This window comes from Mucilaginibacter pedocola, assembly GCF_002013915.1.
In the GTDB taxonomy this organism is placed as follows: Bacteria; Bacteroidota; Bacteroidia; order Sphingobacteriales; family Sphingobacteriaceae; genus Mucilaginibacter; species Mucilaginibacter pedocola.
Window position 1 is genome coordinate 1 of sequence record NZ_MBTF01000003.1, and the last position, 57,671, is coordinate 57,671.

Sequence of the window (57,671 nt, forward strand, 5' to 3'; positions counted from 1 at the left end):
AACCGCAAAGATTCTGTGTTGATTACCAAATGATTTTTTACTTTTGTTGTCTAAGGCGGCTTTATGCCAGCCTGTTTAGGGTGGTTGGCTTTAGCTTTAACCACCCTAACTATTTTATGAGGTTGCTTCCTCGCTTTGTACTTGCAGGTAGCGGCTGTCGTACCTCTCGCCTGTTTTCCAAAGGGTGTAAACCAGTTCTAATAACTTCCTCTGCACCGCTACCGCCGCTTTCATTTTAATTCCATGTTTAGATACTAACCTCACAAACACTGCTTTGAAATGCTTGTCGCTACGTATAGCGGCTAATGCAGGCATATACATTGCCTTCCGTAAATAACGGTTCCCTCGTTTGGATATACGAGGCTTACTTTTTACCGAAGTGCCCGAGTCTTTAACTTTTACATCCAACCCGCTATACCCTACCAGTTGCCTTTTATTGCGGATCAGGTTGAAGCCATTCGTTTCTGCAAGGATGGTAACTGCCGTAAGCCACCCTACGCCGGGGATAGATGTAATAGTACGTACTCTTTTAGTCAATTCGGCATCTTGCTTTATCAGGGCATCGATCTCTTCTTTAACTTCTTTTTCCTGGCTGTTGAACAGCCCGATACGATCTTTGAGCCTGGCTACGCTCCTTTCGTTAGGGTATGCTTCTGCCTGCTCGGCGTGCAGCTGGTTCTTAGCCACCGTACGTTCTGCTATCAATTGCCCCCTTTCCCGGGTTAACTGCCTTAATGTTTTGAACCCCTTCTCCGGTTGCTGCCAGTCCTCCAGTTTTGTACCAAGCCCGAAATCGCAAATGCCTCTTGAAGCAGTTTTATCAGTAATGGTTTTGATATCCAGCGACCTTATATGGTTGCTGATCTTATTGGGTAGTACTATGCTAACCTCGTAACCGTTGTCGGACAGGTAGTACGCCAGCTTCTCATGGTAAACGCCGGTGGCTTCCATCACATACCTTACGCTGGTAGTGTTTACGCTATGCTTGCTTACCCAAACCAGCATAGCCTTAAAGCCCGATTCTTTATTGGCGAACGATTTACAAGCGTAAATATCCTTCTCAAGGGAGCTGCCTATCCTGCCTAACGATACTACTAATTCCTTTTGTGCCACATCAATGCCGGCAACTTGCTTTAAAACACTTGTCATCACCTGTTAATATCTATTTTAATAAGTGAATAACCCATCTTCGTTTTGTCTCCTGGTTGGATATCCAAGCTATACCGCTATGCAGTATGCCTTACATTCTGTTCAAACTCCAATGGGCAAAAGAGCATGAGGCCGTATCTTTGCGAGAACATACTTCATGAGTTGTTTGAGCACAAATCGGCTCTCATACTCCTTCACTCAATACAAAATTATTAGCTATATTAATTGGTAACAAACATAGGAGAGCACAAAGCCTTGCAAACTAAATAAGTAAGAAGGGTTAAATTACGGCGCTACTTCAAAATCTTTGCGCCTTAGCGTCTTTGCGTGAAAAAATCTTTGTGTTCTTTGCGCTAATAAAGCTGCAAGTCTCTGCGAACTTTGCGGTAAAAAATATAGAGGTAATAATATATTGCTACATTCGTAAAAACTAAAACACAACTATCATCATGAAACGTACCGCAAATGCACACTGGAACGGTAACCTGCAAGCTGGCGAAGGCACCATTACCACCCAAAGCACTATTCTTAACAAAACACAGTACTCGTTCAAAACCCGTTTTGCCGATGGTATTGGCACCAACCCCGAAGAGCTGATAGCTGCTGCACATGCAGGCTGCTTCACTATGGCGGTTAGCGCGGCTTTGACGCAAGCAGGTATCACCGCAGGCGACCTTACCACCGATGCTATCCTCGACCTGGATATGCAGGCGCTGGAAATTAAAGGCATCCACCTGGAACTGAAAGCATCAGTTATTGATGGTGTAGACGAAGCTAAATTTAAAGAAGTTGCAGAAGGCGCTAAAGCAGGTTGCATTGTATCAAAAGCTTTGAGCGTGCCAATTACTTTGAACGTTACCTACGCGTAAACAAATGCGCATATAACTTACATAAGCAGCGGCGGTGCAAACCATCGCTGCTTTTTTTTGTAGCTTAAATACATCAATTACCCCGTTATGGCTATCCGCTCCCGCTCCGTTATTTCCACCATATTTTTCCTGGTAGTTATTGCTTCTATTGGTTTTATGTTCATGTACCTTAAAAGGCAATTCGCTACCAAAACAGAAGTGAACCAGGATATTATGGTATCTAAAATAACCGCCATGGGTAAGCTGGAACTGGTAAAGTATTCTATGAAAGACGTGGTGGAGAAGAAAGAGGTGCACACCATCCTGCCCGATTCGCGGGTGCTGTTCGTAGCAGTAGGGGAGGTTACCGCCTGTATCGATCTCACTAAAGTGAAGAAAGAAGACATCGTACTCACAAAAGACAGCGTTACCCTCACGCTGCCGCAACCCGAGGTATGTTATGTAAAATTAGATCACCAAAAGTCGCGCGTGTACGATGTATCGGGTGTTTACTTCCCTGATAAGACCAAGGAGATGGTGGAGGACGTTTACAAAATAGCCGAACAGAAGATGCTGACCACCTCCCGCGAGATGAACCTGCTGGGTAAGGCGCGCGAAAATGCTACACTGATATTTATGCCTTTTCTGCAGAACGTAGCGGGCAAAAAAATTGCATTAAAATTTAAATAACTGAGGAAGCGCGCCCTCAAAGTAAATACTCAATAAAGTACCTAAACTGGCTTTGTGTTATTTGCGCTAACAGTCAGGCAAATCTCTGCGCCCTTTGCGGTAAAATTTAACCACAACAAAAAAACATCCCCCCGCAATTTGTTAAATAATAACTAAAAATTCAGTTCGAAAGTTATAAGCGGTATATTTAGGGCAAACAATACTTAAATTACATAGTACTTATGACTCCAAAATTATTTAAACTAATTGCGTTAAGCGCAGTGGGCCTACTATGCTCGGTTTGCGCTATAGCACAGCCTAGGCTGCCGCAAGGCTATTTCTGGAAGAAGCTTCCGAACGGGCTTGAGGTGGTGGTGATAGAGAACGCCAAAGTTCCGCTGGCCACAATCGAAATTGCGGTAAAAAACGGTGCCTACACCGAAGGCCCCGAATATAGCGGACTCTCGCACCTTTTTGAACACATGTTTTTCAAAGCCAATAAAGATTATCCCGATCAGGAGAAATTTTTGAAACGTACGCAGGAACTTGGCGCAATATGGAATGGTACTACCAGCGTAGAACGTGTAAACTACTTCTTTACCTTTGATAAAGACAGCCTGAACGCCGGGCTCAAATTCATGAACGCCGCCATCCGTTTCCCTATTTACCGCACCGAGGATATGGCCAAAGAGCGCCCGGTGGTTGATGGTGAGTTTCAACGTGCCGAAAGCAGCCCTTATTTCCAGCTTTACTATGAAGTAAACAAAGCGCTTTGGGGCGACCTTATCACCCGCAAAATTGCCATTGGCGTGCACGAGATCATCAACACCGCTACGCCTGAGAAAATGATGATCATTAAAGATAAATACTACTTTCCCAACAATAGCTTGCTAACCATTTGCGGCGACGTGAAGCACGAAGACGCATTTAAGAAAGCCGAAGCCATTTTTGGCGATTGGGCAAGCAGTGGCTTCAACCCGCACGAAAAATACCCTATACCGCCCTTTAAACCACTGGAAAAAAGTACTGCCTTCGTAAAAGAAACAACCATTGCCCAAACCCCATACATGGAAATTGCATGGCAGGGGCCGGCGTATTCAACCGATTCAGCAGCTACAGTAGCGGCAGATGTGTTTTCGTACGTTGTGGGCTTAAATTCCAGCAAATTGCAGCAAGCCCTGGTTGATAAAGGCCTGGCATCATCGGCAAGTATCAGCTACACTACTACCCATTACACCGGCGATATAAACTTCTTTATAGTACCCAACCCTAACAAACTGAAAGAATGCTACGCAGAAGCGCTGAACCAGATAAGCCAGTTTGGTAAGCCTGATTACTATACCGACGAGCAACTGGCCGATGCTAAGGGCATTCTGCTGCGCAGCCACGCCCGTAATATGGAAAAACCAAGCAGCCTGCCAAGCCAGCTAAGCTTTTGGTGGTGCAGCACCTCGTTTGATTATGGTACCGATATTACCGATAACTACCAAAAGATAACCCGTGCGGATATTTCTAAATACCTGGATAAATACATCACCGGCAAACCATCGGTAGCGGGTATGGTAATTAACCCCGAAGCTGCTAAAGCAAGCGATGCCAAAACATTTTTTGTTGCCAAATAACCATTAACACAATTAAGATGAAAAAGAGAAACTTATTTGCGCTGCTGGTAATGGCAGCTATATATAACGCAAACCCGGCGAGTGCCCAGGATAAAAAGCCTTACGAAACTACCGTGAGCGGTGTGAAAGTAATTGTACAGCCAAGCGGTAACGATATTGTAGAAATACAAACCGTAATAAAAGGTGGTGTAGAAAATTACCCTGCCGAGAAGGCCGGCATAGAAACTATGGCCATTAGTGCCCTAACGGAATGTGGCACCCTAAAACACAGTAAAAACGATTTCAAGAACGCGCTGGACAAAGTAAGCGCCGAACTTTGGGGCTATGATACCAAGGAATATGCTTTGATACGCATGAACTGCATCAAGAGCGACTTTGAGACCGTATGGCCGCTTTATGCCGAAGCCATTACCCAGCCTGCATTTGATGCCAAAGAGTTTGAGCGTATAAAACAGGACGCGATAAACAACCTAAAATCGAACGATGCACAGCCCGATGCAGCTATTGATAAATATGCCGATAAAATTGCCTTCGCAGGCCGCGATTATGCAAAGGATCCCGATGGTAAAGTTGACATCATTTCTAAACTTACTGCTGCCGAAACAAAAGCTTTCTACAATAAAATATTAACCAAATCGAGATTGGTAATTGTGGTAGTTGCCGATTTGCCTAAAGCCGATATAGAAGCCAAAGTAGCTGCAATGCTTGCCGGTGTTAAAGCAGGCGCACCGTTCGAAGCTAAAAAATCGTTCTTCCGTGTTTATAAAAATACTTTCTCGGCAGAGAAACGCGATTTGGCAACCAACTATGTAGAAGGTATAACCAGTGGCCCGGCTCCCGGTACGCCCGATTATAATGCCTTCAACGTTGCTATGCGCATATTTGCCAACAGGCACTTTTTAGATGTACGCACCAATAACGGTTTGTCGTACGCTCCTCAGGCCTGGTTCAATACCGGTAATACGGCTACAGCAAGGTTCTCGGTATCAACCACGCAACCTGATAAATACATAGCTGTGTTTGATAAACTGGTAGACAAAGTAAAAACCGACGGCTTCACCAAAGAGGAAGTTGCGAACAAGAAAGTGGAATACCTAACCGGCTTCTATTACAAAAACGAAACCAACCAGGCGCAGGCTGCAGCCTTGGTAAGCAACGAGGTATTGCACAACAATTGGATGCGCTCTGTCACCATGGTTGACGATATTAAAAAGCTGACTACCGACGAAGTGAGCAACGCCTTCCGCAAATACATTGGCAACATTGTATGGGTATACCAGGGCGATCCAACCAAAGTGAGCCCGTTGTTGTTCACCAATGGTACGCTAAACAAAGGCGCCGCACCGGTGAGCCATTAAATAGTCGATAGTTCATAGTCCATAGTAAAAGTAAAAGGCTCACAGTTGATATTGTGAGCCTTTTGCTTTTATATACTTCGTAATGTTTTGTCATTCTGAGCGATAGCGAAGAATCTATTAGCCACAAAGCTTTCGTCGCTATGTTTGGTCGCTAATAGATTCTTCGTCCCTCAGCATGACAAAGATTGCCATGATCTATCAATCATCAACTATGAACCAACCCCTACTGCTCCGTACTCGGCAGCACGGCTTTTCGTTTACCCCGGTTGCGCATCATATCGCCCAGGTGGCGGGTGGGGATGTTATCGCCAAGCAGTTTACCCCATGGTTTAAGGTCATCTATACGGTCGAAAACTATTTTTATGACGGCCACAAAAGGTATCGACAAAAACATGCCCGACAGTCCCCATAACTGATTGCCCAGCAGTACTACTACTATCGACATCAGCGCGTTTATCTGCACTTTTGATGATACAATACGTGGTACCAGTATATTGTTATCAATAAACTGGATAACAATGTAGGCTATAATAACGCCCAATTGCGTAGAGTAACCATCTTTAGTAACGGTAGCCATTAGTACCGGCAGGGCAATGGCTATAATACCACCAAGATAGGGGATAAGGTTTAGTATGGCACCTATGCAGCCTATCAGCAGTCCGTATTTTACGCCTAATAACAGCAGGGCGGCTGAGTTCATGGCGGCTACTATTACCATCTCTATCAGCAAACCCACAATATAGCTTTGTATGGCGCCTTTGGTTTCCATCAGCACCTCGCTTACTTTTTTTGAATTTTCTTCGGCAAATACCTCGTACAAAAAGTTAAGGATAAGCGGCTTGTACAACATCATGAAGAAAACATACACCGGCAATAAAAATATGATGCTGAGCGTGCCTAATACGCCCCCCAGCGTTTTACCCACCATGGATTGGCTATTGTGCAAGGCTTCCTGCACCATTTCGTTTTGCCTGGCTACGGTAATGCCGAACGAGGACTGTATCCAGTCTTTCAGGCTGATGGTTATTTCGCCGAATTTCTTTTGCAGCATAGGCAACGAATCGCCGAACTGAATGATCTGGGTAGACAGGAAGTAAAATACGCCTGCAACGGCTAATATGGCTATCAGCATGGCCAGTATGATTGCTACCACCTTCGGTATCTTCAAAAATTGCAGCTTTGTAGCAAGCGGGTTTAGCAATATGGCCAAAAATGCCGCGAAGCCAAGCGGTATTAAAATATCGGCCAATACCGATAAGGCATAAACCAGCAACACTAAACCGAACAATACGGCAGTAGCCTGGATGTAAAAGGGTTGGTCTTTAATTTTTACAGCAGCCATGTAGTTGTGTTTTCATATTAAACAGCAAAGGAGTATTTGGCGCAATTGTTTTAAATTTAAGCAAAACAATTATATGAGAACACCTATCCTTACCGCCTGCTTGTTATCCTTATTGTTCAATACCGTATATGGGCAAAAAAAGAAGAAAATGGAACTGCTTTTTAATGCCCCCGGCGGGCATACCATAAGGTTAGATACCAACCATATTTATTACGACAATAAAATTATTTTCAACCATCAATATCCCGATGAGGTCGCCATGAAGTTTAAAGAACACCGTTTTATTAAAAGCGGCCAGGCAGTGTTTTTATTTATTTGTGACAATGGCGCACCCAACGATGATGAGTTTGAAGTTTACCAGGTATTTCCGGGTAGTGCAAAATTTATAACAAAAAGTATAGCATCGCCTATAAAAGATTATGATAGCGATAGCATGCTCGAATTTGGCGGAAGTAATCTGACTGAAGTTCATCCCTCACGCGATTCTATGTATTACATCCCCTCTAAATACTTTGAGATAAATAATGAGAAAATTTTGTTTGACAAGCGCCTTACCGTACAAACGGATAAGGAAGTAAACGGGATATATCTGGCTCAACCTTTGGATAAAAAGGGGATTTGTTGTAAGGTTATACCTATAACAAAGGCTGAACGTAAAGCCGAACGGAAAAACTAATCTTTTAAAGCTCTTGTGTGATGGCGAAGATGGGTATCAATAAAAACAGCCTGTATCATCTTACAGGCTGTTTTTATTGATGTTAGGGTAACGGTTAATAGTTGTTTAGCTGCAGCGTTACATCCGCCCTATTAGGCGCAAAGGACTTAGTCGATAGGTAGGGCACCATAAAATTGCTGCCAAACCATAGTACCGATCCGCCATCTGCGTAATCACTATTGCCAATGTGTTTTTTAGACAGGTATTCCATTTTATCCCATTGCCCGGTACTGATATCCAATATTGATAAAATGCCACTGATGCTATACATACCGGTTTTGGCATTTGATAATATGTACAGTTTATTATTGTTGAACCGAAAGCTGGTTTTTAAATACCTGGTGGGGTAAATATAGTCCGAAGGGAGTACGTTCTGAAACTTCAGCACCAGGTTTTGATCGTAAGCATTTATCAGCATCGAGTTCTGTATCATATAAACGCCGTAGTTGTTTATGGAACTTGCACGTTTACTACGCGATGCTATAGCTGCCACAACCTTACCATCCAGCTCATCGAGGTATAAAAGCGTCATACCTTTTCCGTAGCCCATATCTACATCGTCTATCTTTTTATTTACGGGGGTAAAGTTTTTCTTGATGGCTTTCAGGCTTGCTTTATCAAGCGCTTGTGTGGCATACAATTTTTTATTGGTACTGAAATCGAACTTGCCTATACCCAGTTCGCCGTCGTTATCCTGGTTAACATACATCATGCCGTAGTATAGTACGTTGCTGTTTTCCGACGGTTTCAGCATAAAATGCTCGCTTGGTACAACGCTTTTATCCTCTTTAAAAACAACATCGGCAGATAACATGTTAGATGGCTTGGTTTTGCCGGCATCGTACTTGTAAACTTCAATAGTAGGGCCGTTTAGCCAGCCAATAAACATATCAGCGTGTTTGTTCCAACCTAACGAAATAAATGTACCGTTAGAAATTACCGGTTTAAAGGCACTTACCGAATCCAGTTTATCGTTATATTCTATCACCTGCAAGTTGCGGGTTTCATTATACTCGCGGGCATAGCTATTTGCGGTAAATAAACTGTAAAAAGGTATGCCTACATGTATTTTACGCGCAAAACCGCTTTGGCGTACAGCCAACTTAAAAAAAGCGCCGTCGCCGGTATACATCTGCGGAAATTCAACCAAATCGTTGCTTGATTTGTATACCACTTTTTCGGCCAGTACCTTGCCATTTGCCGGGTCAATTACATAAGCCAGAAAGGTGTTGGTGGTGCCTTTCATGTTGCTATGGTCGTTTGCAGCCAGCGCAATTACTTTATTCTGAAATTTATCGGTTTTTATACCGTAACCAGCCAGTGATGTCTTCCAAACTACCTCAAATTTGTCGTTTACGGCAACCAGGTCAAACTTGTCGTCGTCGGTTGATATTTGCATCACGTTTAAATGATCGTTAAACGCAAAGGAGTTGCTGCCTTTAATACTTTCGGCAAAATCTTCAATCACAGGCGCATCATTCTGGGCCAGTAAGGTAAGGGTGTTAAAAAGGGTAAAAAAACTAAACAGTACAATTTTTTTAATGTGATAAGTCCGGATTTTATTTCCGTATTAAATTACATAAAAAAATATAGGGGGAGCGTTTTTAATGCAAGTTAAAAGCCTTGTGTGCTATGGTTTTACGAGGGGCGGAGCCCAAGTGATAGTAAAATATCGTAATTGCCGATTGAATTTATACTCTTAATAACATCAAAAATGGCAGCGGCTAATTATTGATTTAATAGATAGTACGCCATTTTAGGCGGCACCTATGGAGCCTGCCCTTGTTTTTAATTGTTGCTATAAATACGTTACCCCGCTGGGGGCTATATTTTGATGCTGAAAATCAGCACTCCGATAGGAGTATCGTGTTTGTAGGCTGGCCGGTCATTAGATTGGGCTCCGTAGGTGCCCCGTGTTAATGAATATGTTAAAAGCGACTTCGGTAATGCCGGGCACCATCATTATTACTTATTGAATCGGCTCTTCCTTCTTCGCCATAGCGCCTTTTATCATGGCAAAAATGGGAGGGAGGATGGATATAAGCACTATTCCGATAGCTACAAGCGAGAAATTCTTTTTAAAGAAAGGTACATTGCCGAACAGGTAGCCGCCATAAAGGAATATCACTATCCACGATAGTCCGCCTACAATGTTATACAGGCTGTAACGCGCCATAGGCATACGGCCAACGCCTGCCACAAACGGCGCAATAGTACGTATAATGGGCATAAACCGGCTGAAGATTACTGCCTTGCCGCCATGCTTATCGAAAAAAGCCTGGGTTTTTAGGTAGTAGCTTAGTTTAAGTATCTTATTTTCTTCTTTAAATACTTTGGGGCCGAGGTAGTTGCCCAGCAAATAGTTTACAGTGTTACCGGCAAATGCCGCTACGATAAGGAAAACCGCCAGCAAATGCACATCTAAACCCGAAGCACCGCCTGCAATTAGCGCACCTGCTGCAAACAACAACGAATCGCCGGGTAGGAACGGGGTTACCACAAATCCGGTTTCAGCGAAAATAATGATGAAGAGGATTAGGTAAGTCCAGCTTTGGTATTGGCTGGTAATTTCGGCAAGGTGTTTATCAATATGCAGTATAAAATCTACCAGGCTGTGTATTATTTCCAAAATATTTCAATTTTATCTGCAAAAATAGCAACATAAAGCTAAAAAATGCCTTAATGTTACTTTTTATCGGGTATGGTGTTTAAAATAATACCCGCAGCAAACTTCGCGGTATCTGTGCGGTTGGGTAGCCCGTAAGCATAAATGGTATAAAGTTTACCATCGAGCACGGTAGTGTTTGGTAGGGTGTAGATAGTGGTTGCCGCCGCCCCGCTAACACTGAACCTGAAATTGTAGGTGCCCGACGTAACTTCTTTATAGTCGCTTACGCCCTTGTATGCAACGTTTGAAAACAGCGACGAATCATTAGCGGTGATATTGATGCCTGTGCTGCCCGGCGATGCATTTACCAAACGCACTTTGGCGCGGTTAATACCCGGCGTAGCGCCCGAATCTACCGTGAAAATATAACTGAACGCACTATCTGATTTTAGCCCGGTAAGAAACCACGTATAGCGCACATTTTTTTTGAGCGAACCGGCAAGCGTTACCAGGTTGGTTTGGTTGCTACCACTGGTTATGGCCTGGCGCACCTGCAAAGGCGTATCGTTAATATTCATTAAAAAATAGCCAGATGCGTTAGGGTAACGGTAACTGGTGGTACTTTGCCGTATAAATGATGCGTACAGGTTTACCGGGTTAATGTTGGGGCTTAGGTTTACCAGGTTAAGGTAACCATTGTCAGACCCTATGGAGGTGGTAGCATCTTTACCGCATGAAATTAGTTGCGGTACAATAAGTACCCCTGCAATAAACATGCACAGGTAACGCAATAGTCCGCTTTTATTATTTGCTGTCATTTACTATGTATCAAACTATCTGTTTACTACCAGGCCGGTGCCAAATTTTTGTCCGCCCGTGCCTGTAATGCGTCCCTTTGCAAACAAGGTATATTGCCGCCCGGCTATAAACGTGCGCGAGGTATCAGACAGGGCAACTGTGCTGCCTGTGTTGTATATCTGTACGTGCTTTATGCCCGCGCTTATGGGGATAAACACCGTTGTGGTTTTATATGCCCGTGTACTAAACCTTAAGGTATCGTTTATTACCACATTAAGGTTGCCCGAGCCGGGCGAAGCATTTACAAAACGTATTTTTGGACGGCTGGCGGTATCAGCAATCAGCGTATCGCGGGTGGTAAAAGTATCATCGGCATTTTCGCCGGCTATGTATACTGAATATACTTTGTTAGTATCCAGCGCCAGTTGCAGGTTAAATAATACATCAGACGAACGCGGGCGCTTAAATTGGTAATTTTGGTCTTCAAAAGGTACAGGCAGGTAACCCGTATAACCGAATGGGTATAATGAAGACGTGGTGTTTACCCTGCTGCCGTTGAGGTAAAAATTAAGGGTATCGGTTGTAGTGTTTACTACGTTTAGCGAAGTAGTAAGAGTAGACGAAGTGGGCACACTATCATCGCCTTTTTTGCAGGAGTATATGCCTGCCATAGCCAAACAAACCAATAAAACAAGTACTCTTACATTCATATCAAAAGCAGATGCAATAATAACTGTATAAATGCGGGTTTTGGTATTCTTTACATAAAAAAGTCCCGCCGTTTGGCAGGACTTTTTTATGTAAAGGTGAGTGGTGAATAGTGAGCTGTGAGTGGTTGTGTTGTGTTCTAACTATTCTCCACTCACAATTTACCATTCACCAACTATGCATAACTGTTAAGCATTACCGGCATTACCAGCATCAGTACGTCTTCGTTTTCGTCGCCGCCTTGTGGCAGTAATAAACCGGCACGGTTAGGGGTCGACATTTCGAGCGATACTTCTTCGCAGCTCAGGTTCTTCAGCATCTCTATCAGGAAACGGGCGTTGAAACCAATTTCCAGGTCGGTGCCTTCGTACTGGCAAGTAAGGCGCTCGTGTGCTTCGTTAGCAAAGTCAATATCTTCTGATGATATATTCAGCTCGCTGCCGCTTATTTTAAGCCTTACCTGGTGGGTAGTTTTGTTGGCATAAATGGCTACACGGCTAAGGGTACCCAATAACGAAAGGCGGTCTATAGCCAGTTTGTTAGGGTTCTCTTTTGGTATAACGGCTTCGTAATCAGGGTAACGCTCATCTATCAGGCGGCACACTAAATTAATGTTACCAAATTTAAAGAAGGCGCTGGTGCTGTTGTATTCAACGGATACATTTACATCGCTATCAGGCAGGGCAGATTTTAGTAGCGTTAAAGCTTTTTTAGGCAGAATGAAAGCGGTTGTGCTATCGGCCTTGGCATCTTTGCGGCGGTAGCGTACCAGCTTGTGGGCATCGGTAGCTACAAAGGTAAGGTGCTGGCTGCTAAGCTGGCAGTAAACGCCTGTCATGGCGGGCCTTAACTCGTCGTTACTAACGGCAAATATGGTTTTGTTAATGGCTTCGCCTAATACCGATGCGGGCAGGTTTACCGATGAGGCATTTTCTACCACAGGTATTTTAGGGAAATCTTCGCCGTTCTCGCCGCTCAGTTTGTATTTACCGTCGCCGGCGCTTATTTCAATGGCAAAAGTTTTTTCGTCTACCGAAAAAGAAACCGGCTGCTCAGGCAACGATTTCAGGGTATCTAACAATATCCTTGAGGGTATAGCAATGCGGCCATTCTCTTTTGCCTCAACAGGCAGCGAGGTGGTCATGCTGGTTTGCAGGTCGGTAGCAGAAATGGTTAAGTTCCCGTCTTTTATCTCGAACAAAAAGTTCTCCAGTATAGGTAATACGGTGCTGTTGCTCAGCGCGCCGCTTACACTTTGCAATTGTTTCAGAAGCGTTGTTGTAGAAACGATGAATCTCATAACGGGTTGATCAATTTAGTAACTCAAAAGTATAAAATTTAACGGGCATACTTCCGTTTACGGCTATAATGTTGAAAAATAGCGAATATCAACACTATGCCAATGGGCACAATGTTGTTTATTAACTGCCAGTTCAATTTCTCGCTGCGGATGCGGGCTCTGTCCAGCAGGCGTATTTGTATCTCTTTGTTGCGCAGTGCTATCAGTCCCGAGTCATCCGCCATATAGTCTGCAATGTTCAGCAACAGGCTTAGGTTGCCGTAGGTTTGTTTGCTAAAGCGGTCATACCCCAGCGGGTAGGGCGAGCCATCGGCACCAACCTGGTTGCGCAATATGTCGCCATCGCTTAGTACAACCATCTTAGTAGGTTTGCTTTCGCCTACGACCGGGATGTTTTCGCCAAGGCTATCGGGCACGGGGCGGTTAAGGAAATCGGACTTGAACTTGCCTTCTAACAACACACCGGTAATTTTTTGCGGGCTTTGGAACTCTTTTGGGTTTGGCTCTTCCTGCAAACTCATCAGCGAGATAATGTGCGGCGTTTTTATCTCCTTGTTATAGGGCGATGTGCTCAGCAGCACCGTTTTGTTTACATTCTTGATATCCAATACATCAATAGTACTGGCAAACTGGCTGGTAATGCCATCAAGGTTTTTCACAATAGGGTGCTTAGCCAGTGGGATATACACAGGGTAAAACAACCAGTTCAATAGTTGTATTTGCGGCTGGCCGCCTGCATCTCCCACGGTAACGGGTATTTGCGAGGAATTGATATCGGCTATCAGGTTGTAGTTAATGCGTATACCATAACGGAAAAGCTGGTCGTCAAGATTCAACTCTTTGTTAAAGGCCAGTGCTTGGTTACCCTTGCCGCGCAGGCTATCCAACTCGGCGCTTACCTGGTCAATGGCCCAAAGTATGCGGCCGCCGCGCATCAGGTATTGGTCTATTTTAAATTTTTCTTGCTCGGTAAAGGCCTTGTCGGGTTTAGCTATTACCAACAGGCGTATCTTCATCAAGTTATCAAACGGTATGGTAGCCAAATTAACACGGCCAACCTGGTACCCGTCGGCCAGGTTGCGCATGGCATCGTTCAGTTGCAGGTCGGTAAGTTCGTTATGCCCCTCGGTAAAACCTATGCGCTGTTTGCCGCCGCTGGTTACTTTTTTAATGGCCGATGTAAAGGCGTATTCGAGGTTTTGGATAGAGCTGTTCAGCTTTTCTTCGGGGGAGGTGTTGAGGTTGCTTTGGCTTTCGAGTAATTTTACGGGGATGGCTTTACCATCGTAAATTACCTGCGCAAAGGGTATCATTACCTTTGATTGTACGCCATCGTCGGTTTTTACGCTGAGGGTTTGGGCAAATACGCCCTGCGCCTCCAGGCTATCAACCATTTTCTGTTGCTGATCGGGCGATAGTCCCTTTAGTGCATCAACAAACACAAAACTGAGTTTGCCGTGGCTGTAGGCCTGCAGGTCGGCCAGCATATCTTTAGTAGCAGTTTGCAGGCGCTTCATGCCACCGGGGAAACCATCGCCCTGTAAATAAACGTTAACGTACACGGGTGCCGGCAGGCTATCTAATACATTGCGGCTAACGGCAGATATGGTAAAGCGTTTCTCTTTAGTAAAATCGAACCGGGTGAAAAGCTTTTGGCTGCCCAACGTTAAGGCGACCAGTATGCCAACGGTACTCAGGAATACGGTGTTAATAAACTTTTTTTGCTGCTGGCGGTGCAGTACAAAAAGCGTTATTAACAGAAACAATGCATCTACCAGCACAAAGTACATCAGGTCGCGGGTGTCTAATACGCCGCGGCTAACCGAGTTGTAGTGCTCGGTAATACCCAACGATTGTATACCCAAGCTTTGTAACGAGAGCAATCCGCTCAACGAATCGAACCCGCTGTAGAAAAAGAAGCAAAGGAACACTGCTATTGTAAAGGCGATAACCTGGTTTTTGCTTACCGAAGATGCAAACAAACCAATAGCCGTAAACGCCGAGCCGAGTAGAAACAAACCGATATACGAGCCGATAACCGCACCGGTATCTATATTCCCCTGTGGTGCGCCAAGGTTATAAACACTGTAATAATATACCAGTGTAGGCAACAGCGCGAATAATACGATAAATATGCCGGCAAAATATTTGCCTAATACTATTTGCAGATGTGTAAGGGGGCGGGTGAGCAAAAGCTCAAAGGTGCCTTCGCGGCGTTCTTCGGCCAGCGAACGCATGGTGATGGCCGGCACCAAAAACATAAACAGGTAGGGAGCGGTGCTAAAAAGGCTATCGAGCCCGGCGTAGCCATAAGCCAGTATACTGGTATCCGGAAATACCCATAAAAACAGGCCTAATACCAGTAAAAAAACACCAATGGTGACGTAAGCCACCAATGAACTAAAGTATGTGGTTATTTCTTTTTTAAGGATAGGGAACACTGCGCCGGGTTTAATTATTAAATGGCGAAGTTACGATTTGAAAAAGTTCTTATCGTACAAATATCCGCAGAATAGCTAAAAATGGGACAGATTAAAACCACTCGGCACGGTAGGCCACTTTAAGCACTGTAGCTTTAAGATTTTCGCCGCTGCCCCAGTTGTTGTAACCCACAGAAAAATCAAAGCTGTTGGTTTTATTTAGCCGCATTATATAGCCGGCGCTTGCTTCAATGGATAGAAATGCGCTTTTGTGAAAATCGGCCACGTAGCCGCCACCCACAAGGCCTTCAAAGTAAATCTTATCACCCAAAAAATACCGGGCGCCTGCGGTTAGGGGGATAAACGTAGCAGGTTTAGTAGGCAGCGCTTCACCTTTAAATTCGCTTTTATAATTAAACCTTGCTACTGATAATGTACCTATCAAGCTTAGGTCCTGTGCTATAGGCCATTCGCTTTTTACTGACGCACCATAGCCGTTTTTAAAAAAATTGCCATGAGGCAAATAGCCCGAGATGCCTATTCCGATCGCCCTGTTATTGGAAAATTTTTCAAAAACAGTTTTACGTTCCTGAGCCTTTGCGCAAAAACCTATTAATACCAAAGCGATAGCGAGTAGTTTTTTCATCATTTGTATTATTTCTTAAAAACGTTGGAAATATAGCGCCATTTTGCCAATTTTTCTATTAATTCTTTAAAAAAAAGCGTGATAGGTTTACCATGCGAAACGATAAGCCGCTCTTATACCGGTTTGCCTGATGCGGCCGCTGCCCCAGTTTTCGTACCGAAAGCCGAGGTCAATTGCCGTGTTTTTGCTTATTTCTATCAGAAAGCCCGGGCCAAGCGCAAAGGCAAATAATTTATCTTTTTCGTAGTTTGTAGCTATGGCGGTGCCGGCCTCGCCTTCAATGTAAAAAGCGTCGCCGAGGTAGTACTTTACGCCAGCCTTTAGGGGGATAAAGGTAGCCGCATCTGCCGATTGGGTGTTGCCAAATACCGAACTTTTATAGTAAAGGCTGGTAAAGCCTGCCGTAACCGTAATACTGGCTGCGCCCGCTATTGGTACCTCTGCCTTGCCCGAGCCACCGAAGCCAATGCTGTAAATGCTATTGGTAGGTATGCCTAAATCCAATCCAACACTAAAAGCTTTTTTAGGGGCATTTTGTGCCGATGCAGCGGCGTAGATGAACAGGAAAAATATGGGTAGCAGTTTCTTCATTATCAAAAAGTGGTTTTGGCAAATAACGCCGAAAATACAATTATAATACGCTTAACCGGCTGCAAAAACAATAAATACAAAAAGCCCCGGCGATGGATGATCGCCGGGGCCCTGATATATTTTGGTTTGTTTATTAAAAATTGAAAGCTAAGCGCGTTGCTACCTGGCCAATTGTACCGTTTTTAGACCATCCCTCGTAGCGGAAGCCTACATCGAACCCGCCCGCAAAAGTGTAGCCTACGCCCGGCGAGTAAGCAAAGAAAGTACCGCCGTGATCTTCGGTAGAAAAGGCTGCACCCAATTGCGCTTCGCCATAAAAGCCCTGATCAAAGTAGTGTTTCAAACCTGCTTTCAACGGAACAAAGCCGGCATCGCCTACATAGCGTTTGCCTTGAAAAGACGTATAACCTAACGATACGTTGAAGTTGGTGCCTTTTTCGATCGGTACATCGTATTTTAATGAACCGCCTATGGCCAGCTTATAAAAATCGCCAACGTTGCCGGTTGGTTTACCAAGTTCTAAACCGATGCTGAATTTGCCGTTTTGCGCAAAAGATACTCCTACTGATGCAGTGACGAAAAGGATCGCTAATAAAATTTTTTTCATTATGGTATTTGTTAAATGTAGCATCACAACCACCGATATATGAATATTGTTTTACAGTTAATAAAAACGCAGAACGCCCCGGTATTTGCTGGGCGTTCTGAACAAAAAAGATGTAAGGCCTATTTATAAACTGATCGCTATTCGGGCTGCTATCTGTTTTTGAGTGCCGTTTTTTGACCAGCCTTCGTATCGAACGCCTATATCAAAGCCGCCGCCAAAGGTGCATCCTATGCCGGGTGCATAGGTAAAAGCCGTTCCTGCTTCGCTCTCTGTTGAGAATGCTGCCCCAAGCTGCCCCTCCCCATAGAAAAACTGATCAAAATAGTATTTGATACCTACTTTTAAAGGAATGATACCGGAGCTAGACCTATCGATACCTGCGGTTTTAAGATAATCTTTGTATACATCCTTATAAAAGATTCTACTATAGCCGGCCGAAGCTGTGAAAAACGTGCCCTCTGCCAACGGTACATCGTATTTCAGATCGATGCCGGGAATAAACGATGAATAATCAGATGCAACGCCAACCGGAAGCCCAAGGTTTAAGCCAATGCTGAATTTTGCAGCGTCGCTGTCTTTTTGGGCCAGGCAAATAGCCGCGCTGCACGCCACAAATAGTAGCGAAAAGAGTAGTTTTTTCATTGTGTAATAGGCATTTATGGTTATTAATATTCAAAGCAAAATAATACTACTTATATTTCAAAATATGGCAACTGTAAATAATAAACTTGCGGTGTGCCCAACTAAAACCCGAAGCCAATCCGCAGCCCAATTTGCCCTATTGTGCCGTATACATCCCAGTTTTCGTAGCGCAGGCCAATATCCAGCCCATTATTAAATGCATAGCCTACACCGCCTGAGCCGGCAAAACCTGTACCGACACTTTTTGCAGCACTTATTACTGCCCCCGCCTGGCCCTCTGCATATAGGGCACCAATTAAATTGTATTTAAGCCCGGCCTTTAGCGGAATAAAACCTTTGGGCGACCAACCATCTTTTCCGCGTTGCGAGGTGTAGCCGCCCGAAAAAGTGACTGCCGTATGCTCTCCAATAGGCACATTATATTTTACCGAGCCGCCAATAGCATAATTAATAAACAGGTACCCGTCGGTTGTGGGCCTACCCAATTCGAGCCCTATGCTGAATTTTTTGCCGCTATTGGTGGTTTGGGCCATGCCCGCCATTGTTATGCCGATGGCCAATAGCAGCGTTAAAAGAATTTTTTTCATGATAATGCCTTAAACAAAAATGCCCGTAGTAATAACCCCGGGCATTATGTAAGTATGCTTGCAAATATTTAGAACCTGTAGCCTAAGCGCAGTGCTGCCATACCCGAATTGCTGCCATCTTGCGAAAAGCCTTCGTAGCGCAGGCCCGCTTCAAAGCCGCCGCTAAAGGTATAACCAACGCCCGGCGCGTAAACAAACGAGGTGCTGCCACCGCTTTCGGTAGAAAATGCTGCACCTGCTTGTGCTTCTGCAAAAAAGCCTTCGTTAAAGTAGTGCTTTAAGCCCGCTTTAACCGGGATAAGGCCCACGCCCGATTTATCTACGCCCACTGCTTTTAAGGCATCTTTAACATCGCCTTTAATAAAAAAGCGCTGGTAGCCAGCCGAACCTGTAATGAAGGTTGATGTGGCTACAGGATGTTCGTATTTAATAGAAGCGCCAATTGCTGTTGAATACAGATCGTGTAAGCTGCCTAACGGAAGGCCGGCATCTAAACCGATATTCCATTTGCCGCCTTCTGATGATGATTGTGCGAATGCACCTAATGATAAACCGCAAAGTGCGGTTAACACGAATAGAACTTTTTTCATGATAAAATATAAATTGTAATAAACATAAAAGTGGCATTGCAGGGTACCTGCTGCGTTGCCGGTTATGTTTGGTAGACGCAGAAAAAAAAGCAGTTGTTACGCCGGGAGCATGGAAAGAGTAAAATTTGATGGTTAAGGTGTTGACTTATAGCGCTAATTTTTTTATTTGCGAATGGGCGTTAGCTCCATCAAACGTTCCTATGGAACGTACAAAGGGTAGGGGATATCTGTTTTCTACCAACCAAACATCCCGATGGGATGAAAGAGAAGAGTAGCGTCCGGTACGGACGCCTGGTTGGTAGAAATAATAATAAATGACATTACGTTCCGTAGGAACGTTTGGTGCGAATACGCCTGGTTGGCTTATTTATTAGTTAACCCGATAAAGATATTCTCCAGAGTTTGGTTGTTATTTTTTGCGCGGAGGTTTTGCAGTGTATCGTCAGCCGCTATTTTGCCTTTGTTGATGATGATAACACGGTTGCATACGGCCTCTACCTCCTGCATAATGTGGGTAGACAGCACAATGGTTTTGGTTTTGCCGAGATCGGATATCAACTGGCGGATGCCTATGAGCTGGTTTGGGTCGAGGCCCGAGGTGGGCTCGTCCAGTATAAGCACTTGCGGATCGTGTAGTATGGCTTGTGCTAAACCCACGCGCTGGCGGTAGCCTTTAGATAGCTGATTTATCTTTTTATGCTGTTCGGGGCCAAGTCCGGTTTGCTCTATAACCTCGGCAATGCGCTGCTGCGGGTTGTGCAACCCATGTATGCCCGCCACAAAGGTCAAGCTTTCCTTCACATACATTTCGGTGTAAAGCGGGTTGCTTTCGGGCAGATAGCCTATATTGCGTTTTACCTCCAGCGGATCTTTGCTGATATCGAAACCGCAAACCGTTGCTGTACCGGCAGTTTGGGGTATAAAGCAGGTAAGCATTTTCATGGTGGTTGATTTACCCGCACCATTGGGCCCTAAAAAACCCAATACGCCCGGCTCGGCATTAAAGCTAATACCATCAACCGCTTTTTGCTGCCCGTAAGTTTTTGATAAACCCTGTACCGAAATGCTCATTTGGCAAATTTAGATGTTAGATGTGAGATTTGAGATATGAGAAGGAGGGAAAATATCGAACACCGAATGCCGAATGTAGAATGATGGAGTAAAACAGCCTTCGATATTCATTATTCGAAATTCGGTGTTCGATATTAATAACCTTCCGGACTTTCCGACTTACGGTCTTTCGCACTTTAATACTAAAACATATCTTTGCCTCATTATGAGCAATTCAACCGACGAACTTTTTAAAAATGTTATATCGCATGCCAAGGAGTATGGTTTTGTATTCCAGAGCAGCGAAATATATGATGGGCTTAGCGCTGTTTACGATTACGGCCAAAACGGCGCCGAACTGAAGAACAACATCAAAACCTATTGGTGGAAGGCCATGGTGCAGATGAACGATAACATTGTAGGTATCGATTCGGCCATATTTATGCACCCCACCGTTTGGAAAGCGAGCGGCCACGTAGATGGCTTCAGCGACCCGATGATAGATAATAAGGACAGCAAAAAACGCTATCGCGCCGACCAGTTATTGGAAGACCGTATAGCGACATTGGATAGCGAAGGTAAAACCAGCGAAGCTGAAGAGTTGCAACTGGAGATGGATAACGCCCTTAAAGCAGAGGACCTGCCGCGTTTGAAAGAACTCATCCTGGAGCAAAATATAAAATGCCCTATCAGCAATACTGCTAACTGGACCGATGTTCGCCAGTTCAACCTGATGTTCAGTACACAGGTTGGTGCCGTTGCCGATGAATCGGAAACTATTTACCTGCGCCCCGAAACGGCACAAGGTATATTTGTAAACTACCTGAACGTGCAAAAAACCGGCAGGATGAAAATTCCGTTCGGTATAGCACAAATTGGCAAGGCCTTCCGTAACGAGGTTATTGCCCGCCAGTTTATCATCCGCATGCGCGAATTTGAGCAAATGGAGATGCAATTCTTCGTGCGCCCCGGCACGCAGCGCGAGTGGTTCGACCAGTGGAAAGAGGCCCGCCTGAAATGGCACCTTGCCTTGGGTACCGATGCCGCTAAATACCGCTACCACGAGCATACCAAATTGGCTCACTACGCCGATGCTGCTTACGATATCGAGTTCGATTTTCCGTTCGGCTTTAAAGAGGTAGAAGGTATACACAGCCGCACTAATTTCGACCTGACTCAGCACGAGAAATACTCGCGCAAAAAAATGCAATACTTCGACCCGGAAGTTGACCCTGAGACAGGTAAGCCTTACGGTAACTACGTGCCTTACGTTATAGAAACTTCGATAGGCCTTGACCGTATGTTTTTGCTGACCATGATAAACGCCTACGAGGAAGAAGACCTGAGCACCGAAGAGAAACAGGATAGCCGCACCGTATTGCGCCTGCACCCATGCCTTGCACCGGTTAAGGCCGCTATATTCCCGCTTACCAAAAAAGATGGCTTGCCTGAAAAAGCCCGAGAGATAATGGATACCCTGAAGCTAAACTTTAACCTGCAATACGAGGAGAAGGATGCTATTGGTAAACGCTACCGCCGCCAGGATGCCATTGGTACGCCATTCTGCATCACGGTAGACCACCAGACATTAGAAGATAACACCGTAACCATTCGCCACCGCGACAGCATGGCACAAGAACGCGTAGCTGCCGCCGACCTCGAAAATATCATTGGCGATTTGGTTAGCTGGAAAAACGTGTTAGGGTAGGTTTGGCGTTTAATGCTTGGTGGTTAGCTAACCGCAAAGCACGCAAAGAAAGATCGCAAAGAGCGCAAAGTGGAAAAAAGGTCTGCTTTGCGCTCTTTGCGTTAACGGATATGCAAATTCTTTGCGGCCTTTGCGGTAAAATAGTCAGCAAGGTCGGCTTATTATTCCTCCCATTCTGAAATAAAACCCTTCCAAAATGAAAGCCTTTTATCCTCCTGGTTTTATTTTCTAAAAATTAATTTACTATCAGTTAAGTACTTAATTCGCTAAAAGCGTTGTGGTACCGGTTTTGTAATTGGCTTGCGGCTGGTTACCATGCCGGCCTAAACAATGCTATGAAGAGTTTAGCTGAATTGAATATGTCGCCGGCTGCTATGGCCGACATACTTTACGAGGACGCACTACAGTTGCTGCAAGCCATAGGCAGTAACACAGCGCCGGCAGATGTGATAATGGCCTTTATGAACGACTGTGGCTTAAGCACCCACAGGCAGGGCAATAACATTTGGTGCCTTAACCGCGCTTGCGATACCACCAAACCTACTATTTTACTTTACGCGCATTATAATGCCCTTGCTGCCGAAACAGAAGCATGCCGGTTGATGAACGGTGAGCTTTGGGGCCAGGGGCTTAATTATGGTGGCGGCAGCCTGGTAGCTTTAATGGCTGCCTTTAGGTATTATTACCATAAGAGAGATTTGCCCTATAACCTTTGCTTTTGCGCGGCTGAAGAACGCGAAAGCCATGGGGTGCCACGCTTGCCTGTAATACAAGGCCAAACCCTTAAGCCCGACTTTGCCATTGTTGGTGAACCTACCGATATGCAAATGGCCATTGCCGAAATGGGGCACCTGGTGTTGGATTGTGTGGCAAATGGAAAGGCAGGGCATGCGGGCAGAAGCGAGGGCGACAATGCTATTTACCATGCCCTGCGAGATATCAACTGGTTTGCTACTTATGAGTTTAACAAATGCGCTGCCTTTATGCCGCCCATACGTATGGCGGTATTGCAGGTTAATGCAGGCGGCGCTAATGATACTACACCGGCCGAGTGCAGCTTTACTGTGGACGTTTACTACAATACCTGTTATAGTATAGATGAAATATTGGCCACCATTGTACTGAATACGCGCTGCGGTATATCGCTCCGCGAGGATATCAGCCGCCCTGCCGAATTAAGCCGCGTGCATCCATTTGTGCAGGCGGGGCTTTCTATCGGGCTGGAAACCTGCGTATCGCCAACCAGTTCGGCCTGCGGGTGGCTGCAGGTGCCAGCCCTTAAAATTGGCCCCGGCGACCCGGCTTGTACCCGTTGCGCCGACGAACGCATTGCCGTACTGGAGATCCGCCGGGCAATTAATATCTACATCAAATTATTGGAACGAAGCCTAAGCAACCTCATTAATAAACCGGAAAGAGCGGCGTAGTTTTCTTCAACGATTCATTGACACCGATTTCACCGATTTTTTGCACCGATTTCACCGATTGATTTTGATTCCACTGATTGATTTGATTCCACTGATCTCATTTAACAAATACCATTATGAATAATTCCACATCTGCCGACCCATTACCCGGTGAGCTAACCGTAGAGAAAATAGGCGGCACTTCTATGACGGCGCTTGATGCCGTGCTGCAAAATATAATCTGTTACCCGCAGGGCAAGCCTGTTAGGTATAACCGCGTGTTTGTGGTTTCGGCCTTTTCGGGTGTTACCGATATGCTGCTCGAAAATAAAAAGACCGATGCGCCGGGCGTGTACCACTCCTTTAAGCACTACCGCGATTTTCATCGCCCACTGAAAAAACTGGTGGCTGCGTTGAAGGCTATCAATAAAAAATACCAAGCGCTTGGGCTTAACCTGCCCCTTGCCGATGCCTGGCTGGAAGACCGCATAAGCCGCGCCCGTAGATACCTGGAGAACCTTGCGGGGATACTATCATCCGGCTATGCCAATAAAGAGGGTATACTGCAGGCTGCGCGGGAGATACTGGCGTCTATAGGCGAGGCGCATTCGGCTTACAACCTGACACAGATACTACAAAACCGGGGCATCAATGCGCAACTGGTGGATCTGAGCGGGCTCGATGACCATCAGGAATTAACCATTGACCAACGTATACGCAAAGCCTTTAAAGCCATTGATACCCGTGGCGGCATTTGTGTGGTAACAGGTTATGCCAAGGGCACCGAGGGGATTATGCGCGAGTTCGACCGCGGGTACTCGGAAGTTACCTTCAGTAAAATTGCACAGGTGCTGAAGCCTAAGGAGGCCATCATCCATAAAGAATATCACCTTTCTACCGCCGACCCAATGCTGGTAGGCATGCACAACTGCCGGCCGGTAGGCTTTACCAATTACGATATTGCCGACCAACTGGCCGATGTAGGTATGGAGGCCATACACCCCAAAGCCGCCAAACCTTTAGAGGCTGCGGGTATTGCCCTGCGGATAAAAAATACCTTTGAGCCTGCGCACCCTGGCACATTGATCACCCGCGATCATGTTAGCGAGCATAAGCGGATCGAGATCATAACCGGTACCGATAAATTGCTGGTGATAGATGTTTACGACCCCAAAATGGTGGGCAGCGTAGGTTGCGACCTGCTGATCATGCAGCTTTTCGATAAGCATAACATAAGCTACACTTTTAAAACTACCAGCGCCAATAGCATATCCACCGTTATTTGGGAAAAATGCTATTCGCGCAAGCTGCAGCACGATCTGGAGAGTGCCTTCGAAAAGGTGGCCGTAGAGCCCGTTGCGCTGGTTTGCCTGTTGGGCTCAAATATGGACCGCCCCGGTTTGCTGGCCAAAAGCTCGGCCGCGCTTGCTGCATCGGGCATTAACATTAAAAGCGTAGGGGCGGCCTTCCGTAAGGTAAATGTTCAGTTTTTGGTAGACAGGCACCAGTACAAGCCCGCTATAATTGCGCTTAACCAAGCCATGCACCAGCATAGTTATGCCGATAATACTCTACTTTATGAAGAAGTATAAACGCTTGCCACAACACCCGCCCGAACAATTGAAGCGCTTACAGGAAATTGGCGAGTTGAAAAGTTGCCCGCTGGAAAAGCAGAAACCGAACGGGGAGAGCGAGGGGCAGCTTACCGACTTTGTTATCTGGCTGCGCTTACAGCATTATCGGCTGGAATATAGGTTACTTTACTATGATATGGCGGTTTGTTGTGCCTATATCCTGTTTATGTTCAGTGCGCTTAAACTTACAGCTGTGGTGCCGCAAACATGGTTCGCTGTTATTACGGTATTGGTGCTTTGCCTGTGCTGTGTACTATTTATAGCGGTGCACTTAATGCCAAATACAAGGGCAGATAAAAACCTAAAGCCCGGCGCATGGGGCAACTATTGCAGTACGCTGAAATATGGTACAGGCGCATACCGGGTTTATCTTATCGTGCTGATGCTTACATGCCTTTTATACTGGCATAACGAGCGCAACCTCGACGGGCAGCTTATTGTATGGATAATGCCTTTAGCGGCCATCCATTTTACCGCGGGTTTAAAAATGCTTAAAAGCAACCTGCAAGCTAAATTAACAACAGAGGAATACCTACGGTTGGCGGGGAAAAGTAGAGTTTAACTGCATGGTGAATTAACCGCAAAGTCCGCAAAAAAAAACGCAAAGGAGCGCAAAGTAGAAGGGTGTTTCTGCTTTGCGCTCTTTGCGTTAATAGATGTGCAAATTCTCTGCGGCCTTTGCGGTTAATTCGCAAAATATTAGGTGTTATTCCTTAAACATTATCCTCCCGCCATCGCTATGGGCATTAAACTCGGGGGCGTACATACTTTGCAGGCTGCTTACGCCGGTGGCGTAATTGCCGGGTTGTACCACGCGCAGTTCGTACTCAAAAACGTAGGTGCCTTTGTTCAAGCGGCTGAAGAAGAAATTGGTTGCCACATCTTTTGTTACCTGGTAGTATGATAGCCCGTCCTGGTATTTGTATTCGGATAGTTGGGTAACCGGTTCAGTGCCTGCGGGGCGCATATCTTTCAGGTGGATGTAATCGAAATCGCGATCCGCTTTTAAATTGAGCACTACTTTTAAAATATCGCCAGTTTTTGGCAGATGGCCGGCATCCACCACAACCAGCAGCGGGCCACTATCCGTTTGTTTTTTGATGTAGTATTTGCGCACCATCAGCACATTGGTGTTAGATGGTGTTACTTTATCCATCCGCTCGGTATACTGCCAGTACATAGCGCCCCAGTTGATGGTTTTGCCGGTGTTTGCTATCTCTACTTTTCCCAAAGCTGGTTTTATCTGCTCATCAACCCAGGTGGTTTTCAGGTACCCCGTGCCTGCATCAGCTTTAACTTCGGGTTTTAATTGTTGCAGCGGCTTGCCATCAAGCTTAATGTTTACCCCAGCGGTGTCTGATAATATATCTCCCCCTTTCAGTAGCAGGGCATAGCAGGCGGCCGCCGTAGCTTTGGTGGTTTTCCAGTTTTTGGTTTGCTTGTTACGCAGCAGCCATACCTTCATTTCGTTTACGGCGGCAGGGGTATTGGCGGCCTCGGTAAACAGTTCTATCATCAACGATTGGGTTTCAATAGGGGCTTCATACCAGTGGTAGCCGTATTTATTGGCCGCCCAGTACATCCCCAACTCGTCGGACTGCCGTGCCGTTTCGGTTAACGACTTGATGATGGCTGCCGTCGTTTCCTTATCGCCCGTACGGAACAGCGTTAAAGCCAGCATCCCTTTTTCAAATTCACTTCGGCTGGTCCATTGGGCAGCTGCGCGGGCGAGGTAATTTTTGCGCACTTCTTTTAATTCGCCATCTACTTTTGCATCGTTAAAATAGCTGCGGGCGTACCAGGCGTGTATCTCCAACCCGTGGAGATTGCGGGTTTGGTATTTCTTGTTGATCTTTCGGCTCTCTATTTCATCGTCGATAAGTTGCTTGTCAATGTACTCTATAGCGCGCGAACCTATCTGGCCGAGGGATTTAGCGTTATCCGCAGCAAGCCCCGCTTTGTTCAATTGCCCAATGCCCGCTACTATGTGCTGTGTAATGTACCTGTCGGCATAGTTACCGCCAAACCATGGGAAGGCACCATTTGGTAATTGTTTTTTTTCCAGCTTGCTTAGGTTTTGGCCAAGTTCGTAAGTGGTTTTATTCAGGTCGAACAATTGTGCTATGCGGTTTTTTTGCTCGGTTTCGTTGGTGGCATCCTGCAGCCATGGGGTTTCTTCCAGTAATACCGATTTCAATTCGGGATTCTTTTCGAGGTTGGATAGCAGCGCTTTCGAATCTGCCGTTTTCCATCTGTCGAATAACTGTTTTATTTTAGGGTATTTGTTTACGATGCCTGCCGCAAAGCTATTGGCATAAAAACGGCTGAACACCTGTTCGCTGCATTCGTAGGGGAATTCCATCATGTAGGGGAGGGCCTGCACGGCCAGCCATGCAGGGTGCTGGGTGTATTCCAGCGTAAGCGTCTTGTTTTGCAGGGTATTGCTGCCCGGGTTCAGTAGTTTATCAAAATTGAAGGTTTTGCTTTGCCCTGCACGCACCATCAGGGGCAAGGTTTCGGTAAGCAGCATGCGGTTGCTCAGTACGGGTAGCGTATTTTCTTCTCCATCGGTAAAATTACCTGCCGATGCCGTGATGCGGTAAGTTAATGCCTCTAATCCGGCAGGGATAATAAGCTTGAACGATACACCGGTTGTGGCCGCGCTATCAACCTTGAAGCTTTGTGTGCCATTCTCGCCCTTGGCAAATAGTTTAACCGGCTGCATGGTCAATGCATTAAAAAGTTCCAGTTTGGCTTCGCCCTTCAGTGCCCCGGGCGATAGGTTAGCCACCCTTGCCGAAACCGTCAGGGTATCTTCTTCCCGCAAAAAGCGTGGCATATTGGCGCTTATGCTCAATTGTTTTTGGGTTACAATAGTTTGCTCGGCATAGCCGGTTTGCAATTGTTTGTTAATAGCCAGCCCGCGGAACTTCCATTTGGTAAGCGCCTCGGGCACAGTAAAGCTGATGGTTACCTGTCCTTTATTATCGGTACGTAATTGCGGATAAAAGAAAGCTGTTTCGTTAAAGTTTTTGCGGATGGTGATGGGTTTAGAAGAAATAGCCACCTCTTCTAATTTTTTTAAAGCAGCAACCTTGCTTCTTAGCCTGCCATCGTAAACTTCGTCATACATCATATAGCCCCTTTTAGCTTTATCGGTGGGCGACGAAATAAAATTATTTAATGAGCTGAGTGTCGGTGCTTCTTCCATCGCTTGCACCACGTCCGAATTTCCCACAGGCTCGTCAATGCGTATATCGGCATTAGCGTCACCTGCCTGGCTTTTAACCCCCGGGTCGGCAAGTGATAATTCTTTTACGATTCCCAATGAGCGTCCGGGCAACAACAAAGATCTCATTTGCACAACAAGCTTTAGCCCCGTTGGCGGGCTTACTTTTTTGGTTATCCATCCTTTTGCGCTAAATAGTAACATGGCATTTGCAGGTACTTTTATTTTAAAATACCCCAGCGAATTGGTGGTTGTACTGATGTTTGTGTTGGCAATTCGAACTTTAACATCCACGGGACCGAAATATCCGTCGCCAACTACTCGCCCAACAACATCAAACCCGTTTTTTACAAGCGCTACATTCGCCTTGTATTTTGCTGCAATTTTTTTGTTGCTTAAAACATTAGGCCGTACTTGTTTGGCCGAGGTTTGAAAACTGTAATAATCAACGTTATAACTGCCGTAATAGTTAAAGCCAAGCATGTCTATTTTTTCGTAGTCTGTATTTGCTTGTGTCTCACGGTAGGGGCTATCCTCATCATTGTCATAATCGGTAATTGTATTTATCTCCCTGGAAACAGGGTCATTTCGCCATTCAAAATATCGTGTCACATATGGTATCCCGCCAAAGCTATATTGCCAACTTACCGATGGCGAAACATCATCCAGCGAGGCATCGTACATGCCGGCCAGTAATTCGGCTTCCTGCCTGCCTTCGCTGCCCGTTATTTCCAGTTTCCACTCGTCTTTTTCGCCGGGTTGCAGCTTATTGCGCATACTCAGGAATTTGATGTTTAGCGATTTAATAGTATCTGCCACTAAAATGTCTTGGTAATATTTATAAAGCCGGTTGCCTGCTACCATAGTAAACTGCACCATAAAACTGTTGCGGGTTGTAGCCGGTACCGGTATGCTTATTTTTTGCGGTTGGCCGGTACTTAAGCCTACGCTGCGGGCGCTAAGCATTTTTTCGCCGTCAAAAGTTTCCAGCAGTACTTTACAGGGTTTGTTTATTCCCATAAAAAACTCGGCGGGCTGGCCGGGTTTTACGGTGGTACTTAAAGGCAATACCCAGTGCTCTGTTTTTTGTATAGGCGCTTCGGTTGTTATATTGGTTATGTAGCTTGTTGCCGATACGGTATCTCCGCTTTCGGCACGGGCACTTATCACAAGTGCGTAAACGCCGGCCGGCGAAGCTGATAGTTTAGCCAGGTCGAGTTTTCCGGCGTCGGCTTTATTTAAGTCCAGTTCTATAGCATCTATTTTTTTCAGGCGTTGCCACTTTGCGGGGGCATCCTCGCCATCATAAGCAAAGCCCGGGAAGTTCTTATGGTAGTCGTCGCGGCTCATCAGCCATTTATCGGGTGCATCCCAAAACCGTTCCTTAAAAAACTCGCCGGGCGTTTTCAGTTCATAAATTTCTACCGTTGCTTTTCCGTTTTGGCGCTGATGGGCAGAATTGAATAGCATAGCTGTTGCGTTTGCCACATTTCCGGGCATTAGCATATCGGGTGTATTAACCTCCAGTTGAAGCGCTTTTTTACTTAACGATAATTGCGTAGATGCAGTTTGCGTTTCGCTGTTGGCATCGGTAACATCGGCATTTATAGCAAATACGTAGGTTGCATCCGGGCTGCCATCCCATCCCGGTGCAGCTAAAAACTTAAACTCAAATTTACCTTGTGCATCAGTGTTAATGGTATCGGTAGCAACCTCATCGGGCGTAGATGTGCCGGCATACCTGTTTTTACCAGTCGGGCGGCGTTCGTAGTCGATGCGGATATCTTGAGCCCGTTTCACGGAGTAAGCTACCCGTGCACCCGAAAGCCCGTAGCCCGAAAATGCATCTACACTCCCCTTAACGGTAATGCTATCGCCAAGCTTAATGGTTTTTGTAAAAGGTTCGAACGATACGCTGAAAGTTGGGCGTTTGTATTCTTCGGCCTTTACAATAGTTAAGCCATTTGCTGTAGAAAGCGAAATATTACCTCCTACAATGTTCTGTGGAATTACAAAGGACGATGCCGCAGAGCCAAACTCATTGGTTTTTAATTTCAGGGTGGCAAGCTGCTTGCTGTTTAAATCTTTCAGTTCAACTACAATATCAGCATTGGGCATTATGCTGCTTTTGTTATTTAAGGTTTGTAATTGCAAGGCCTTAAAGTAAATGGTTTGCCCGGGGCGGTAAATCTGCCTGTCGGTAAAAATTAAAGTCCTTAATTGCGGGATGCCAAAATCCATTGTAAGCGGCCGCGAATCGTAAATATATTGCTCGGGATTTGAAATATGGTCGCCTTTGTAGCTTATATCAATATCAAGTTCGGATCCGGGAATATCAAATATGAACGAGCCTGTAGCATTGGTTATTCCTTTTGCTATGACAGGTGTCTCTTTTTTGTTGGTTTTATAATTGTAAGGCCTGTATACCACGGTTATCGCTGCACCATTTATGGGTTCTCCATTTTCTCGGTCCACTACCTTTATCTCGCGCCGGCCATCGGGTAAGGAACGGATGATGTATGCCAGCCCACTAACCCTAAACGTATTAAGCTGCAGCAGGCTATCTTTAGCAATTGCTTGCTGTGCTACCAATACATAAGCGCCCTTGTTCAGGGCATCTATTTTAAATTCGGTGCTGTGTTCTTTATAGTCGTTTTCAAACGGGAGCGTTAGCACTTCATCCCGCAAGGGTTTTAGTTTTTTTAAGTAGGCTTCGGTTTGTTTGCCGGGCAATACTTGTCCATCGTGTTCATCCATTTTTTGCATCAGCTTAAGCTGAGCATCGGTAATGGGGTAAACACGGTAACGTGCTGCCTTAATGTTGCGGTAGGTGATGAGCGAAAGTATGGGCTTATCTAAAGGGTTAATATCTTCGAGCCTTACCAGTAGCCTTTTTTGCCTTACATCCAGCATAAGGTTATAGGCGCGTATCCAGGCGGGGCTTTTTGGGAGTAATTCAAAGGCTTGTTTTAAATAAACCATGGCCAAAGCCGGCTTAGCATTGTCGTTATAATGGTTGCCAATACTGTATAAAGCATCGGTCCTAAAATTACCTGCCGATGTATCGGCCGCAATAGCTTTTAACGCCGTTATATACAGCGTGTCTTTATTGATTAAATTTCCATGATTATAAATAAATTCCAACCTTTTCAGGTCGAGGTCGGCAAGTGCTTCATGGTTGTTTTTACTCAAATGGAAGGCAATGCTTTGTTGCAGGTATTTTACGCCGCGGTATAGTGTAGAGTTGGTATCGGTAGTAGTAATGGCTAACTGTGAAAAGGCTTTGGCATCGCCAAACAGGCGTTCATCGGTTAGCGCAAAGGGCATTTTTGGCCGGGTGATGGCAGGCTCGTCTGCCAGGAAGTATTCAAAGGCGCGATGCAGCAGCAGGTCGTAAAGGGTGGGGCGCAGGTAGCGTGTGTTTTTATCGCCTTCTAAAATACCATCCAATATGCCAATGGGCGTTGCCTGTTCGCGTTCAGCATCCTGCAACGATGCCGCATACAGCCGCGTAGTTTCGTCTATTAGGGTGGGCAGGCTCCAGTTGCGGAAATCGATACCCGGTTTCTCTAAACGACTGCGGTCGGCAAACATATAACGGTTTTGGCTATAAAACTGCCAATACATATCAGCCAAAAACGATTGCAGGATAGGCTTTACAGGAAAATCAGATTTGTCGATATCTGCTTTTAGCGTGGTAATTACATTCTCCAACGCATCATCTTCCAGGTAGGTTTGCAGCTTTAAATGGTAAAGGGTTGCCCGTATTATCTCGGGTGTTTTACCTTCTTGGCGTGCCAGCTCATCTAACTTGTTTACTTCGGCAAGGGCCGATTTGGGCAAGCCAACATTCACCAGCGAATCTATCTTAAATACAAGGTTATGGTAACGGTAATCTTTTTGTGCCGATGCGGTTTGCGCCAGCAGTAAAAAGCAGGCAATAAAAAAGCATCCAGCAATTTTGGGGAATTTATTTAGCATGAGATTTAGGTTTCTTTATACTACGCTAAATATAGCGCATTATTTTACCGTCACGTACATAAATTGCAGTGTTAGAATAATGTTGTTAAGAGAAACCTCTTTCTATTTCTTCAGTATTTGCAAGCGCGCTACTACGCTATCGCCAACGGTTTTTCCGTAGCCGCTTGATACAATGGTAGAGTTGCGGAAATGTATGCCGCCGTAAAACCGCGACCATGAAGTTTCATCGGCCGCCTGCCTGAATGATTTAAACGAGCGGCTGCGGATACCAAACTCCAATTCGGAAGTATCTTTATAAGCAACGTTATCCCCAAAAACACTGGTCAGGGTTTCGGCCGCAGCGGCAGATATAGTGCAATGCCCGCAAGTGTATTCGGGGAAGGGAGGCGTTTGCAGGTGCGGCCGCCACTCTTTATCAATGTATTGGTTAATAACTGTTTCGGGGCGGGCGGTTTCGTATTTATACTTGGCTGCCCAGCATTCAATAAAGGCATCAAACAACGCTATCGAGGTTTCGGCGTAGGCGTATACTGTTGTGGCAAAATCGGCTTTGGCATTGCCTGCTGCTATGCCGGTAATGCTTAACCAATGCCCCGGCGGCGAAAACTTTTTGGTAATGTATTGCGTGTGCCCGGTTACGTTGAGGCGGCCGGGGTTATCGTCCCAAAAATCGGCAATGTGCTCCTGCTCGGCGTTCAGGCTGTCTCCCGCGTTTTTTATATAAATAACCTCTTTGTAATACCGGCTGTTTTTATCAGTGATATTAAATGTCGGCGGCGGCACTACATCATATTTTTTGGCATCGCTCATTACCATCGGGCGTATATCGCGCCAGTTGGGCTCCACAGCATCGCCATACATGGGTGGGGTGGGTACCCAGCGGCCGGGGCTATCGGGTATTACATTGAACTTGCTTAGCGCGCGGGTTTTAAGGTAATTATCCTTTTTGCTCCAGCCAATAATGGCTTTGCTCAGCGTATCGGCATACAGTTCGGTATTTTTCACCATATCCTCGGGCATGCCGTGGTCCATTGCCAAATTGTGCAGGCTATCAGTATAGGCTTTCATACTACCCTTCGGGAAGGTTACTGCTTCGCCAACTTTGCAATAGGCAAGCAGGGCTGCGTATTCAAAATCAACATTGGCGGGCGCTGCAGGCACTGCCTTTAAGCCATTTAACAGCCCTACCAGCGAGCGGTATTTGGTTGGGTTACCCGCCGCAATGGCCTCGTAACCGGCAACCGCCGCATAGGCGTAATTGCGCGATGCTACCACCGGCGTAAAGTTATTCCCCATAACCAAAGCATTAAGCTCGTGCACGGTTTTGCTGTATAGAGTGGGGTTGTGCAGCACTTTTGCATAGTCGGGTGTTTTTTTGCAGGATGTTGCAGCAGTAAGAAAAAGAAAACAGGTCCCAATATAAAAGTACAGTATGGCGCAAGCCCGTGGCTTAGCAAAGCAGGTGTTGGTTGGCATTAAGGTTATAATTAACAGGAATATAATCCGGGTATAAAGCCGGGGTTACACTGCGGATAATACGGCTAACAAGCCACCCGCGGTACCGTAAATTTATAGGATATATTATTAATAACCACATTTTTTTCTGATATTCAACCAACCAATATTTCCTAATTATATTAAAATGCCTACACCCCTTAAGGATGCTTATAAGCTTTTGCTTATCATTTCTTGCTTTTCCATATTTACGGCCTGTAATAAACCCAATACGCTCTTTAATAAAATACCTGCCTCGCAATCGGGGATCGATTTTAATAATACCCTTACCGAGAACGATACCATTAACCCCATAAACATGGAGCACATGTATAACGGGGCGGGTGTTGCCGTTGGCGATTTTAATAACGATGGCCTTGCCGATCTGTATTTTACTGCGGGTATGTCGTCGAACAAGCTATACCTAAACAAAGGCGGACTGGCGTTTAAGGATATTACCACCGAAGCCGGCGTAGGCACGGTTAACAAATGGTCTAACTCGGCTACCGTGGCCGATGTTAACAGCGATGGCAAGCTGGATATTTACGTAAGCTGCACCAATAAAGATACCCCCGAAGGGCGCCGTAACTTGTTATACATAAACCAAGGGAACAATGCCGACGGCATACCGGTGTTTAAAGAAATGGCCAAAGCCTACGGGCTCGATTACTCGGGTTACTCCATCAACGTGGCGTTTTTTGATTACGATAACGATGGCGATTTGGATATGTACCTGGTAAATACCAAGTTGGTTAACCGCCTGGCCACCACGTTTGGTGCTACCGGCATCGGTAAGGATAATAACGATGTTGACCTGCTATACCGTAACGATTGGGATGCCAAGCTAAACCACCCTGTTTTTATCAACGTATCTGCCGAAGCGGGTATCATCAAAAGGGGCTACGGGCTGGGGATTGCCATTGTTGATATTAACCTCGACGGCTGGAAGGATGTGTACGTGAGTAACGATTACTACTCGGGCGACCACCTGTACATCAACAACCAAAACGGCACTTTTACCGATAGGAGCAAGGAGTATTTCAAACATGAATCCATGAACGCCATGGGCAATGAGTTTGTTGATATAAACAACGACGGGCTGGCCGATGAAATGACTTTGGATATGAATGCCGAGGATAATTACCGTAAAAAGAAGAACATGGCGGCTCCCACGTATTTTTCGTACCAGAACATGCAGCGCGAGGAGCTTTCGCTGCAATATGTGCGCAATACCTTGCAACTGAACATGGGCAACGGCTTAAAAGGGAACGATTCGGTTGGCGCGCCAATTTTTGGTGATATAGGCTTTTTTGCCGGCGTTGCACAAACCGACTGGAGCTGGACGCCCTCGATAGCCGACTTTGATAACGACGGGCTGCGTGATATCATTATCACCAACGGCTTTGCCAAAGACATCACCGATTTTGATTTTAAGGCTTACCGGGGTTCGTCAGAAAACCTGATGCAGCGGGCAAAATTAACGGCGCTTATCCCGCAGATTAAAATACCTAACTACGCCTATCGCAATATTACCGGGATAAAGTTTGAAGATGTTAGCAAACAATGGGGTATAGATGAGCCAAGTTTTTCTAACGGGGCGGTATATGTGGATCTGGATAACGACGGCGATTTAGATTATGCCATAAATAACATAAACGGCGATGCCGCGCTTTATGAGAATACGATAAATAAAGACGGCAAAATAGGAGCAAACTACCTTGATATAAAACTTACCGGGACTGATAAAAACCGCTTTGCGCTGGGTGCGGTAGTGAAACTTTATTACCAGGGCAAACAACAGGTTTACGAGAACTCACCATACAGGGGGTACCTGTCCACCATCGATACTAAAATGCATTTCGGGTTGGGGAAGGTTAAGTCGGTAGATTCGGTAGTGATACGTTGGCCGGGCGAAAAAAAGCAGGTGTTGAAAAATGTGGCGGTTAACCAGGTGCTTAAGGCAGATATTAAAGCTGCCAACCTGTCCGATACATGGGCTCCGCAGTTGGTAAACCATACCTCCTTACTTACTGATGTTACGGAGAAATCGGGCTTTAACTATTTTCATCACCAGGTAGATTATATTGATTTTAATAACGAATGGCTGCTGCCGCATAAGTTCTCAGAATCGGGCCCGGGTATAGCTGCCGGCGATGTTGATGGCAACGGGCTCGACGATATTTTTGTAGGTGGCACAACCGAGTACCCCGGCCAGTTTTTAATGCAGCAGGGCAATGGCAAATTCATACAGAAACTACTGCCTGCGGATGTAGCGCATAAACCCGATAATATGGGCGTGCTTTTGTTTGATGCCAATGGCGACAATAAGCCCGACCTGTACTGCGCAAGTGGCGGTAACCGCTATAAAGCCGAAACCGGTAACTATGCCGATAAGCTTTATATTAACAAAGGCAACGGCAATTTTGCGCCTGATACCACCGCACTGCCGCAAAACTTTACCAGTAAAAGCTGCGTGCGCGCTGCCGATTATAATGGCGATGGCAAGCCCGACTTGTTTATTGGCGGCCGCGTATTGCCGGGCAAGTACCCTTCGGCGGTAAGCTCGGCCATATACCGTAACGATAGCCAAAACGGCAAAGCCAAATTTACCGACGTAACGGCACAGGTAGCCCCGGGCCTTAAAGATATAGGCCTGGTAACCGATGCGCTTTGGACAGATTTTGACAATGACGGTCAGCAAGACCTGATACTAACAGGCGAATGGATGCCGGTAACTATTTTTAAGAATGATAAAGGGCACTTTAAAAATGTTACCGCAAGCAGCGGCATAAGCGCCGAAACCGGCTGGTGGAACAGCATAACCGCCGGCGATTTTAATAACGATGGCCTTACCGATTACATAGTGGGCAACCTTGGGCTAAACTCATTCTTCCAGGCCAGTAAGCAATACCCAGTATCTATGTACGTGAAGGATTTCGACAATAATGGCAAGCTCGACCCAATCTTAACCATTTATTTAAAAGACGTTTTGGGTGGGGTAAAAAAAGAGTTTACTGCCGGCAACCGCGACGAAATTATTGGTGAACTACCCGTTCTGCGCAAAAAGTTCTTAACCTATAAAGACTTTGCCAATGCCGATTTTAGCAAAATATTCACTCCCGAAGAATTGAAGGGTTCCATAAAACTAAGCGCTGTAAACTTTAGCAGTTGCTACCTGCAAAATTTGGGTAACGGTAAATTCAAACTGCAACAATTGCCTGCCATGGCCCAACTATCGCAGATAAATGGCATGGTTACCGGCGATTTTAATGCCGATGGCAACCTCGACGTAGCTATAGTGGCAAACGATTATGGTAACGAGGTTACCAACGGCCGCTACGATGCCATGAACGGGCTAATGCTGCTGGGCGATGGTAAGGGCGGTTTTACACCACAAAGCATACAGCAGAGCGGCTTGTTTGTGCCGGGCAATGCCAAAGCGCTGGCGCAAATAAAAGGCCCGGGTAATTCGGTATTGTTAGCTGCAACGCAAAACCGCGGTCCGTTAAAGATATTTAAGATACGTAAAGATGAACGCACCATTGCCCTGAACCCAACAGACGTTAAAGCCGAGTACAAACTAAGCAACGGTAAAACCAGGAAAGAAGAGTTGTATTTTGGTAGTTCGTTCCTATCGCAATCGTCGCGTTTTGTGCGGTTGAATAGTAATGTAGCGAGTGTAACGGTTACCGACAATAAGGGGGTGAAACGGGTATTGAATTAAGTATTAGCGGACTGAAGCGCTGTTTCGATGGAGGCTATCAGTTGGTATCGGTGACCAATTCGCCATTTTTATACTTGTGCATTTTTTGCCATGCCTTGGTGCTACGCCATTTGCGCCATTGCTGTAGCGTAATCAATTTGAAATTCAGCCCGTTGCCATCGTCATACTCGTCGAGGTAATAAACCCGCAACGTTTTTGGGTTTACAAACAAATGGAAATTAGTGCGTAGCATATCTAAGTTGCTTAGGCCTACCTGCACTTCCCAGTAGTTGTGCCAGGAATTATTTGGCCCATTTATGGCAGCAACGGGCTTACTGTTTTTTGCACTCGTTAAAAAATCTTTCACTTCCGGCAGCGCATGCACGGTTTTGTAAACTGCCTTGTAAGTTTTCGGGTATTTTATCTCTAAGCTATCCTGAGCCAGGGCATTTAGCCCAAGTAGTGCAATGAGTAGGGTGAGGCAGGCGGTTTTCAAGGGCAGTAAATTATTTCCCTAAAACTAACACTTTCCCGGCCCTGTAAAAAGCTTCTTCTTTATTTATCTGCTGCCTTTCTTCAATGGTTAAAGGCTTTTCAATCAGTTTATTCAGGTCGGGTTGCCCGGCATCTACCCATGCCGAAAACCAGAAGCTGCCTACGCTTAAAATAGACTGCCGCATTTTGCGCTGCACCATACCCGCCAGCATTTTGTGGTAGGCTTTGCTGTAGGCAACCGAGTATACTTTAACCATGCGTGTGCCGCGTTGTTCCATGGCGTATTTGGTGCTGTCGGTAAAGCGTTTATTCAACATACGTTCAAAACGAAGCACACTATCTACGCTCTTAAAACTGCCACGGCAAATGCTGAAGGCTTCGGCAAGCGGGTTGTTAATGTAACGCGCCTTGCCCACATAGTAGTTGTATTGGTTGCTGAAAAGTTCGGGCAGGCGGCTTTCCCAAAGCGAATGCACGCCGGTTTGGCCGGTAAGCTGCCCGTCGTAGTTTTCGGTAAGATGCAGCGGCGTGTACGCATCAGACACGTAATGGCCCAAGTAGGCAGATAGCGTAAGGATGGCAGTAGTATCGTGCCGTTTAAAGGCTTTTACCAGCCAGTAATAATGGGAGGCGATGGTCCAGGGCAGGGTGCCGTATTTGGTGAGTGTATCCGTGCTGTATTTGGCGGCGGCATCTATCCAGTGCTGCGGGATATTTTTAAATGGCTGTTTGCCGTAATGGTCGGCATCCAAAAAGTGGTGCGGCGCTTCGGTAGAATCTACATAGCGTTTTTTATCGGCACTAATGGCGTGCTCGGTAATGTAGTTGATATTTGCCCGGTAAAAGCCTGCCATGCCCTTGGGTAAAGTAAAAACCGCCAGCCGATGTATACGATGATGCGCAAAGAAGCCCCAGGAAGTGCAGAAGGATAGGATAGTGAACGCAGAAATAAGGAGTATGAGAGGGCGCTTCATAGAAGATGTCTGAACTCGAATTTTTCGTAGGTTAATTGTGTCTCATTAGGTACTCAAGAGGGCTTCGCCGTTTCAAATGTATTTGCCGAATTTACAGAATTAAGAATGCGACTGCGTTAGTTACTAAAGGAAATTCTAAAAATTCCTTGAATTCTCGTAAAATTCGAGTTCGGAAACTTAGCCAATAGGTAAAAAAACTCTGTGAACCTCCGCGAAAAACTCTGTGCACTCTGCGGTTAAATAGCCGCCATGCAATAACCTCACCTGTTAATTAAAAAATAATATCAACACTCTTGCAAATTAAAATATATCAACCTATATTTGCACCTCTAAAAATAAAGAATAACAAGCTGTAAAAGATGGCAAATCATAAATCATCATTAAAAAGGATCAGGTCAAACGCTGCGAAGCGTCTGCGCAATAGGTACCAGGCTAAAACCACCAGGAACGCTATTAAAAAATTAAGGGGTACAACTACTAAAGCTGATGCTACTCCATTATTGTCTAAAGTGATCTCGATGTTAGATCGTTTGGCCAAAAAGAACGTTATTCACAAAAACAAAGCTTCAAACAATAAATCGAAGCTTACCAAATTTGTTAACGGCTTAAGCTAATAGCTTAATTACCATATATTTTTGAAAAAGGGATAGTGCATTGCGCTATCCCTTTTTTGGTTTATACCATAGCGATGGGTTTCAAACCCATCGCTATGGTATAAAACTTCATACTCCATCTTCAAATTCTCAAATCGCGACTTTTTCAAATTGAAAACTTTTTTCCCTACCTTCCCATCACAAAACCTACACCATTGGAAGACTACGCCAATAATTTAAGTATAAAAAGTTGGGCCGAGGGTGATCGCCCTCGCGAAAAACTGAGCGGACAAGGGCGCCGTGCCTTAAGCGATGCCGAACTGATAGCCATACTCATAGGCAGCGGCAGCCGCAACGAAAGTGCCGTTGACCTGAGCAAACGTATCCTTCACCATTACGATAACGACCTGAACAAACTTGGCAAGGCAGGCATTGCCGAACTGTCAAAGTTTCGCGGAATAGGGGAGGCAAAGGCCATCAGTATTATTGCCGCTTTAGAGATAGGCCGGCGCCGCGGCGAAGCCGATTCTAAGGCTCCCGAAATACTTACCTGCGCCCGCGATATTTACGATGTAATGCGCCGCCACCTGGCCGATCTTAACCACGAGGAATTTTGGATAATACTGGTATCGGGCGCGAGCAAGGTAATAGCTAAAGAACTGATCAGTAAAGGCGGCCTTACCGGTACCGTTGCCGACCCGCGAACCATTTATTACGCCGCCATACAGCACCAGGCGACCAGCATTGTGTTGGTGCATAACCACCCTTCGGGAAACTTAAAGCCTAGTCGGCAGGATATTCATCTCACCCGTAAAATGCAGGATGCGGGCAGGTTGCTGGATATAACAGTAATGGACCATGTGATTATGACGGACAACGGATACTTTAGCTTTGGGGATCATGCGATGTTGTAGTCTGAACCATGATTCGTTTGATTCCGGGATGCCCTTGATGCAAAGTGTTGGATAGTATCGATGCGAAAATCTGAGAATCCTAAAATCAAGCGAATCAAGGTTCAGAAAAATAATCAAAACCATCCCTATCATAACCCTGTTCTACTTAAACAAAAAATAAAACCCGAGAACCATGATAGAGCCAGAAGATGATCAATTAGCGCAAGACGACCAATTGGCACAAACCGAGAACGACGACCAAATGAGCCAGCAGGATATACACTCCAACGGTTTCGACGAAACCAACGAACCTATTGGCGAAACCGACGAAACTTCAAAAGCGCAGCAGGCTTACGATGCTGCAGAATCTGCCTACACCCTCAACCTGGAGGATGACGGCGATGACCTGGATGAGGATTAACAAGGCATTGTCAGATTTGACAACTTTTTAAAAGTTGTCAAATCTTTTACGGCGTTTTATATATCCGAAATCTGAAATCCGACCTCCGAAATCCTTTCCCCTTTCCGCCTAAATCGTATCTTTGCCGATTATCATTCTGCTATAATGAAGATATCGTATAATTGGCTTAAAGAATTTGTCGACGTAAATAAAAGCCCCGAAGAGATCTCTGTAATACTTACCGGCACCGGGCTGGAAGTAGAGAGCCTCGAAAAGGTGCAGGCAGTACCCGGCGGGCTGGAAGGCCTTGTAATAGGTTACGTGCTCGAATGTACCGACCACCCCAACAGCGACCACCTGCACCTCACCAAATTGGATGTAGGCGGCACCGAACCCCTTAGCGTAGTTTGCGGAGCGGCCAATGTGGCTGCCGGCCAAAAGGTTGTGGTTGCAACCGTGGGCACCACCGTTTACCCTACTACGGGCGAACCATTTAAAATAAACAAATCGAAAATACGCGGCGAAGTATCCGAAGGGATGATCTGCGCTGAAGACGAGATAGGCTTAGGCAGCAGCCACGCCGGTATTATGATACTGGATGCTGATGCACCTGTAGGTACCCCCGCCAAGGAGTACTTTAAGCTGAACGACGATTACATGTACGAGATAGGCCTAACGCCTAACCGTGCCGATGCCGTATCGCACCTGGGTACCGCGCGCGATATTGCCGCTTTCCTGAAAGTGGGCATCACCAAGCCTGATGTTTCTGCTTTCAAAGTTGATAACACCAACAGCCCGATAGAAGTTGTGGTAGAGAACGAGCAGGCGGCGCCAAGGTATGCGGGCATAACCATATCGGGTGTGGAGGTAAAAGAATCACCTGCTTGGTTGAAAGAGCGTTTGGCAGTTATTGGCGTGCGCAGTATTAATAATGTGGTTGATGTTACCAACTATGTACTGCACGAGTTGGGCCAGCCCCTGCATGCTTTTGATGCTGCTGCTATTACCGGTAACAAGGTAATTGTGAAAAACGTAGCTGAGGGAACTGTTTTCAAAACCCTTGACGATGTTGACCGCAAACTAAGCGCCGACGACCTGATGATATGCAACACCGAAGAGCCAATGTGTATTGCCGGTGTTTTCGGTGGTGCAAAAAGCGGCGTGAGCGAAAGCACTACCAGCATCTTCTTAGAGAGTGCCTATTTTAATTCGGTATCGGTGCGTAAAACGGCAAAAAGGCATGGCTTAAAAACCGATGCTTCGTTCCGTTTCGAACGTGGTACTGATCCTGATATGCCGGTATTCGCCCTCAAACGTGCTGCTTTGCTGATACAGCAGGTAGCAGGCGGCGTGGTATCATCAGATATATTCGATCATTACCCTGCACCTGTAGCGCCTTTCGAAATAGAGGTTACCTACAGCGGCATCAACAGGCTGATAGGTAAAGTTATTGGTAACGATACTATAAAGGCTATTCTTAAAGGTTTGGATATCGAGATCGTTGCCGAAACCGAAGAAGGCTTATCGCTGAAAGTGGCACCTTACCGTGTGGATGTTACCCGCGAGGTAGATGTTGTAGAAGAGATACTGCGTATTTACGGCTACAATAACATCGAGATACCTACACAGATACGTGCGTCGTTGAATAACTCCATCCGCCCGGAAAAAGATACCGTGCAGAACGCCATATCTGATATCTTGAGCGCCAATGGTTTCAACGAGATCATGAACAACTCGCTTACCAAATCGGCCTACTCGGATGACCTGGAGCATGCCGTGAAAATATTGAACCCGTTGAGCAGCGATCTGGATGTAATGCGCCAAAGCATGCTGTACTCGGGCTTAGAGGCTATCAGCTACAACCAAAACCGTAAGGCTGCCGATTTGAAGTTATACGAGTTCGGTAAAATTTACAGCTTTGTTGATGAGAAATATGTAGAGCAGCAGCGCTTCTCTATCTTCCTTACCGGTGCTTTCAAACTGGAGCAATGGAGTGGCAAAGCAGTAGCGGCATCGTTCTATAACCTGAAGGCTGTAGTAGATGGCTTGCTGAAAAAACTGAACATTACCGACTATACCACCGAAGAAACCACCGCTAACGGTTTTGCCTACGGTTTAGAATACCGCCGCGGCAACAAAGTGTTGGTAAGCTTTGGCTCGGTAGCATCAGCATCGTTGAAAAAGGCAGGTGTAGACAAAGAAACATTCTATGCCGATTTCGATTTTGATGCGATATTGAAGCTGGTGCGCAAAAATGTTATCGTTTACCAGGAAGTAAGTAAGTTCCCGGCTGTAAGGCGCGACCTTTCGATGTTGATCGATAGGTCGGTATCGTTCGGCCAGTTGAAGCAGATAGCCCTGAAAACCGATAAAAAGCTGCTGAAGGAAGTAAATGTGTTCGACGTTTATGTTGGCGACAAGCTACCTGCCGGCAAAAAATCATATGCCCTCAGTTTTATTTTGCAGGACACCGAAAAAACTTTAACTGATAAGGCAATTGATGCCACGATGCAGAAATTAATTTATAATTTAGACAAAGAAGCAGGAGCGGAGATAAGGAAGTAATTGGTGAGTAGTGAATGGTTGATTTGGTGAGTAGTTCGCATCTTCAACTAAAAGCTACTTAAACAACTTAATCTAACTTAATCAACCCAATCAACCATTAACCAGAAAAGATGCCTTCAGTAGCAGAACAACTTACAAAGGTCGTATACAGAACCGAGCGGTTGATAGAGCTTTGTGCTGCCCTGCAGGAAGAGAACGACCTGCTGAAACTGGAAAGCGATGCCCTTAACGCCGCGCTGGATGCCAGCAAAAACAAAACAAAAGACCTGGAAGAAAAGCTTCGTGTATTAAAACTTGCTAAGTCATTTTCAGAAACAAATGAAAAAAGTGTTGACATTAAGCAAAAAATTAACGACTTTGTGCAGGAAATAGATAAGTGTATTGTATTGCTTAAAAAGTAGTACAAAAAGTGAAAAGCTCAAATGGGAGAAATCTCAATAAAAATAAACATTGCTGACAGAGTTTACCCCTTAAAGGTAAACATGGAAGAAGAAGAGATAATAAGACGGGCAGCAAAGCTGATCAACGACCGCATAAAAGAGTACCAGGAAAATTATGCAGTGCGCGATAAACAAGACTTGCTATCGATGTGTGTGTTGCACTACGCAACATCGGCATTGAAGGCGGATAAAAAGGTAACCTCGGATGATTCTGAGATAACCGAAAAAGTTTATCATTTAGATCACATCCTGACCGATTTTTTTTCTAAACAATAAACGTTCTTTACATATAAGTCTGAAGTCGATAGTTTATAGTCTTAAGTAATTTACTTTCGACTTAGGACTTTGGACTTTTGACTTAAACAGAGCCATTAAGATTTAACCGCAGTTAAATTTTAAGTTTTCACTATTAAAAACTTAACGCTTCGATATCTAAGGATCAAAGAGGCATGCGTTGATCGTGTATTTTACGGTAACCCGTGATCCCGAACATCCTACCAGAAGTTTTAACAGTACATGAACACTTAGAAGTTTAGTTGCGGTTTTTTTATTTATATAACCTAAGAAATGAACTCATATTTGTACCTGATCATCGGGCTCCTTGTAGGGGTCCCGACGGGCATCGTCATAGGCCGCTTTCTACTACGAAAGCTGTTTAAGGACCAGGAAGTTAGTGCCCAAAATAAAGTAAAGAAGATCCTGAAGGACGCCGAAAATAATGCCGAGATCCTGAAAAAGAACCGCCAGCTGGAAGCCAAAGAGAAATTTTTGCAGCTGAAAGCCGAGCACGAGCAGGAAGTAAATGCCAAAAACAATGTGCTGAACCAGCGCGAGAACGGCATTAAGCAAAAAGAACAATCGCTGAACCAGAAAATTGAGAATACCAACCGTAAAGAAACCGAGCTGGATAACTCGCGCAAAAAACTGGAGGCCCAAACCGAATCGCTTGCCAAAAAGCAGGAAGAAGTGGAGCACCTGAAAGCACAGCACGTTGCCGAATTGGAAACCATTGCCGGCTTAAGCGCCGAAGATGCCAAGAACCAATTGGTAGAGAACCTGCGTGAAGAGGCCCGCAGCAAGGCCATGGCGCAAATAAAAGATATTGTTGACGAGGCCAAGCTTACCGCTACCAAAGAGGCCAAAAAGATCGTTATCCAAACCATTCAGCGTACCGCTACCGAAAGTGCTATCGAAAATACGGTATCTATCTTCAACATCGAGAATGATGAGATAAAAGGCCGCATTATTGGCCGCGAAGGCCGTAACATCCGCGCGCTGGAGGCCGCTACCGGTATCGAGATCATTGTAGATGATACCCCCGAGGCTATCATCCTTTCGGGCTTCGACCCGGTACGCCGCGAGATAGCCCGTTTGGCTATGCACCGTTTAGTTACCGACGGCCGTATTCACCCTGCCCGTATTGAGGAGGTGGTTGCCAAAACCCGCAAGCAGATAGAAGAAGAAATTGTAGAAATAGGCGAGCGTACTGTGATCGACCTTGGTATCAACGGGCTTCACCCCGAGCTGATCCGTATGGTGGGCCGTATGCGTTACCGTTCATCGTACGGGCAAAACCTGCTGCAGCACTCGCGCGAGGTAGCAAACTTCTGCGCTACCATGGCGGCAGAGCTGGGCCTGAACGTAAAGCTGGCAAAACGCGCCGGTTTATTGCACGATATTGGTAAAGTGCCTGATGATAACCCCGAATTGCCGCACGCTATTTTGGGTATGCAACTGGCCGAAAAATATAAAGAACACCCCGAAGTTTGCAACGCCATTGGCGCTCACCACGACGAGATAGAAATGACCTCGATGCTATCGCCTATCATACAGGTTTGCGACGCTATATCGGGCGCAAGGCCGGGCGCACGCCGCGAGGTGGTTGAAAGCTACATCAAACGCTTGAAAGAGCTTGAGGAGCTTGCCCTATCGTACCCTGGTGTTGAGAAAACATTCGCTATACAGGCAGGCCGCGAGCTGCGTGTGGTAGTTGAAAGCGAGAAGATAAGCGATGCCCAGAGCGAAGTGCTGGCGGCAGATATATCTAACCGCATACAAACCGAAATGACCTACCCTGGACAAATTAAAGTTACCGTTATAAGGGAAACCCGTTCGGTAGCTTATGCAAAATAAATAAAGCTTAAATTTGAGCCCTCTCCTGCAACGGGGAGGGCTTTTTTATTTTATGGCAAAACCAAAACCCAACACCATTAAACCCGTACTCCCCAAAAAGGATGTGCGCCCTATTGATGTTTACTTCAACAGGCTCGATGTAAGCCACCAAAACCCAAGCAACCGCCTGCTGCATTTTATTTGTGTGCCCTTAATGCTGTTCGGCGCACTGAGCATAGCCTGGGCAATACCCTTTCCGCATCTGGCGTTTTTAAAAAGCTACGAAAGCATGTTCAACTGGGCATCGTTTCTCATCGCTTTTTGCGTTTACTATACATTAAAACTATCGCCCATACTATCATACACCATGCTGCTGGTGCTGTTCATCCTCAGCTATGGCGTATCGCAACTGGCACTTTGGGAACAGGCAGGCGGTATCCCACTTATTTGGACGGGTACTATATTCCTTGCCCTTGCCTGGCTTGGCCAATACATAGGCGGCAAAAAAGAAGGGAACGAAGCTTCTTTTAATGAGGATAAGCAATTGGTATTGTACACGCCTGTTTGGGTGCTGTATAGCTTGTTTAAGAGGTTGGGGTGGAAGTATTGACCCGTTAAGTAATATCTTCTTACCAACACGTCATTGCGAGGAACGAAGCAATCTACGCGCTTAGTATGAACGCTTAGCATTACCGCAACAACATAACCGCTTGGTTCATCGCATTAATACGTGAAATTAAAACGGCGGTGGTTATACGTTATTGCGTCAGCAAACCTTCATATAGATCTTTCCATTCAGGATTTATGGAGTTGACCAGTTGCTTTTTATAGTCCCGGCTACTGCCCTTAATGGCTTTCTCCGCCGCAATAGCTTCTTCTATACGCGAGTAGAAACAATAATAAACAAGCTTATTGCAGTTGTATTTTGCAGTGAAACTTTCGGGGTGAGTTTTGTTTTTATGGTCCCACACACGACTGATGAGTTCTGACGATACGCCGGTATACAATACTGAATTGTATTTATTCGTCATGATGTAAACACATCCGCCCCCGTTGAAAAACCATGCTGTAAATTAGCGATTCAACACCAACAACGCAACTTAAATTACCACGTCATTACTGAGGTACGAAGCGATCTCCAGATATGCAAACTCACCATGCAAGGCGGTAATACTAAACTCGGAGATTGCTTCGTGCCTCGCAATGACGCGTGGGAATAAGCGTGCTTTGTCCGCTTATAAACTTGATGCCGTTGTTGGTGTTTTCACCAACAAACCCGCACAGTCTTTAGGTATGATATAAACGGGAGGGCCATGCAGAATGTAAGGGTGCTTAAAAGCACCCGTGTTGTTGGTGACAACATCAACAACGGCAAGAAAACGAAAAAGCGCTCGCTGTCAAAACGGATTATATCCGCTTAAAAAAACTCCTAAAGAGTCGTCTATGAATGTGGATAAGGTATATTCTAAGGAATGAAGCCCCGGCCTGTCTTCAAAAGGGTTGGGGTCCAAAATTATTTCGTAAACTATTGGGTCGGTTTGGCTTTCATCTAAATACACAAAAAGGAACTGGTTGCCGGCATTGTAAACATCGATGACGAAAAAGGGGCGGGGAATACTAAGATTACGTCTTCCCCTAACAAGCCACCCCCTTGCCTTTTCTTGCATTGCTGCTTGTGACCCATAAATTCCATAGTCTAACACATGGCAATGTTCTCCTGCAATATATAATAACTCCCGCAGAACAGTGGGGAATGGTTTTCCGCCGTTGTAAATTGCCTCCAATTCAATTATCTCCTCCATGGAGATGGGACTAATGCTAAATTTACCACCCGTGGTTGGCCAGGTTACAACAGCGTTTTCTTTTAATCTGGTCAGATATTTTATCTCCATGATCTATTAAATGGTCTTGTTCCGAGATATTTAGACACGCAACCACCGTGATTACAGGTGCTCAATTGCAGCTTTATCCATTTACAATCATCCGTGTCGTTGGTGATAACACCAACGAAGGCAGAAATCGGTCTAAGGCGAAATGTGTAGTCGGTAGACCCGCTTACGATAGCGTTTTCTTTTAGTCTATTCAGATATTTTATCTCCATAATTTATCAGCCGTCTTGTCTTACGCCTTTGTTGGTGTTTTCACCAACAAACTCGCGCAGTTCTTGGGTACGATATAAGCGGGATGGCCATGCGGAATTTAAGGGTTCTTACAAGCATCCGTGTTGTTGGTGATAACACCAACAACGGCACGAAATTACCACGTCATTGCTGAGGTACGAAGCAATCTCCAGATATGCAAACTCACCATGCAAGGCGGTAATACTAAACTCGGAGATTGCTTCGTGCCTCGCAATGACGCGTGGGAATAAGCGTGCTTTGTCCGGTTATAAATTCTTCCCCAATTTCTCCAGAATATCCTGTGGTACTTTTTCCAGGTCAAGCACCAGGAAACCGTCTAAACAATCAGAGAATTTCGGGTCGATGTTGAAGCTGATGATCTTGGCGTTGAGCTGAATGTATTGGCGTAGCAGTACCGGCACCTTCATGTTATGCGTTTCAACCTCGCTTATCAGGTTATCTAAGCCTTTAAAACTGTCGCTGTTGGCCAATAGCAGGTCGGTATCGATGTTCTCAAAATCAACCTTGAACTTTTTGCGGGGTTTTACATACTGCGCCATTTCGTGGTCGAAATGGTTGCGGTTAATGTAATCAACAATAAGCGATTTAGAGAATTGCGAGAACGAGTTGCTGATGCTCACCGGGCCAATAAGGTAGCGGTAGCGCGGGTTATCCAGCAAATACTTCAGAATACCTTTCCACAGCAGGAAGAGGGGCAGGGGTTTTTGCTGGTACTCCTTACGTATCCACGAGCGGCCCAACTCCAGGCTTTTCTTCAATACCGGGGTGAATTGCTCTTTAAGCTTAAACAGCTCGTTAATGTAGAAGCCCTTTTTGCCAACGCTGTAGAATATCTCGTCGCCAAGGCCTATGCGGTAGGCACCAACGATCATTTTTGCCTCCACATCCCAAATAAACAGGTGGTGATAGTAAATATCGTATTCGTCCAGGTCAGTAGCCTTGTTGGTGCCTTCACCAATTTCGCGGAAGGTAACTTCGCGCAGGCGGCCTATCTCGCGGATAATGCAGGGGATCTCGGACGTTGGGGCGATGAATACTTCGTAATTCTTCTCCGTCCACACTTTATAATGTTCGCGCAGGGGGGCAACTTCCTGCTCCAATTTATCGGCGGCGGTTTCGGGCACTATGGCCTCGGGCAGTTTCTTTATTTTGAACAGGTTACGCGGGCTGAAGAGCTTTTTCTCTTCTTCTAACCCGGCACCCAACGCATAAGTTTTGGCGCGCAGGTAGTTGAGCACTTTGGCGCTGTTGTTATTATCGGGTATATCGGTAACCTTAATGGGTTTGCCAATGCGCAGTTTAATGGTATGCCCCTGCTTGTTGAACAACTCCGACGGCAGCTTGGCCGTACGCAAAGCGGGGTGTATCATGCTCAGCAGGTTGAACAATATACCGTTGTTGCCGTGGAAGTAAATTGGTACAACCGGAACCTTAGATTTGGTAATGATCTTGCCCACTACCGGGTGCCAAAGGCGGTCGGTAACCTCTTTTTTCTCTATCTTGAAGGTAGATACCTCGCCCGCAGGGAAAATGCCTATAGGGGTACCGTTATTCAATAATTCGAGGGTGTTCTTCAACCCGCTGATGCTTGATGAATGCTCCACGTTCTCGAACGGGTTCACGCCGATGAAGTAGTCAGCAAGATTTGGTATTTTCTTCAGCAGGAAGTTGGCCATCAGTTTGGCATCGGGCCGGGCCATGCAAAGTATTTTAAGCAGCACCATGCCTTCTATACCGCCATAGGGGTGGTTGGCAATGGCTATAAAGGCGCCATCTTTAGGGATATTTTTTAACTCGCGCTCATCAAAATCTATCTCGATACCGCAGCCTTTTAAAATGGCGTCGACAAATTCGGGGCCTTGTTTGGGCTGGGCCTGGGCAAACAGTTCGTTCACCTGGTTTATTTTCATCAGTTCCATCAGCAGGCTGGCCAAGCCGGGCATTTTTAGTTTGTCCAGTTTTGTTGCTTTGGCAAATTCCTCGGTGGTTATAACTTTCATCCTTTTTATGGGGATATAGTGTTTATAAAATTACTACTTTAACGCTGCAAAGCATCGATATGAAAGCGCAGTTAAAACAACACCTCTCCCTCACCAAAAAAGAATGGAACGGGATGCTTGTGCTGGTTCTGCTGATAGCGGCAGTTTTAGCTGCGCCCTATGTTTATCAATGGCAACACAAAGATAGTATAATAAATGCTAAAGATGTTGATGCCGCGCTGGCTCAGCTTAACAAAGCCAACCCGGGTATGGCTAAAGCATCGGCCGGAAGTAATGTTTCGGCAAAACACCGCAGCCTCTTCAAATTCAACCCCAACAACTTGCCAGCTGCCGACTGGGCCAAGCTGGGGCTGAGCGATAAGCAAATTGCCATCATCAAAAATTACGAAGCAAAAGGCGGTAAATTCTACAAACCCGCGGATGTGAAGAAGATATACGGTATAACCGAAGCCGACTACAAAGCACTCGCGCCCTATATCGATATCCCGAAGGAAAGCATTAATAACATTATTGTAGAACTCAATACCGCCGATTCTGCCAAACTCACCCAACTAAGCGGCATTGGCCCTACCTTTGCCAAACGCATTATTTATTACCGCGAACGGCTGGGAGGCTTTGTAAATAAGGAGCAGTTGAAAGAGGTATTCGGGATCGATGATCTGAAGTACGATGAACTGAAAACGCAGATAAAGGTGGATGCTTCGCACATCAGGAAGATCGAAATCAACGCTATCACTTTTGATAAACTGCGGCTGATGCCATATTTGAATTATAAGCAGGTGAGTGCCATCATAGAGTACCGAAACCAGCACGGTAATTACGCTTCGATAGCCGATCTGAGCAACATTGCCATTATAGATGAAGGAATTTTGCGTAAAATTGAACCATATTTAAGCTATAAATGATAGAGCAGGCAATAAAGGGCGCTATTCGCGATATACCCGATTTCCCGAAACCGGGCATTATTTTTAAAGACATTACACCGATACTGAAAGATCCCGAACTGTGCGAGGGTATTGTTGATGCCTTTGTGGAAGGCTTAAAGGATACCAGGATAGATGCCATTGCAGGTGTAGAAAGCCGCGGCTTTTTATTCGGGCTTACGCTGGCCACCAAACTGGGCGTACCTTTTGTACCTGTACGTAAAGCCGGTAAACTGCCGCATACCGTAAAGCAAAAGGTATATGAATTGGAGTACGGTACGGCTACTATTGAACTGCATACCGATGCATTTAAACCCGGCGACCATATCCTGATCCATGATGACCTGCTGGCAACCGGTGGCACCGTTTCTGCCGCCAGCGAACTGATACAAGAGATGGGCGGCAAGGTGGCAGGCTTTACCTTTGTGGTGGGACTGGGCTTCCTGAATGGGTTAGAAAAAATAGAGCCTATAAGCGATAAGGTGATCGTACTGGCTAATTATTGATGAAAAAGGGCTAAAAACCGTCTATATAATGCCTTATATTTTTGAGGCTATTTTGAGTGCAAAAACCCGCTAATTTCTAAAATTAGCGGGTTTTTGCATTATAAAAATTTCATCACCGTCTATATCGGTTCGGCATGCAGCAAATTGGTTTTAATTTCATCCTTCGAAACCGGGCGTAAACCTGTCCGTCACCAATTATATAAAAACTATTTTCCCGAAAAGAAGAATGAAGATCGTAAACCGTTGTGTTGCCCTTGCCGTTTTATTGGCGGCCTGCACCCAAATGGCATATGCCCAAACCTTGCTGAAAAGGGTAGGGAAGGTTACCGGGGTAACCGTGAACAACCAGGAAGTTGATATAAAAACAGAAAATGCTTTTATAAAGCTGGCCGTATACAGCCCCAATGTAATAAGGGTGCGTATGGATAAAAAGCAGCTGGCGGATGATTTTTCGTACGCCGTTATTGCCAAACCGCAAACTACCAAAGTAACCGTTACCCAAAACGATAACGAGATAAACCTAACAACCGATTCGCTAAAGGTTAATATCAAAAAGAATCCTTATGCCATAACCTTTACTACGCTAAGTGGCGAAGTAATAAACCAGGACGAGCCGGGCTTAACAACCTCGTGGGTAAGCGAAAACGTAACCACCTACAAACACATGCAGGATGGCGAGCACTTCATTGGCCTGGGCGAGAAAACCGGCGGGCTTGACCGCCGCGGCAATGCCTATACTAACTGGAACAGCGATGTGTTCGGCTATTCGGCAGGGCAAGATCCCTTGTACTCTACTATTCCATTCTACATAGGGGTGCACCACAATGTGCAGTACGGTATTTTTATGGATAACACCTGGCAGTCTGATTTTAACTTTGGCGCCAGCAATAACCGTTTCTCATCATTCGCGGCGAAGGGTGGCGAAATGAATTACTACTTTATCTACAATAGCAAGCTGGCGGATATCATCACCTCGTACACCTGGCTTACTGGCCGTATAAAAATGCCGCCGCTGTGGAGCCTGGGTTATCAGCAAAACCGCTACAGCTATTACCCCGATACCGAAGTTTACCGCGTGGCCAACACCCTTCGCGAAAAAAAGATACCTGCCGATGGTATTACTTTAGATATCCATTATATGGATAAGTACAAAGTATTCACCTGGGATAAAAACCGTTTCCCTGATCCACCGGCGCTTACCAAAAAGCTAAAAGATATGGGCTTTAAAGTAACGCTGATCGTTGACCCGGGCGTAAAAGAAGAAAAAGGCTACGGCGTTTACGATCGCGGTATAGCTGCCGATATATTCGCCAAATACCCCGATAGCACCAACTACACCGGGCAGGTATGGCCGGGCTGGTGCAATTTTCCCGATTTTACTAACCCTAAAGGCCGCGAGTATTGGGCCAAAGAGATAAAAACCTACGCGGCCGATGGCGTAGCCGGTATTTGGAACGATATGAACGAATTTAGCACCTGGGGCCAAAAAGCACCGGATAATATCTTCTTCAACTTTGATGGCCGTGGAGCATCGCACCTGGAGGTACACAACGTTTACGGGTTGGAGATGATACGCAGCAGCTACGAAGGTTACCGCGCAGCCTTGGGTGGCAACAAACGCCCATTTGTACTTACCCGTTCGGGCTATGCGGGTTTACAGCGTTTTGCTGCTATGTGGACGGGCGATAACCGCGCAGAGGACAGCCACATGATGGCCGGCATACGCCTGATGAACAGCCTTGGCCTTAGTGGTGTGCCTTATACCGGTATGGATGTTGGTGGTTTCACCGGTGGCGCTTCGCCTGCGCTGTATGCCCGCTGGATGCAGATAGGTGCCTTTAACCCATACATGCGCAACCACACGCAGATCAACACCAAATCATCTGAGCCATGGGCCTACGGCGAAGAGGTGCTGGAGATAACCCGCAACTATATCAACCTGCGCTATAAATTATTGCCTTATATCTATTCATCGTTCTATGAAGCTAAAGAGAGCGGCAAGCCACTGATGCGCTCGCTGGCCATTGATTATACGCACGACGAGAATGTATACAACGGCACTTACGAGAACCAATATTTGTTTGGCCAGGCATTTTTAGTATTGCCTTTTGATAGCCAAACGCAAATTGGCCGTGTGTACTTCCCGCAAGGCAAATGGTACGATCTGTATAACGGTGCCGTGCAACAAGGAAATACCAAACTGAATATAGACCTGGGCATGAGCAAACTACCGGTGTTCGTAAAAGAAAGCAGTATCATCCCTATGCAATCGTTGGTGCAAACCACTGCCGAGAAACCTACTGATACCCTGGCAGTACACATTTACAAAGGCGACGTGAATAACAAATTTGTTTATTACGAAGATGACGGCGAAAGCTATGATTACGAAAAAGGCGAGTTCTACAAACGTACTATCAGCTACGATGCCGCCAAAAAGGCTATCACCTTTGCTAAACCCGAAGGCTCCGGCAAATCTAAATTCAACAATATCAAAGTGATATTGCACGGGTTTAACAGCACACCTGTTAAGTTGAATGGCAAAAGCTACAAAGCCGAAGACGACTTCAGCGCACTGATGGTGCCTATCTCCCGCTTCGACCCAACGGGCTTATCAAACCCGGTAGAAGGCGAGAAGGTGAAAAGCTTTGTGCTGAAGAATGCCGACAGCACTATTACCATAGGTTACTAAAAAGAATAATACTGATCTTACAGCAAGGGCTTGCGTATTTAAAACCGCAGGCCCTTTTTATTTGTGTTGGTTAAACAATTAATCTGAATTGTAATATTCTTAAGATGGGGCAATATACTGTTGAGTGTTCGATAAAAAATAATGGAGAATGCCACCATTATGGTAAAAACGCGGCAAGAATGTCGTAGATGTGTAGGGTTTAATTTTTAGTTATTAACTTTAATTCCCCTACAACACCAATTTATGAGGCCATTTTTACTGTTTTTATTTGTGCTATTTTGCTGTACGCCTGCGTTTTCGCAAAATAACGAAAGCTTGCTTGCCGAATTAAAAACAGAGATAGCCAAAAAGGAATCGTACGATAATGCCAAAGAGGCGCGCATTAAAAACCTGCGCGAGCAACAGCTTGCGGCTTCACCATCCGATTACGGGAAACAGTATGCCCTTAGCCTCAAACTCTACGAAGAATACAAATCTTACCAGTACGATTCGGCTTACGTTTATGTAAACAAGCTTAAAAATTTAAGCATGAGCATGAACGATATGGCCCGTGGCTACTACAGCCAAATAAAGCTGGGCTTCATACTACTATCGTCGGGCATGTTTAAAGAAACCTTCGATTGCATGAACCGCGTAAACCCCAAATTGCTGAACGATAGCATGAAGGCAGAGTACTACTTTATTATGTACCGCTGCAACAGTGACCTCTCCAAATACAACAACGATAAATACTTTTCGCCCGAATACCGTAAAGTGTCTAATGCCTATATCGATTCGGCTATTGCGTTGTGTAAGCGTGGCTCGGTAGATAGTATTTACTATGTTGGCTTAAAGCATATAGGGCTGAACGACCATCAAAGCGGAGCGAAGGAATTAAGTAAACTGGTAGGCCCGGGTATGCCTATCTCTATGCACCTCCGGGCCATGATCAGTTGTTCGCTGGGCCAAACCTACATCAATTCGGGCCGGCGGGATGAAGGGATAGCTTATTTGATAGAATCGGCCATTGCGGATATAAAATCTTCTACAAAAGAGAATATGGCGCTGTTTTTACTTGCCGAGCAGCTTTATAAAACAGGCAATGTAAAAGATGCGTACAATTTTGTGCAGATGGCCAAGGCCGATGCTGATTTTTATGGCGCACGCCAGCGCAAAATACAAATAGGGGCCATACTGCCATTGGTTGCCGCCGAAGAATTGAACCATACCGAAAGCGAAAAAAACCGTATGCTGATGTTTTTGCTGGCCATTACGGCCCTGGCATCGCTGGTGATATTGTTTTTGGTAATGATATACAAGCAGTTAGGTAAACTTAAGCACAAGGAACGTATTATTGAAGATAAGAACGTACTGCTAAAAAAGGTAAATTACCAGCTTACAGAGGATGCGCGTATCAAAGAAGAGTATATAGGGCAGTTTTTCAAACTTATATCCGGCTATATTTTAAAGCTCGAGAAGTTAAAGATGTCGGTAGATACTAAGCTGTCTATTAAAAAGTATGACGATATTAGGCTCATTATCAATGGTATAAATATCAAAAAAGAGCGCGAGGTGCTTTACCATAGTTTCGATCATATCTTCCTCAAAATATTCCCCAATTTCATTTCGGTGTTCAACTCGCAGTTCGAGGAGAAGGATCAGATATGGCCGCAGGAACACGAGGTATTGAATACCGACCTGCGCATATTCGCGCTGATACGTATGGGTATAAATGATAACGAAACCATAGCCAAAATACTGGAGTATTCGGTAAATACCATCTATGTTTACAAAATGCGCATCAAGGCAAAATCTAAAAATCCCGATCAGTTCGAGCACCGCATTATGGATATAAAAGCGGTGGACGAGGTTGAGTAATTCTCGCCCCGATCGGTGGAAAAAAAAACGCTTTTAAAAACAATTTAAGCTGTATCTACATTAAAAAAGCCGCAAAAACACCTAAAAAACGGTTATATTTTTCAATAGGTTTTTTTAATTAAATATCTTATTTTCAGTTACTTGTAAATTTATAGATCTATATTTTTTCTTAAATAAAGCAAATGCGTAGTTATTGAGGAAGAGTTAGCACATCTTTGTATGGATGTATATCGGTTTAACAAGTATTAACCTCTTGTAAAACCATAATACCGGGCCACCCGCGAGGCGGCGAAACCAATTTTATAAACCAATAGATTAATAAATTTTAGTGCAACATCGGCGCCTTGCGCCAACGGGGTTTTAAACAAAGCTTTAGTTTTTTGGCTATACGCTTTTTTTAGTTAAGCAACCATGTACAAGAACTTTTATATAACCAATTTTAATTAAACCACAAACTATGCAATTTAAACACTTACTCACCTTATGTTTTTTTGCTTTAGCCTGTTTGTTTGTACAGCCCGCACTGGCTCAAAACAAAGTAATAACAGGTAAGGTAACCGACAAAAAAGATGGTTCGTCGCTTATCGGCGTTTCCGTTGGTGCCGGTAATGGTATCGGCACACAAACCAGTGTCGACGGTAGCTTCCGTCTTTCGGTACCCGCAAGCACAACCTCATTAACCTTTAACTACATCGGTTACAATTCGCAAACCATTAGCCTTGAAGGTAAAACCTATGTAGCCGTTAGCCTCGAATCGGCAAGCAAAGCGCTTAACGAGGTTGTTGTTATCGGTTACGGCACACAGCGTTTACGCGATGCAACAGGTTCGGTAGCTTCATTAAGCCCTAAAGATTTCAACAAGGGGGTTATTGCTACTCCCGACCAGTTGTTGCAAGGCCGTATCTCGGGCGTAACGGTTACACCTTCAAGCGGTGAGCCGGGCGCGGGCGCTTCTATTAACATCCGTGGCGCCGGTTCTATCCGTACAGGTGATGGCCCACTGTACGTTATCGACGGTGTTCCGTTGGATCAGTCGGGCGGTACTTCTCCCGGTTATGGCGTAGGTGCAGGTGGTTCATCAGCACGTAACCCATTAGCGTTCTTAAACCCTTCAGATATCGAGAATATTTCGGTATTGAAAGATGCGTCTTCGGCGGCTATCTACGGTTCGCGCGGTGCCAACGGTGTTATCTTAATTACTACACGCAAAGGCCGCAAAGGGCAGGGTATCCAGTTCTCCGCTAATACCAGCATTGCTTCTACAGCTAAACGTTACGATCTATTGGGCCGCGACGAGTTTCTTAAAGCAGTTGCATCGGTAGGTGCCAATGCGGGCCCAGCATCAGCAGGCGGTGTTGATTACGGTGGCAATACCGATTGGCAAAAAGAGATTTATCGTACTTCTGTTTCACAAAACTATAACCTGGGTTTTGGTGGTGCAAGCAATACCGCCAGCTACCGTGCCTCTTTGGGTTATGACGATCAACAGGGTATCGTTAAAAACTCAGGCTTGAAACGTATGAACGCACGTATCAACGCCAGCAAATCATTGTTTGCAGATAGGTTGAAATTTGATCTGCAATCAACTTACTCTAACGTTAAAAACCAATATGCGCCTATTACTAACAATGCCGGCTTCAACGGCAGCTTAATTGGTGCGGCCATCCAGTTGAACCCT

At 45.5% G+C, this 57,671-nt stretch carries 45 protein-coding genes (1 of these 45 running past the window's edge); 23 read left to right on the forward strand and 22 right to left on the reverse strand.

The genetic code is table 11. The features are described from left to right. Window positions 1-114: 114 nt before the first annotated feature. The gene (locus tag BC343_RS05685) at window positions 115-1,149 is read right to left on the reverse strand and encodes an IS110 family RNA-guided transposase (RefSeq protein WP_078346504.1); all 1,035 of its coding nucleotides are present in this window, start codon (window positions 1,147-1,149) and stop codon (window positions 115-117) included. Between the two features lie 449 nt (window positions 1,150-1,598). Between BC343_RS05685 and BC343_RS05690 the strand changes: the two genes are divergently transcribed. From BC343_RS05690 to BC343_RS05705, 4 genes are all read left to right on the forward strand, one after another. Continuing rightward, a complete protein-coding gene (locus BC343_RS05690) occupies window positions 1,599-2,018 on the forward strand; it encodes an OsmC family protein (RefSeq protein ID WP_078346788.1) in 420 nt (139 codons plus the stop codon). An 87-nt stretch (window positions 2,019-2,105) separates the two neighbouring features. Beyond that, entirely contained in the window at window positions 2,106-2,687 is a 582-nt protein-coding gene (locus tag BC343_RS05695; protein ID WP_238381710.1) for a DUF4230 domain-containing protein, read from the forward strand. Window positions 2,688-2,908: 221 nt separating this feature from the next. Then, the gene (locus tag BC343_RS05700; protein WP_078346790.1) at window positions 2,909-4,288 is read left to right on the forward strand and encodes a M16 family metallopeptidase; all 1,380 of its coding nucleotides are present in this window, start codon (window positions 2,909-2,911) and stop codon (window positions 4,286-4,288) included. Between the two features lie 17 nt (window positions 4,289-4,305). Further along, complete coding sequence (locus BC343_RS05705) at window positions 4,306-5,646, forward strand: M16 family metallopeptidase (RefSeq protein ID WP_078346791.1); 1,341 nt, start codon at window positions 4,306-4,308, stop codon at window positions 5,644-5,646. Window positions 5,647-5,869: 223 nt separating this feature from the next. On the opposite strand, the gene BC343_RS05710 is transcribed toward BC343_RS05705, so the two are convergent. Then, window positions 5,870-6,988, reverse strand: coding sequence for an AI-2E family transporter (locus tag BC343_RS05710; protein WP_078346792.1), 1,119 nt, complete (start codon window positions 6,986-6,988; stop codon window positions 5,870-5,872). Between the two features lie 73 nt (window positions 6,989-7,061). On the opposite strand from BC343_RS05710, the gene BC343_RS05715 reads away from it, so the two are divergent. Further along, window positions 7,062-7,664, forward strand: a complete 603-nt coding sequence (locus BC343_RS05715; protein WP_078346795.1) for a hypothetical protein — start codon at window positions 7,062-7,064, stop codon at window positions 7,662-7,664. A gap of 94 nt (window positions 7,665-7,758) precedes the next feature. Here the strand turns inward: BC343_RS05715 and BC343_RS05720 are convergent, their stop codons facing one another. The 13 genes from BC343_RS05720 to BC343_RS05780 all read right to left on the reverse strand — a co-directional run bounded on the left by BC343_RS05720 (window position 7,759) and on the right by BC343_RS05780 (window position 20,271). Next, the gene (locus BC343_RS05720; protein ID WP_078346796.1) at window positions 7,759-9,171 is read right to left on the reverse strand and encodes a hypothetical protein; all 1,413 of its coding nucleotides are present in this window, start codon (window positions 9,169-9,171) and stop codon (window positions 7,759-7,761) included. 501 nt (window positions 9,172-9,672) lie between these two features. Next, window positions 9,673-10,332, reverse strand: a complete 660-nt coding sequence (locus tag BC343_RS05725; RefSeq protein ID WP_078346797.1) for a DedA family protein — start codon at window positions 10,330-10,332, stop codon at window positions 9,673-9,675. A gap of 56 nt (window positions 10,333-10,388) precedes the next feature. Continuing rightward, window positions 10,389-11,129, reverse strand: coding sequence for a DUF4397 domain-containing protein (locus tag BC343_RS05730; protein ID WP_078346798.1), 741 nt, complete (start codon window positions 11,127-11,129; stop codon window positions 10,389-10,391). A gap of 15 nt (window positions 11,130-11,144) precedes the next feature. Beyond that, window positions 11,145-11,819, reverse strand: a complete 675-nt coding sequence (locus BC343_RS05735; protein ID WP_078346799.1) for a DUF4397 domain-containing protein — start codon at window positions 11,817-11,819, stop codon at window positions 11,145-11,147. Between the two features lie 173 nt (window positions 11,820-11,992). Next, window positions 11,993-13,117, reverse strand: coding sequence for a DNA polymerase III subunit beta (gene dnaN / locus BC343_RS05740; RefSeq protein ID WP_078346801.1), 1,125 nt, complete (start codon window positions 13,115-13,117; stop codon window positions 11,993-11,995). 38 nt (window positions 13,118-13,155) lie between these two features. Further along, window positions 13,156-15,558: a gliding motility-associated ABC transporter substrate-binding protein GldG gene (gene gldG / locus BC343_RS05745; RefSeq protein ID WP_078346802.1), complete on the reverse strand. Its 2,403-nt coding sequence runs from the start codon at window positions 15,556-15,558 to the stop codon at window positions 13,156-13,158. A gap of 91 nt (window positions 15,559-15,649) precedes the next feature. Further along, window positions 15,650-16,186 (reverse strand): hypothetical protein, encoded by a 537-nt coding sequence (locus BC343_RS05750; RefSeq protein ID WP_078346803.1) that lies wholly within the window; start codon window positions 16,184-16,186, stop codon window positions 15,650-15,652. Between the two features lie 84 nt (window positions 16,187-16,270). Further along, complete coding sequence (locus BC343_RS05755; protein WP_078346804.1) at window positions 16,271-16,774, reverse strand: outer membrane beta-barrel protein; 504 nt, start codon at window positions 16,772-16,774, stop codon at window positions 16,271-16,273. Between the two features lie 133 nt (window positions 16,775-16,907). Beyond that, window positions 16,908-17,381: a hypothetical protein gene (locus BC343_RS05760; RefSeq protein WP_078346805.1), complete on the reverse strand. Its 474-nt coding sequence runs from the start codon at window positions 17,379-17,381 to the stop codon at window positions 16,908-16,910. A gap of 123 nt (window positions 17,382-17,504) precedes the next feature. Continuing rightward, on the reverse strand, window positions 17,505-18,023 hold the full coding sequence (locus BC343_RS05765) for a hypothetical protein (RefSeq protein ID WP_078346806.1): 519 nt from the start codon (window positions 18,021-18,023) through the stop codon (window positions 17,505-17,507). Between the two features lie 101 nt (window positions 18,024-18,124). Continuing rightward, window positions 18,125-18,610 (reverse strand): hypothetical protein, encoded by a 486-nt coding sequence (locus BC343_RS05770; RefSeq protein WP_078346807.1) that lies wholly within the window; start codon window positions 18,608-18,610, stop codon window positions 18,125-18,127. Between the two features lie 68 nt (window positions 18,611-18,678). Then, the gene (locus tag BC343_RS05775) at window positions 18,679-19,200 is read right to left on the reverse strand and encodes a hypothetical protein (RefSeq protein ID WP_078346808.1); all 522 of its coding nucleotides are present in this window, start codon (window positions 19,198-19,200) and stop codon (window positions 18,679-18,681) included. A 363-nt stretch (window positions 19,201-19,563) separates the two neighbouring features. Next, the gene (locus BC343_RS05780; RefSeq protein ID WP_078346809.1) at window positions 19,564-20,271 is read right to left on the reverse strand and encodes an ATP-binding cassette domain-containing protein; all 708 of its coding nucleotides are present in this window, start codon (window positions 20,269-20,271) and stop codon (window positions 19,564-19,566) included. Between the two features lie 205 nt (window positions 20,272-20,476). Here BC343_RS05780 and BC343_RS05785 point away from each other — a divergent pair, with 205 nt between their 5' ends. From BC343_RS05785 to BC343_RS05800, 4 genes are all read left to right on the forward strand, one after another. Continuing rightward, entirely contained in the window at window positions 20,477-21,958 is a 1,482-nt protein-coding gene (locus BC343_RS05785) for a glycine--tRNA ligase (RefSeq protein WP_078346810.1), read from the forward strand. 335 nt (window positions 21,959-22,293) lie between these two features. Then, window positions 22,294-23,385 (forward strand): peptidase dimerization domain-containing protein, encoded by a 1,092-nt coding sequence (locus tag BC343_RS05790; protein WP_143822078.1) that lies wholly within the window; start codon window positions 22,294-22,296, stop codon window positions 23,383-23,385. A gap of 116 nt (window positions 23,386-23,501) precedes the next feature. Further along, complete coding sequence (locus tag BC343_RS05795) at window positions 23,502-24,956, forward strand: aspartate kinase (RefSeq protein WP_078346812.1); 1,455 nt, start codon at window positions 23,502-23,504, stop codon at window positions 24,954-24,956. Further along, window positions 24,943-25,560: a hypothetical protein gene (locus tag BC343_RS05800; protein WP_143822079.1), complete on the forward strand. Its 618-nt coding sequence runs from the start codon at window positions 24,943-24,945 to the stop codon at window positions 25,558-25,560. The genes BC343_RS05795 and BC343_RS05800 overlap by 14 nt, the downstream gene beginning before the upstream one ends. Window positions 25,561-25,704: 144 nt before the next feature. Here BC343_RS05800 and BC343_RS05805 read toward each other — a convergent pair whose 3' ends face one another. Next, window positions 25,705-32,208, reverse strand: a complete 6,504-nt coding sequence (locus BC343_RS05805; protein WP_078346814.1) for an alpha-2-macroglobulin family protein — start codon at window positions 32,206-32,208, stop codon at window positions 25,705-25,707. Between the two features lie 102 nt (window positions 32,209-32,310). Beyond that, window positions 32,311-33,684, reverse strand: coding sequence for a vanadium-dependent haloperoxidase (locus tag BC343_RS05810; RefSeq protein WP_078346815.1), 1,374 nt, complete (start codon window positions 33,682-33,684; stop codon window positions 32,311-32,313). A 166-nt stretch (window positions 33,685-33,850) separates the two neighbouring features. On the opposite strand from BC343_RS05810, the gene BC343_RS05815 reads away from it, so the two are divergent. After that, on the forward strand, window positions 33,851-37,426 hold the full coding sequence (locus BC343_RS05815; RefSeq protein WP_078346816.1) for a VCBS repeat-containing protein: 3,576 nt from the start codon (window positions 33,851-33,853) through the stop codon (window positions 37,424-37,426). A gap of 37 nt (window positions 37,427-37,463) precedes the next feature. Here the strand turns inward: BC343_RS05815 and BC343_RS05820 are convergent, their stop codons facing one another. Together BC343_RS05820 and BC343_RS05825 are read right to left on the reverse strand one after the other, a co-directional pair. Continuing rightward, window positions 37,464-37,901 carry a hypothetical protein gene (locus BC343_RS05820; protein WP_078346817.1) on the reverse strand — a complete coding sequence of 146 codons (438 nt, stop codon included), beginning with the start codon at window positions 37,899-37,901 and terminating at the stop codon, window positions 37,464-37,466. 10 nt (window positions 37,902-37,911) lie between these two features. Continuing rightward, complete coding sequence (locus tag BC343_RS05825; protein WP_078346818.1) at window positions 37,912-38,874, reverse strand: zinc dependent phospholipase C family protein; 963 nt, start codon at window positions 38,872-38,874, stop codon at window positions 37,912-37,914. Window positions 38,875-39,233: 359 nt separating this feature from the next. Between BC343_RS05825 and rpsT the strand changes: the two genes are divergently transcribed. From rpsT to BC343_RS05865, 8 genes are all read left to right on the forward strand, one after another. Then, window positions 39,234-39,488, forward strand: a complete 255-nt coding sequence (rpsT, locus tag BC343_RS05830; RefSeq protein ID WP_078346819.1) for a 30S ribosomal protein S20 — start codon at window positions 39,234-39,236, stop codon at window positions 39,486-39,488. A 194-nt stretch (window positions 39,489-39,682) separates the two neighbouring features. Further along, complete coding sequence (radC, locus tag BC343_RS05835; protein WP_078346820.1) at window positions 39,683-40,381, forward strand: RadC family protein; 699 nt, start codon at window positions 39,683-39,685, stop codon at window positions 40,379-40,381. 172 nt (window positions 40,382-40,553) lie between these two features. Beyond that, window positions 40,554-40,781: a hypothetical protein gene (locus BC343_RS05840; RefSeq protein WP_078346821.1), complete on the forward strand. Its 228-nt coding sequence runs from the start codon at window positions 40,554-40,556 to the stop codon at window positions 40,779-40,781. A gap of 144 nt (window positions 40,782-40,925) precedes the next feature. Next, on the forward strand, window positions 40,926-43,325 hold the full coding sequence (gene pheT, locus BC343_RS05845) for a phenylalanine--tRNA ligase subunit beta (protein WP_078346822.1): 2,400 nt from the start codon (window positions 40,926-40,928) through the stop codon (window positions 43,323-43,325). 110 nt (window positions 43,326-43,435) lie between these two features. Further along, complete coding sequence (locus BC343_RS05850; protein ID WP_078346823.1) at window positions 43,436-43,726, forward strand: hypothetical protein; 291 nt, start codon at window positions 43,436-43,438, stop codon at window positions 43,724-43,726. 21 nt (window positions 43,727-43,747) lie between these two features. Continuing rightward, window positions 43,748-44,041 (forward strand): cell division protein ZapA, encoded by a 294-nt coding sequence (locus BC343_RS05855; RefSeq protein WP_078346824.1) that lies wholly within the window; start codon window positions 43,748-43,750, stop codon window positions 44,039-44,041. A 291-nt stretch (window positions 44,042-44,332) separates the two neighbouring features. Next, a complete protein-coding gene (gene rny / locus BC343_RS05860; protein WP_078346825.1) occupies window positions 44,333-45,898 on the forward strand; it encodes a ribonuclease Y in 1,566 nt (521 codons plus the stop codon). 52 nt (window positions 45,899-45,950) lie between these two features. After that, the gene (locus tag BC343_RS05865; protein ID WP_078346826.1) at window positions 45,951-46,487 is read left to right on the forward strand and encodes an Mpo1 family 2-hydroxy fatty acid dioxygenase; all 537 of its coding nucleotides are present in this window, start codon (window positions 45,951-45,953) and stop codon (window positions 46,485-46,487) included. 148 nt (window positions 46,488-46,635) lie between these two features. On the opposite strand, the gene BC343_RS05870 is transcribed toward BC343_RS05865, so the two are convergent. From BC343_RS05870 to BC343_RS05880, 3 genes are all read right to left on the reverse strand, one after another. After that, window positions 46,636-46,911, reverse strand: a complete 276-nt coding sequence (locus tag BC343_RS05870; protein ID WP_262493365.1) for a GIY-YIG nuclease family protein — start codon at window positions 46,909-46,911, stop codon at window positions 46,636-46,638. A gap of 363 nt (window positions 46,912-47,274) precedes the next feature. Next, window positions 47,275-47,769 carry an SMI1/KNR4 family protein gene (locus BC343_RS05875; RefSeq protein ID WP_078346828.1) on the reverse strand — a complete coding sequence of 165 codons (495 nt, stop codon included), beginning with the start codon at window positions 47,767-47,769 and terminating at the stop codon, window positions 47,275-47,277. Between the two features lie 494 nt (window positions 47,770-48,263). Continuing rightward, window positions 48,264-50,018, reverse strand: coding sequence for a lysophospholipid acyltransferase family protein (locus BC343_RS05880; protein WP_078346829.1), 1,755 nt, complete (start codon window positions 50,016-50,018; stop codon window positions 48,264-48,266). A gap of 59 nt (window positions 50,019-50,077) precedes the next feature. On the opposite strand from BC343_RS05880, the gene BC343_RS05885 reads away from it, so the two are divergent. The 5 genes from BC343_RS05885 to BC343_RS05905 all read left to right on the forward strand — a co-directional run. Then, window positions 50,078-50,923, forward strand: a complete 846-nt coding sequence (locus tag BC343_RS05885) for a ComEA family DNA-binding protein (protein ID WP_078346830.1) — start codon at window positions 50,078-50,080, stop codon at window positions 50,921-50,923. Then, entirely contained in the window at window positions 50,920-51,447 is a 528-nt protein-coding gene (locus tag BC343_RS05890) for an adenine phosphoribosyltransferase (protein ID WP_078346831.1), read from the forward strand. The genes BC343_RS05885 and BC343_RS05890 overlap by 4 nt, the downstream gene beginning before the upstream one ends. A 226-nt stretch (window positions 51,448-51,673) precedes the next feature. Further along, window positions 51,674-54,136: a glycoside hydrolase family 31 protein gene (locus BC343_RS05895; protein WP_078346832.1), complete on the forward strand. Its 2,463-nt coding sequence runs from the start codon at window positions 51,674-51,676 to the stop codon at window positions 54,134-54,136. 243 nt (window positions 54,137-54,379) lie between these two features. Then, window positions 54,380-55,993, forward strand: a complete 1,614-nt coding sequence (locus BC343_RS05900) for a DUF6377 domain-containing protein (protein WP_078346833.1) — start codon at window positions 54,380-54,382, stop codon at window positions 55,991-55,993. Between the two features lie 457 nt (window positions 55,994-56,450). Beyond that, window positions 56,451-57,671 carry the 5' end (the start) of a SusC/RagA family TonB-linked outer membrane protein gene (locus BC343_RS05905; protein ID WP_078346834.1) on the forward strand. 1,812 nt of this gene lie beyond the right edge of the window, so the window shows 1,221 of its 3,033 coding nt (coding positions 1-1,221); it begins with the start codon at window positions 56,451-56,453; the stop codon falls past the right edge of the window.

What these genes read in the sequence shown, in the direction of transcription:
- BC343_RS05780 (WP_078346809.1), bottom strand. Translation starts at nt 20,271, where the DNA reads ATGAGCATTTCGGTACAGGGTTTATCAAAAACTTACGGGCAGCAAAAA.
- rpsT (WP_078346819.1), top strand. Translation starts at nt 39,234, where the DNA reads ATGGCAAATCATAAATCATCATTAAAAAGGATCAGGTCAAACGCTGCG.
- BC343_RS05760 (WP_078346805.1), bottom strand. Translation starts at nt 17,381, where the DNA reads ATGAAAAAAATTTTATTAGCGATCCTTTTCGTCACTGCATCAGTAGGA.
- BC343_RS05875 (WP_078346828.1), bottom strand. Translation starts at nt 47,769, where the DNA reads ATGGAGATAAAATATCTGACCAGATTAAAAGAAAACGCTGTTGTAACC.
- pheT (WP_078346822.1), top strand. Translation starts at nt 40,926, where the DNA reads ATGAAGATATCGTATAATTGGCTTAAAGAATTTGTCGACGTAAATAAA.
- BC343_RS05790 (WP_143822078.1), top strand. Translation starts at nt 22,294, where the DNA reads ATGAAGAGTTTAGCTGAATTGAATATGTCGCCGGCTGCTATGGCCGAC.
- BC343_RS05735 (WP_078346799.1), bottom strand. Translation starts at nt 11,819, where the DNA reads ATGAATGTAAGAGTACTTGTTTTATTGGTTTGTTTGGCTATGGCAGGC.
- dnaN (WP_078346801.1), bottom strand. Translation starts at nt 13,117, where the DNA reads ATGAGATTCATCGTTTCTACAACAACGCTTCTGAAACAATTGCAAAGT.
- BC343_RS05785 (WP_078346810.1), top strand. Translation starts at nt 20,477, where the DNA reads ATGAGCAATTCAACCGACGAACTTTTTAAAAATGTTATATCGCATGCC.
- BC343_RS05880 (WP_078346829.1), bottom strand. Translation starts at nt 50,018, where the DNA reads ATGAAAGTTATAACCACCGAGGAATTTGCCAAAGCAACAAAACTGGAC.
- BC343_RS05695 (WP_238381710.1), top strand. Translation starts at nt 2,106, where the DNA reads ATGGCTATCCGCTCCCGCTCCGTTATTTCCACCATATTTTTCCTGGTA.
- BC343_RS05890 (WP_078346831.1), top strand. Translation starts at nt 50,920, where the DNA reads ATGATAGAGCAGGCAATAAAGGGCGCTATTCGCGATATACCCGATTTC.
- BC343_RS05690 (WP_078346788.1), top strand. Translation starts at nt 1,599, where the DNA reads ATGAAACGTACCGCAAATGCACACTGGAACGGTAACCTGCAAGCTGGC.
- BC343_RS05885 (WP_078346830.1), top strand. Translation starts at nt 50,078, where the DNA reads ATGAAAGCGCAGTTAAAACAACACCTCTCCCTCACCAAAAAAGAATGG.
- BC343_RS05895 (WP_078346832.1), top strand. Translation starts at nt 51,674, where the DNA reads ATGAAGATCGTAAACCGTTGTGTTGCCCTTGCCGTTTTATTGGCGGCC.
- BC343_RS05805 (WP_078346814.1), bottom strand. Translation starts at nt 32,208, where the DNA reads ATGCTAAATAAATTCCCCAAAATTGCTGGATGCTTTTTTATTGCCTGC.
- BC343_RS05900 (WP_078346833.1), top strand. Translation starts at nt 54,380, where the DNA reads ATGAGGCCATTTTTACTGTTTTTATTTGTGCTATTTTGCTGTACGCCT.
- BC343_RS05825 (WP_078346818.1), bottom strand. Translation starts at nt 38,874, where the DNA reads ATGAAGCGCCCTCTCATACTCCTTATTTCTGCGTTCACTATCCTATCC.
- BC343_RS05755 (WP_078346804.1), bottom strand. Translation starts at nt 16,774, where the DNA reads ATGAAGAAACTGCTACCCATATTTTTCCTGTTCATCTACGCCGCTGCA.
- BC343_RS05730 (WP_078346798.1), bottom strand. Translation starts at nt 11,129, where the DNA reads ATGACAGCAAATAATAAAAGCGGACTATTGCGTTACCTGTGCATGTTT.
- BC343_RS05715 (WP_078346795.1), top strand. Translation starts at nt 7,062, where the DNA reads ATGAGAACACCTATCCTTACCGCCTGCTTGTTATCCTTATTGTTCAAT.
- BC343_RS05775 (WP_078346808.1), bottom strand. Translation starts at nt 19,200, where the DNA reads ATGAAAAAAGTTCTATTCGTGTTAACCGCACTTTGCGGTTTATCATTA.
- BC343_RS05865 (WP_078346826.1), top strand. Translation starts at nt 45,951, where the DNA reads ATGGCAAAACCAAAACCCAACACCATTAAACCCGTACTCCCCAAAAAG.
- BC343_RS05795 (WP_078346812.1), top strand. Translation starts at nt 23,502, where the DNA reads ATGAATAATTCCACATCTGCCGACCCATTACCCGGTGAGCTAACCGTA.
- BC343_RS05765 (WP_078346806.1), bottom strand. Translation starts at nt 18,023, where the DNA reads ATGAAAAAACTACTCTTTTCGCTACTATTTGTGGCGTGCAGCGCGGCT.
- BC343_RS05810 (WP_078346815.1), bottom strand. Translation starts at nt 33,684, where the DNA reads ATGCCAACCAACACCTGCTTTGCTAAGCCACGGGCTTGCGCCATACTG.
- rny (WP_078346825.1), top strand. Translation starts at nt 44,333, where the DNA reads ATGAACTCATATTTGTACCTGATCATCGGGCTCCTTGTAGGGGTCCCG.
- BC343_RS05700 (WP_078346790.1), top strand. Translation starts at nt 2,909, where the DNA reads ATGACTCCAAAATTATTTAAACTAATTGCGTTAAGCGCAGTGGGCCTA.
- BC343_RS05710 (WP_078346792.1), bottom strand. Translation starts at nt 6,988, where the DNA reads ATGGCTGCTGTAAAAATTAAAGACCAACCCTTTTACATCCAGGCTACT.
- BC343_RS05800 (WP_143822079.1), top strand. Translation starts at nt 24,943, where the DNA reads ATGAAGAAGTATAAACGCTTGCCACAACACCCGCCCGAACAATTGAAG.
- BC343_RS05750 (WP_078346803.1), bottom strand. Translation starts at nt 16,186, where the DNA reads ATGATGAAAAAACTACTCGCTATCGCTTTGGTATTAATAGGTTTTTGC.
- BC343_RS05770 (WP_078346807.1), bottom strand. Translation starts at nt 18,610, where the DNA reads ATGAAAAAAATTCTTTTAACGCTGCTATTGGCCATCGGCATAACAATG.
- BC343_RS05840 (WP_078346821.1), top strand. Translation starts at nt 40,554, where the DNA reads ATGATAGAGCCAGAAGATGATCAATTAGCGCAAGACGACCAATTGGCA.
- BC343_RS05855 (WP_078346824.1), top strand. Translation starts at nt 43,748, where the DNA reads ATGGGAGAAATCTCAATAAAAATAAACATTGCTGACAGAGTTTACCCC.
- BC343_RS05815 (WP_078346816.1), top strand. Translation starts at nt 33,851, where the DNA reads ATGCCTACACCCCTTAAGGATGCTTATAAGCTTTTGCTTATCATTTCT.
- BC343_RS05685 (WP_078346504.1), bottom strand. Translation starts at nt 1,149, where the DNA reads ATGACAAGTGTTTTAAAGCAAGTTGCCGGCATTGATGTGGCACAAAAG.
- BC343_RS05850 (WP_078346823.1), top strand. Translation starts at nt 43,436, where the DNA reads ATGCCTTCAGTAGCAGAACAACTTACAAAGGTCGTATACAGAACCGAG.
- BC343_RS05705 (WP_078346791.1), top strand. Translation starts at nt 4,306, where the DNA reads ATGAAAAAGAGAAACTTATTTGCGCTGCTGGTAATGGCAGCTATATAT.